Consider the following 57,671-nt stretch of genomic DNA (forward strand, 5'->3'; position numbering starts at 1 on the left):
CGCGATTCGCGAAGGCGGCCACACGGTCGGCGCCGGCGTCGTCACGGAAATCCTCGACTAAGCGTACCGAACCAGATCGTAGAGTATTCTCGATACGAGATACTCAGAGGTACGAGACGCCTCCTTCCGCATCACGCGGGAGGAGGCGTTTTTTAATGTAGGTGACATCCCACATATCACAGGTCGTCGTTTTCCTTATTCCACCATAGACAGGGCGATTGGCTCGTCTCATGGAGTTCGTGGTAGCTGCGGAAGCATGTGGGTGCCCCGTCTAAGGTCGCATCAAACGCATCGAGAGCTCAGTAACAAAGTCCAGCTTTTACGCTCTCTATTTGATCAAATCTGAGGCTACTGCCGTCGATATAAAGATGTGAACCTGGTGTTGAGTTCAGGCATGCGAAATGTTCGGATATGCATATTTATAGAGCCAAGACTATATTTAGCTGTCTTGGCCCTCAAGCGATGATGGAAAAAAGGGCGAGGCCAGCGGCATCGAATGGAATTCTCGGGAGTGAATGAACGTGACAACTGGTATGTCGGATACAGATGCCCTGCCAATAGTGGTTAAACTGGCTGTTAGCGTTCTAGCAGGGGGATTCCTGGCGGGGTGCGTTATGGGGTCTCCTGCGTATCCGACCGAGTACAAGCCCATCATCGAAATGCATGTCAGAGGGGTAGCGGTTACCTGCTGGCCGACGTACAGGGAAATCAAGGCTGGTATCTCTCTGTGGGTTCACAATCGGAGCCAAGACACGCTGTATGTGGATCTTAAGCCGTTTCGTGCGCACTCATCCACGCGCTCTGAACGGGAATGGCAGTTTCGCCCCTACAGCACGTCAGGGAGCGTGGAGCACTGCCTGTCCTTCTCGGGGCCTAGCGACGAAGTCCGGCTGTGTGGCGGCTTCTCGCGGTCCTGGGCTGGGGTAAATGAGCGGTTTGACCTGGATCTAGATATGGACACCTTGGCTAAAGCCGATTCCCCGGACTCCGTGCAGGTGGCTCGGTTTTTTCCCATCGCTCCCGGTATGCGCAGACGTGTTTCTCATCAGATGGGCTTTCGATACGGCGACGTAGTGCCCCATCACGTGAGGTCGGCCGATCTTCTTGATCGCGATGAATGCACCGAGCGGTTCGGCATTCAGCAAGATACGCTCCTCGTAACGACACCTCCGGTCTTGCAGAACGGGGAAACGGTGATCCCCAGTCGGGAGATGCGTTTTACGCACCCGGAAGACGAGTAAACAAGCAGTCGTTAACGCCGGAAACTTCTCAGCGTTCATCCTTCCCATTGGCATTCAAGAGGGTCTCAGAGGTACCAACACCGACGCAGGAAAGACACGAGCAGAGGCTATCGGGGGAGCACTTTTTGGGGATTCGTCGCTCCGACCGCGGAAATTGCAAACGACACCGAAGATACGTAGGGGTGATATGATTCGGGTATTACCGGAAGCCATCAACAAACCAATCATTCCAGGGCATTCGATTTCCGGCATTAACGTGACGTTCAAAGGTAGAACAATCGAGATAGAGGGAGCCTCGATCGAGTTGGAGTATCGGATTCACGAAGCTCACCGCGTCAGTGATGATCTCGTCATCGTTTTATTTGATCCGGATGCTGACATGAGGGCACCGAGCGGTTTTAGAAACTTAGTCGGAATCAATCGGCGAGGAGTCGTTCAGTGGCGGGCAGAGACTCCGGAGGCGATGAACGGTGATCGCTACTATCGCGTGCATTCACTTGACCCACTGACGGCGCGCTCCGCATCGTCGTTATTTATGTCATATCGACGAGGAGAATGGCAAAATCATTTCCTCTCGGTTCACAAAGTGACGCTGCAAACATGGATGGCACTCTAGCTGGCACCGGGAGCACGTCCGTCGTTTGGGGGCCGATCGAATCGAAAGGAGCGTAATCGTACCGGGCGGGTCCTGTGTACCTTCGCATTCAGCGTGGCGCAAATGTATATCGCTTCGGGGCGATCTCGGAGTACGTGCTGGCGGCGATCCAGAACAACTTCCCCGACTTAATCGACAATGTGGGCAATCATCCCATCCGCAAAAAACTTCCCTTTCGTCATGATCTGCGGAAGCAACGCCCCTCATTTCGAGAATATGGGGGAGGCGTTCATCCCTGATTCTCGGTAGGGGCGGATGATCCGTACTCGATTTACTGATCGCTGCAGCCTGTGGTATTTATACCCTGTATCCAAACCGGCTAAGACGATGCGGCAAATGCTGAGTATTGTTGTGCTCTCGCTTCTTGCGTCGGGATGCCTCTGGCGTCTGGGGGTGAACGGGAAGTACTTTACCCAGCCGGGGGGCGCGACGACAATCGAGACCACGGCGCTGCGGCTGGATGGGTATTACTGGCGGCCTGTAGATTACCCAGACTCATCTCGTTCTGCAGTCCCGCTCCTTCTCTGGGAGGATGGCACTGCAGCCCTTTCATACGCACGATACGGACGTTCGCATTGGTTCCGTTTACCACATTCACAAATCGTCAATGCGTTGCGTGGAAAAACCGGTGAGCGTCGGTCTCCGATCAACCTGCAGTGGGGCGGCTTCCGAGTTTTTGGTGACTCGATCTCGATCCAGGTGATGGAGCGCCTCGGTTACAAGGGCATCTGGGACGCCTATGAGTACAACGGCAGGATCCGCGATGACACCACCTTCGCGATCACGGAGCGCATCCGACCGCGCCAGCCTCTGGCGGATGGGCAGGTCACCGAGCTGGTGGATCCGCCTTGGGTCTTCCACTTCCAGCCGCTCGCGCCGGGTGAGAAGCCGATGTCTGACAATTGGACGCAGACGCATGAGGATTTACAGTAGGGTCTTCTCTCCGGACACTCCGTTCTCGTTACACTTTCCATCTCATTTCATTCCAAATGAGGCGCACCGGCGAGCGTTTTCTTTATACACCTCGGCGCAATAAGCAGAATCGAGCACGTGCTTTCCCTGTGTGTTGGGTTCGATGGCGATTGGAGCGCGGTGGGACAGGGTCTGCGTACTGACACGGCGCTTCCTTGCGCGGTTGGAACGCTCGACTGGGCGCTATCGGAACACGTCTTTTCGGGGGCGAAGCCAGTTTCGACTGGAGCACGCAGCAGTTCTCGTACGACGGGACGTACGCGGGACGTTTGCAACGAGTGTTCGGTGGTTTGTTTGGGGAAGATCATCCTGTCGCGCCGGGGAATATTGTTGGTCGAGACCCCGTAGTTGGGGGCGGAGTCCGCAATATTTTCAGAGCATAGAGGACATAGCTCGTATCACGCTTCGGCGCGCGAGTTCGTTCGTTTCTAAACAAGCAGGAGCTGGTTACAAGCATTTGCCTTCGACCGGACAATATTTCTTTGGGACAACAGGGATTGCGATCTACCTTCGCCTCCACGACCCCCGTTCAGGTCGCCGATTGCGATGTTATTCTAGATTTTTAATCTGCAATGAGGTTGCACAAACCGTGACTGAAAAGTTGTTCCGATCCAGTGCTAAACCATTCTATATCATAGATTTGTCTTCTCGTGTTCCAAACGCAGATGCAGTTTTCGCTTAAGAGAATCTCAGATGTCAGACTGCATAGGTGCGCTTGGGTGAAAGCACTAATTCTCGGTCTCGCGTTCTTCGCTCTCGGGGCCTGCAGTGACCCCTATCCACTTTTATATAATGTCAGGTCTCCTGATTCCGGAGACGTGGAAGGGGAAAACCACATTTTCACTGGCCGGGTGGTCGACTCTCACAGCAACGAGCCAATCGAAGGTGCGACAATCCGCTTAGAACTCCTTCGCTTGACGATGAAAACCCGAGATGACATGTGGGATACCTTCAAGGGCCCCAGTAAGATCACAGAGATCGAAACGAGTTGCCACTGGGTGGATCGTCTGGGATCGACCGAGGCCTACCCGGTCATAAATTATTTGTACCGGAAGAACGAAGAAGAGCGGTTCCGCTTTCTGCGCGATGAGGCGATCACGGACTCAACGGGCCGGTTTGCATTGGAAAGCACGGAGCGCCGTTACTCCACCCCAACTATATATGAGGCGAGTATTCAGCGCGTCGTCGTAAAGGCAGAGGGCTACCAGGTATTGTCGCAGGGCGTTTTGTCGAACTGCGGGCCACATCTCCGGGCCATAAAGCCAGTACGTCTCGTCTCTGAAATCTCCTTTGAAAAAGAGAGGGACGTCAGATGATTGCCCTGATTGGACGGTAGACTGGGATAGACGTGGTAATACGAATGCCTCATTAATGCATTCGAGCTATTGACAGTCTACCTTGAGTGACTTGTTGCCAAGTCCACGAATCGCCATCGATGTGTGTAGGCAATATCGACAGTACGTGCGTATGTCCGTTCCGATACGATGTCTACGGACTGTCACTGGAGGAGGGAGCACGCAGCACACGTACACCGGGCAGCAGTTGGGCGGAAGAATCCGGATGCCTTGGAATCGCACGAGCCCTCGCCCGGTATGTTGACCCCGAACCCACCTTGAGTGGAGTAGTCTACGTCCGAATGAGCATCGACAGATTACGGACTGACTACAGCCCGTCGATCGAGGTGGGCGCTTCCTTCGACAGCATTCGAGTTGAATCTCACAAAGCCACGCGGCATGGCGACGTGTGCTGTTAGCTCGTCACCTGTAATAACCCCTGAGCAGGGACAGAGCGAGGCGAAGGCCAATCTTTCTACATGTAAGGGTCTTCTACGACAGGCCCGTGTTCAACATGTGGTTGCGGTAGCATGTCTGGGGCGGCACGATTCGCAGCGCATTCAACCGCCGACCTTGATCTTCAACGAGTCGGAACCTATGCTTCGGTTGATCGAGTGCGCGCTGTCCCACTGAGTCCTTGGTTTGTTGTTTTACCAAGCCCCATCTCATGAACTGTTAGTGATGAGGGAAACCGTGGGCGTAGGCGCATGTTTAGCGTCGCCGATGATGCAGGAACGCAGGGCTCGCTCCGACGTGTATCCTTAAGGTCGGAGTCGATTACTTCCCCGGTTGTTTCTGCTCCGATTTTACTGTTGTAGCATTTACGGGCGTAGCTCAATTGGCAGAGCAGCGGACTCCAAATCCGCCGGTTGAGGGTTCGAGTCCTTCCGCCCGTGCTATCGCAGCCGGATGCCTTAGGCTGCTATTCATCGCGATTGATTCTGGTAGAGTGCTTCCTGAACCGCGCGCCAGGGGCATGAACCATCACCTTCGCCCCGTGGCGGGCCTCAAGGCCGTCACGGGGCGACTTTGACCGACTGAACTTGTATGGGCTGGATTGTAGAATACCTTCAGAACGTCATCACCGAGATGAAGAAGGTGAACTGGCCGACGACGGAGGAGCTGATCAACTCGACGCTCGTCACGCTCGTCGCCACGATCATCATCTCGGGCTTCATCTTTATCGCCGATCAGGCGATCAGCACGGCGCTTGAGGTCATCTATCAGTAGCTCCCGGAGCCTCGCGCGCTCAGCGTGCATTCTCCGACTCACGACCTCTCCGACTGATTCACTGAACCGACGGTATGGCCCCAATCAAGAAGTGGTACGTTCTCCGGACGTTTTCCGGCCATGAGAAAAAAGTGCGCCGGTATCTGGAAAGCGAAATTGATCGGCTGAATCTCGACGACGACATCAACGAGATTCTGATTCCGACAGAAACCGTTTTTGAGATGCGGGGCGGGAAGAAGAAAACGAAGGAGAAGACCTTCTTCCCCGGTTATATCATGCTGCACTGTGATCTGACGCCGCGCCTCCGCGAGATGGCCGAAGGTCTTCCGTCTGTGATCGGCTTCCTCACCGCCGGTACGGGAGACGATCCGACGCCGCTTCGCCCCGACGAGGTTCAGCGCATTCTCGGCAAGATGGACCGCGCCGAGGAGATGGGCGAGCAGCCGGAGATTCCGTTCAAGGTCGGCGACCCCGTGCAGGTCGTGGATGGACCGTTCGACAGCTTCAACGGCTTCGTCGAAGAGGTCTACCCCGAGAAGATGAAGGTCAAGGTGATGGTGTCCATCTTTGGACGGAAGACACCGGTTGAACTCGACTACCTACAGGTCGAACACGAGGAGTAGCGTACGGCGCCTCCTCGTCTCAGATTGCTCAGCCCCCGTGGGTGATGCACGCCACGCGGGCTTTGCTGTGTGTGCCCGGCCCCTTGCCGGCATACCACGATTCACTACATTACGACATTAGAAAACGCGGGAGTGGCCCCCGGTCACGTCGGCACCGCGAGAGTCTACATGGCAAAACAAGTTGAAACCGTAATTAAGCTCCAGATCAAAGCGGGCCAGGCGAACCCTGCGCCGCCGATTGGACCGGCCCTCGGTCAGCACGGGCTGAACATCATGGAGTTCTGCAAGAAGTTTAACGCTGCGACGCAGGACCAGATGGGCACGCTGCTGCCGGTCGAAATTACGGTCTACGCTGATCGCTCCTTCGACTTCATCGTCAAGAGCCCGCCGGCCTCGATTCTGCTCAAGCAGACGGCAGGTATCGAAAGTGGTGCGGGTGACCCGCTTCGCGAGAAGGTCGCCACGGTGACGTGGGAAGACTGCATCGACATTGCGAAGCAGAAGATGGAGGACCTCAATGCCCACACGCCCGAGCAGGGCGCACGGATGATCGCCGGTACGGCGCGTTCGATGGGCATCACGGTGAAAGGCAAGCCCGAAGCGTAACTGCGGGTGCCCTCGGCCACGCCGCGGGGCCCGGCGCTGAATACGTCAGCGTCTATTCGCAAGATATGATCACGCGGGAGTCCTCGTGCCGCTCCACTGGCGCAGGGACGCTCGAACCGCAAAACCCCAGACTCACATGGCTAAGAAAGGAAAACGGTATCGCCAGGCTCAGGATCTCGTCGATCAGCAGGACGAGCCGCTCACGCTGCGCCAGGCGACGGACGTCGTCAAGAAGACGGCCACAGCGAACTTTGATGAATCGGTTGATCTCGACCTCCGCCTCGGCGTCGACCCACGTCACGCCGACCAGATGGTGCGTGGTTCCGTCGCGCTGCCGCACGGCACGGGGCGGGACGTAACGGTTCTCGTGCTCGCCAACGAAGCGAAGCAGGACGAAGCGGAAGAGGCGGGCGCCGATTACGTCGGCCTCGACGAGTACGTTCAGAAGATTCAGGACGACAACTGGCTCGACTTCGACGTGGTGATCGCCACGCCGGACGTCATGGGGCAGGTCGGTCGCCTCGGACGCGTCCTCGGTCCTCGCGGCCTGATGCCGAACCCGAAAAGCGGCACGGTCACGATGGACATTGCCGAGACGGTCAAGGAAGTGAAGGCCGGTAAGATTGAGTTCCGCGTCGACAAGCACGGCAACCTTCATACGTCGATTGGCAAAGCGTCTTTCCCGGTCGAGGAGATCTACGAGAACGCTCGCGCCTTCCTCAAAGAGGTGCTGCATCTCCGTCCGGCCTCGTCGAAAGGTCTGTACTTCCGGTCGATCACGCTTTCGACCACGATGGGCCCGCCCATCCGCGTTGACCGCAGCTCGGTGCTCTCCGACGCACGGTAACAGCACGGGTCGCTCGAAATTGAGCCGCCCGGCCAACGGACCGCATTCGACCGAATCTCCTGAACCACACGATACACTCCGATGCCTCTTACGAGAGCACAAAAAGCTGACATCATCGAGCAGATCGGTGCCAAGCTCGATGAAAGCCCGATCATCTACCTGACGAACTTTTCCGGCCTGACGGTCGACCAGACCAACGAGCTTCGTGGACGCTTTCGCGAAGCCGGGGTCGACTACATGGTCACGAAGAACACCCTTGCCCAGATCGCCCTGGACAAGATTGAGGGCATGGACGCCCTGTCAGAGCACTTTGCCGGCCCGACGGCCGTCGCATTCAGCGATGACCCGTCCAAGCCAGCGCGCGTCCTCAAGGATTTCCTCGAAGATGAGGACCTGGAGCGCCCGGAACTGAAGGTCGCCTTCATCGAAGGTGAACTGTACGAAGGCCACGAAGCGCTCGAGGAGCTCTCCAAGCTCAAATCGCGCGAAGAGCTTATCGGCGACGTGGTGGGTCTCCTGCTTGGTCCGGCACAAACGATTGCTGGAAGCCTTCAGGGGCCGGCCAGCACACTCGCCGGTGCGATCAAGGCGATTGCGGACGGCGAAGGAGAGGAAGAGTAAGTCTCCGTCGCAACCGCATCCAACATGCGCCTGCCCGCGCGATGCAGCGCTACATTGCATCGTAGCAACAGGGTGGGCGATGGAAGTACCCGTAGCATCTGCATTCGGGATTGAACCCGGATGCGACCTCGCATTCTTTCAACGAATACCTTAAAGTGCGACGCAGTCTCGCGAGCCCGTATGGGCGGAGACGTAGACCGTCGCAGGTCAATAACGACTATGGCAGACATTCAGGAACTGGCAGAACAGCTCGTCAACCTCACCATCAAAGAAGCCAGCGAGTTGGCCGACGTCCTCGAAGAGGAGTACGGCATCAAGCCCGCTTCCGCAGGCGTTGCAGTTGCAGCAGGCGGCGCAGCAGGCGGCGACGGCGCTGGCGGTGGTGAAGAGAAGACCGAGTTCGACGTGATCCTCACGGGCGTCTCCGGCAACAAGATTGCCGTGATTAAGGAGGTCCGTTCGATCACCGGCCTCGGACTCAAAGAAGCGAAAGCTCTCGTCGACGAAGCACCGAGCCCGATCAAGGAAGGTGTCGATCGCGAAGAAGCCGACGAGCTCAAGTCCCAGATCGAAGACGCCGGCGGCGACGTGGAGCTTAAGTAATCCGCCTCAGCCTCCGGTTGTGCCCGGCGCGCCGAACGCGCATTCGAGGGCACACCGATTGCGACGCAACGGGCCGACCTTCCACTTTGGGGGGTTGGCCCGACGCGTATAGGAGGATTGCCTCCGTGCACGAACCGTAACGTCCGTCTCTTTTCGTGAAGTGTCTGTGACGACCATGAAACCGGCGTACGCAGCCGCTATGAGCAGGTTATCGAATAAAATCTGGCATGGGAACATCTGCTAGATCTGAAACAACCCACGGGACGGGGCGTTGGTGCATTGCTAAATAATCTACAAGTCTGACGTGCGGAGTCGGGCTGTCCACTTTGCATTAGAGTCTTCTGGAAGTACGACCAGGGACGGTCGAGGCGAGATACAGTGGCCTCGTGCGTGACCCCCGCAGTCACCGGCGGCGTCCCGATTCCGGATCTCAATGCAGCGAGACCCTTAGCGTATGTCTCAGAGCATATCGCGTCGCGATTCCAAAATGGAAGCGCACACTTCGTATCGCCCGCTGGCATGTAGGCCAGGTCCCTGCCAGAGACTCGGGGCGGACGGAAAGAAGAGCGCCCGGGTGAAGAGGGGAGGCTTCGGTCGAGCGACACATTCGAGCACCATGCTGGCGCGATCGAGTCCGCCGCTTTGGCTCCGGTAACGTACGCTGGCAGCGACGGTTATTGGGTCCTCCGGGATGCTCCCGAACCATCAATCTGGATGGCCGTCACCTCGTCTTGTTACGGCGCTGAGAGTGCGTCGGCATCGAACAGAGGAAAGGCCCACCACGCGATCTCGCTTGTTTTCACCGGCGCAGTCGCTGCAGCCATGGTCGTGTCCCGATTATCTAACGGCTCGAGCAGATAGTATTCATTCTGACGACCTGTCCCCCGCGTACATGATCTGCTCTACAGCTTTCTTTCGCAAGCCGGGAAGTACTTGTGTGCCCCGATGCACCGCTTGGCCCGCTTTACAACCGCCGGGAGCGGTCTAGCACCTAGAAGAGACTTGCCACCCTTTTGCCCACGAGTTTATCGTTGCGCGACTCCCGCTGGTCGCCGATGACGACTCGTTCGGACTGAACGTACAACCACGCTCACACCACAGCTTATGCCCACCCTTCTTAACGGCCAAATTGCAACCACCGGACATTTGGAGGATGCGCCGCCGCGCAAGACGTTTGCGGACATCCCCACGGTGTGGGATTACCCCGACTTTCTGGACGTTCAGATCAGAGCGTACCATGACTTCGTCCAGGACAACGTCCCGCCGGAAGATCGGTCGGACGACGAAGGCCTTCAAGCGGTCTTCCACGAACACTTTCCAATCAAGGACAGTCGCGAGCGCTATACGCTGGAGTTCATCTCGTATGAACTCGATGCGCCGAAGCACACCATTGAGGAGTGCATCGCGCAGGGACTGACCTATTCCGTCCCGCTGAAGGCGACGCTTCGCCTTTCCAGCAAAGAAGAGGACGGGGAAGACGAGGCCATTGAGGCCATCGAGCAGGAAGTGTACCTCGGTACGCTTCCGTATATGACGGAGCGAGGCACGTTCATCGTGAACGGGGCCGAGCGCGTCATCGTCTCCCAGCTCCACCGGAGCCCGGGCGTCTTCTTTAGCAAGGACATTCACTCGAACGGCACGGAGCTCTTCAGCGCTCGTGTCATTCCGTTCCGTGGCTCCTGGATGGAGTTCTCGACGGACGTTCGGGACGTTCTGTGGTCGTACGTCGACCGCAAAAAGAAGGTGCCGGTTACGACGCTTCTCCGCGCTCTCGGCTTCTCCGAGAATGAGGAGATTATCCGCATGTTCGATCTCGCGGATGCCGTTGACATTCCGGACGAAGATACGTTCGAGAAGTACCTCGACCGCGAGCTCGCCACCAGCGTCACGATCGAGAAAACGATCGAGATCGTCGATGAGGATACCGGCGAAGTTGTTGACGAGGAAACCGAGCGGGAAGTGATCCTTCCGGCGGAGCACGAGCTCGAAGAAGGCGACTTTGAGAAGCTCGACGAGCACGGCATCACGCGCGTCTACCTGATCAAGGAAGACGTGGACGATGAGGCGCTCGACAAGTCGACGCTCGTTTCGACGCTCAAGAAGGACCCGACGCATAACGAAGAGGAGGCTCTTCGCGAGATTTACCAGCAGCTGCGAGGGAGCGAGGCACCCGACCTTGATACCGCCCGCAACGCGCTGGAGCGCCTGTTCTTCTCCGATAAGCGGTATGATCTCGGTGAAGTTGGGAGGTACCGCATCAACTCGCGCCTTGAGCTCGATGTCGACCCCGGCACGCAGGTGCTCACGAAGGAAGACATCGTCGGCATTGTGCGCGAACTCGTCAAGCTGCAGAACGGCGAGAGCACGGCGGACGACATTGACCACCTTGGCAACCGTCGCGTCAAGACAGTGGGCGAGCAGCTCGGTTCGCAGTTCTCCCTTGGTCTTGCGCGTATGGCGCGTACCATCAAGGAGCGTATGAATCTGCGGGACGCTGACAAGTTTACTCCGCAGGATCTGGTGAACGCACGGACGATCTCGAGCGTGATCAACACGTTCTTCGGGACGAACCAGCTGAGCCAGTTCATGGACCAGACCAACCCGCTCGCGGAGCTGACGCATAAGCGTCGGATGTCCGCGCTTGGTCCGGGTGGACTGACGCGTGAGCGCGCCGGGTTTGAGGTGCGTGACGTCCACTATACGCACTACGGGCGCCTTTGCCCGATTGAGACGCCGGAGGGACCGAACATTGGTCTGATTTCCTCCTTGTGCGTCCACGGCGTGATCAACGACTTTGGCTTCATCGAGACGCCGTACCGCGTCGTGAAAGATGGTCGGGTCACGGAAGAGGTCGAGTACCTCTCAGCCGAGCAGGAAGACCGGGCCATCATCGCGCAGGCCAACGCGCCAATCGATGAGGACGGTAACTTCCAGACCGACCAGGTCAAGTGCCGTTTCCGAGGTGACTTCCCGATCGTGGAGCCGGACGAGGTCCAGTATATGGATGTCGCGCCGAACCAGATTGTGTCGCCCGCGGCCAGCCTGATCCCATTCATCTCGCACGATGATGCAAACCGTGCGCTGATGGGGGCGAACATGCAGCGTCAGGCCGTTCCGCTCCTTCGCGCCGACAGCCCGATCGTGGGTACCGGCCTCGAGGGGCGTGCAGCCAAAGATTCGCGCGCTGTCGTCGTTGCGGAAGGTCCGGGTGAAGTCAAGTACGTCGATGCTGAGCGCATCGTTGTGCAGTACGACGAAGACCAGGACGAAACCGACCTTACGTTCGGCGAACCGGTTCGCGAGTACAAGCTGACCAAGTTCCGCCGTACGAACCAGGACACGGCGATGAACCAGAAGCCGATTGTTCGCGTCGGTCAGCGTGTCGAAGATGGCACGGTGATGACCGACGGGTTCGGTACCGAGAAAGGCGAGCTCGCGCTCGGTAAGAATGTGCTCTGCGCGTTCATGCCGTGGCACGGGTACAACTTCGAGGATGCCATCGTAATCAGCGAGCGCCTCGTTGCCGATGACGTCTACACCTCGGTTCACGTCGAAGAGTTCGAGCACGAAGTTCGTGACACGAAACGCGGCGAGGAGGAGTTGACTCGCGAGATTCCGAACGTCTCTGAGGAGGCCACGAAAGATCTCGACGAACGCGGCATCATCCGCGTCGGTGCAGAGGTCAATCCGGGTGACATCATCGTCGGTAAGATTACGCCGAAGGGCGAAACCGATCCGACGCCGGAAGAGAAGCTGCTTCGCGCCATCTTTGGTGACAAAGCGGGCGATGTGAAGGATGCCTCACTGAAGGCGAAGCCCGGCATGGACGGTGTCGTGATCGACACGAAACTGTTTAGCCGTCGGCAGCTCGATCCGGCCTCCAAGAAGATGGAGGAGCGGCGCCTCGAAAACATCGAAAACAACCTCGAGCGGGAGCGCGCCGATCTCAACGATCGCTTCTGGGGTAAATTCTTTAAGCTCGTCGGTGACGTCGAGAGCGCTGGCATCGAGGATCGGGACGGAAACGTCATCCTGTCCGAAGGCGCCACGTTCAAAGAAGAAGCCTTCGACCAGGTCGATCCGCAGAGTCTGTCCACCCGCCTCAAGTTCACCGAGGACGAAGACCTTAACGAGCAGATCGCCACGCTGCTGCGCAACTACAAGTCGCGCCGCCGCGACATCGAAGGCAAGGCCAAGCGTGAGAAGCACCAGGTGCAGATGGGCGACGAACTGCCCGCTGGCATCGTTCAGATGGCGAAGGTCTACGTTGCACGTAAGCGGAAAATCTCCGTGGGCGACAAGATGGCCGGACGCCACGGCAACAAGGGTGTCATTGCGAAGGTCGTGCCCCAGGAGGACATGCCGTTCCTCGAAGATGGTACGCCCGTCGACATCTGCCTTAACCCGCTCGGTGTGCCGTCACGTATGAACCTCGGGCAGATCTACGAAACGCTGCTCGGATGGGCTGGTGACCAGCTCGGTGTCAAGTACGCGACGCCGATCTTCGACGGTGCATCCATGGATGACATTGCCGAAGAGCTCGAGAAAGCCGGTCTACCGCGCGACGGTAAGGCCCAGCTTTACAACGGTCGCACCGGTGACCCATTCGACGAGAAAACGACGGTTGGGCACATCTACATGATGAAGCTCAGCCACCTCATCGAAGACAAGATGCACGCCCGGTCGATCGGACCGTACAGCCTCATTACGCAGCAACCGCTGGGTGGTAAGGCGCAGTTCGGTGGTCAGCGTCTCGGTGAGATGGAGGTCTGGGCCCTCTACGCTTATGGAGCGTCGCACACGCTTCAAGAGATGCTCACCTACAAGTCGGACGATGTCTCGGGTCGCTCCCGGGCCTATGAGTCGATCGTTAAAGGCAAGAACATGCCCTCGTCGGGTGTCCCGGAAAGCTTTAACGTCCTCGTCCGCGAGCTGCAGGGGCTCGGCCTCGAAGTCACGCTCGATTGATTGCGGAGTGCTGTGCCGGGTAAGGGAAAGGGGGGCGGCCCCGCCCGATCCCGGCACGGTTCCTCTCTGCGTCAACTCCGCATTCCGAATTTCACATTCCGCAATCGAATATGCCGTACGGAAAAACCAAAGAGATCAACAAGGACTTCAGCCAGATCACCGTCAGCCTGGCGTCTCCGGAAGACATTCTGGAGCGCTCCTACGGTGAGGTGATGAAGCCCGAAACCATCAACTACCGGTCGTTCAAGCCGGAGATGGGTGGACTGTTCTGTGAGAAGATCTTCGGTCCGGTCAAGGACTACGAGTGCCACTGTGGCAAATACAAGCGTATTCGCTACAAGGGCATTATCTGTGACCGCTGTGGCGTCGAGGTGACTCGCAAGGCCGTTCGCCGTGAACGGATGGGTCACATTACGCTGAGTGTACCGGTGGTGCACATCTGGTACTTCAAGACTCTGCCGAACAAGATCGGTCACCTTCTCGGCCTGAAGTCGAAGGACCTGGAGAAGGTCATTTACTACGAGAACTACATCGTCATCCAGTCGGGTACGGCCCAACGACTGGGCGTCAAGAAGAATCAGCTTCTGACGGAGGAGGAGTACTTCAACATCCTCTATCAGATTCGTGAGGACAATAACCGTTTGCCGGACGACGATCCGGACAAGTTCATCGCCATGATTGGTGGTGAGGCGGTCGAAACGATGCTTGAGCGACTGGATCTGGATCGGCTCTCCCAGGAGCTTCGCTTCCAGGTGAAGACGGAAACCAGTCAGCAGCGTAAGGCCAAAGCGCTCAAGCGCATGAACGTCGTGGAGGCGTTCCGTGAAGCGCGCAAGCGCAAGAAGAACCTTCCGGAGTGGATGGTGCTGCGCGTGATTCCGGTTATTCCGCCGGAACTCCGGCCGCTCGTCCCGCTGGACGGTGGACGATTTGCGACGAGTGACCTGAACGATCTATATCGCCGGGTCATCATTCGCAACAATCGTCTGAAGCGCCTGATCGACATCAAGGCGCCGGAGGTGATTCTCCGAAACGAGAAGCGGATGCTGCAGGAGGCCGTCGACTCGCTGTTCGATAACAGTCGGAAGTCGAACTCCGTCCGTGGCTCCTCGAACCGCCCGCTCAAGTCCCTCAGCGACATGCTGAAAGGGAAGCAGGGGCGTTTCCGTCAGAACCTGCTCGGTAAGCGTGTCGACTACTCCGGTCGTTCGGTGATTGTCGTCGGCCCCGAGTTGGAACTCCACCAGTGCGGGATTCCGAAGGAGATGGCGGTCGAGCTGTTCAAGCCGTTTATCATCCGAAGGCTGATCGAGCGTGGCATCGTTAAGACGGTCAAGAGCGCGAAGAAGTACGTCGAGCGCCGAACGGCTGCGGTCTGGGATATCCTGGAGAAGGTGATTCAGGGCCGCCCGGTCATGCTCAACCGTGCGCCGACGCTGCACCGTCTCGGTATTCAGGCGTTCCAGCCGGTACTGACGGAAGGGAAGGCCATCCAGCTTCACCCGCTCGTGTGTACGGCGTTCAACGCTGACTTTGACGGTGACCAGATGGCCGTTCACGTGCCGCTCTCGCACGAGGCATGCCTCGAAGCGACGGTGCTGATGCTGTCGAGCCACAACATCCTCAGCCCGGCCAACGGCGGTCCACTTGCCGTGCCGACGCAGGATATGATCCTCGGCCTCTACTATATCACGAAATCTCGCGACGGACAGAAGGGCGAAGGCATGCGCTTCTCGACCGTCGGAGAGGTGCGACAGGCATTCGACCAGGGGATTGTCCACACGCACGCCAAAATCAAGCTGCGTGATCCGGATGGGTCGGGCGAGATGCTCGATACCACGGTCGGCCGCGTCCTCTTCAACGAAGTGGTGCCGGACGGTGTCGGCTTTGTGAACGAGGTCGTGACCAAGAAGAACTCGCGTCCGATCATTTCGCGCGTTCTCGAGGCCACCGGCTTTAAAGAAACGTCCCGATTCCTCGACGACATCAAGGAGATGGGCTTCGGCCGCTCCACGACGTCGGGCATCACGTTCTCGCTCTCGGACATTATCGTGCCGGACGAGAAGCTTGAGCTTATCGAGGAGGCCAACAAGGAGGTAGATAAGGCCCGCAACAACTACGCGATGGGCTTTATTACCGACAATGAGCGGTATAACCAGGTGATTGACATCTGGACCCAGACGAACAACCGCGTCTCGGAGGTTCTCTTCAACACGCTGAAAGAAGACCACCAGGGCTTCAACGCCATCTTCATGATGGCCGACTCCGGTGCTCGTGGTTCGAAAGAGCAGATCCGACAGCTCGGCGGGATGCGTGGCCTGATGGCCAAGCCGCAGAAGAACCTCGGCGAAGGCGGCGGAGAGATTATCGAGAACCCGATCCTTTCCAACTTCAAGGAGGGCCTCTCCGTGCAGGAGTACTTCATCAGTACGCACGGTGCGCGTAAGGGTCTGGCCGATACGGCGCTCAAGACGGCTGATGCCGGTTACCTGACGCGTCGTCTCGTTGATGTGTCGCAGGATGTGACCATCACGGAGCACGATTGCGGCACGCTCCGCGGCATTAAGGTGTCCGCCCTCAAGGATAACGAGGACGTGGTCCAGCCGCTGTCCGAGCGTATCGTGGGCCGGATGTCGATCCACGATGTGTACGATCCGCAGACGGACGAGATGATTCTCGGCGCCAACGACCTCATTGATGAGGAAGCCGCGCAGCGCATTGCCGAGACGTCGATCGACGAGATCGAGATCCGGTCGGTGCTCACGTGCGAATCCCGCCAGGGTGTTTGCACGCTGTGCTACGGTCGCAACCTCGGAAGTGGGCGCATGGTCGAGGTCGGAGAATCGGTTGGTGTCGTTGCTGCCCAGTCGATTGGTGAGCCGGGTACTCAGCTTACGCTCCGTACCTTCCACATTGGTGGTGCGGCCAGCCGTATCTCGGCCGAGTCGACGATCCAGGCCGGTCAGACGGGTACCATCGAATTCGAGAATCTGCGTCACGTGACGTACGAGGACTCCGATGGACCGAAGGAAATCGTGCTGACCCGACAGGGTGAGATTCGCATCATGGATCCGGACGGATCCGGTCGCGAACTCACCAGCTACGTGGTGCCGTATGGTGCCGAACTGCTGATTCAGGACGGGGCTGAAGTCGAGCAAGGCGATGTTCTTGTCAGCTGGGATCCGTACAACAGCGTGATCCTGACGGAGGTCGACGGAGAGATCCGCTTCAACGACGTCATCGAAGGAACGACGTACCGCGAAGAGACCGACGAGCAGACCGGCCATAAGGAGAAGGTGATCATCGAGAGCCGCGAGCGTACGCTTACGCCGGCGATCATGGTCGAAATGTCGGACGGTGAGGAGCGCGAATACAACATGCCGGTTGGATCGCGCATCCAGGTTGACGACGGCGATCAGGTGCAGGCCGGTGAGGTCATCGCCAAGATTCCGCGTCAGACGGCCAAGACGAGCGATATTACCGGTGGTCTGCCCCGTGTGACCGAGCTCTTCGAAGCTCGCACGCCGAGTGACCTCGCAACCGTATCCGAAATTGACGGTATTGTCAGCTTCGGAGATCGGAAGCGCGGCTCGCAGGAAGTGATCGTCACTAGTCGCGACGACGACATGCAGAAGACCTACATGGTCTCCATGTCCAAGCACCTGCTGGTCCACGAGAACGACTACGTGCAGGCAGGCGACGCCCTCTCCGACGGGCAGATCGCGCCGCACGATATCCTCGCTATTAAAGGTCCGCGCGCTGTGCAAGAGTACCTGCTGAACGAGATTCAGGAGGTGTATCGCCTGCAGGGTGTTGATATCGATGACAAGCACATCGAGGTCGTCATCCGACAGATGATGAAGCGCGTCAACATCACGTCGCCGGGCGACACGCACTTCCTCGAGGAAGACATTGTCGACCGTCACGAACTGGCCGCGGTCAACGACGAGCTGTACGACAAATTCGTCGTCACCGACCCAAGCGAGTCTGGCATCAAGATCGGTGAGGTGATCTCGCGTCGTAAACTGCGGGAGCTCAACTCGGAGCTGAAGCGTGATGATAAGCCGGAAGTGGAGGTCCGCGAAGCCCGCCCCGCCGTGGGTGAGCCGGTGCTCCTCGGTATCACCAAAGCGGCTCTCTCGACCGACTCCTTTGTTTCGGCTGCCTCGTTCCAGGAGACCACGAAGGTTCTCACGAACGCGGCGATCGAGGCGAAGACGGATCCGCTCTACGGTCTGAAGGAAAACGTGATCGTGGGTCACCGTATCCCCGCCGGTACCGGCCAGCGTCGCTACCGCGACATCGTGGTCGGGTCGAAGTCGGAGCTCGAAGAGCTTCAGGCTGCGATCGGTGGAAACGGAGAAGCTGCCGGTGACGGCGCCCCGAGTACCGAAGCCGTCAAGGCATCGTCGAAAGACAACTAAACCCATGGCGTTGACCTTCTCGGTCGCGCTCAGAAGCAAACACACAGCCGTCCCGGTCTCCATCGTGAGGCCGGGACGGTTTTTTTTATTACAACACCCTTTTTGATCGTGGTATCTGTACGCGGTACGTTATCACCAAGATTAGACATGTGTGTGCAGTAATTAGCACGATTATTGAAGAGATAAATTTAGTGGTTTGGAGGCGTTCGTCTCGCGGAAAGCACCGATACCCTGGGCCCGTCTTTGTCTGCCACGTATCCGGACCGCAGGACGCTTTGGTAGGAGACGTACCCATAATCGACGGTAGTCGATGACCGCTCACTCACGTTCGACATCCCCGTAGTCCTTCAAAATTACCTATGAGATCAAGAGTTACGACCGCTTCGACTCTTTTCACATTACTCAGTCTCCTGATAACCTTCGGTTCTGCGGGTTCAGCGCACGCCCAACGCGGGGATGTCGTCGTCGACGATGATGGCGCAGCTTCTGTCGGAAACCCGGTCAACTGCGATGGCAGTGGAACCACCGACGTGTATGCCTCGGTCACGGACGCGGTGAACGCCGTGAATGGCGACGGGAACCTGGAATCGATTTATATTTGCCCGGGCACCTACGGTGCGGATGAGAACGTGTTAATCGAATCGAACCTGACGATTACCGGGGCGGGTGTGGATCTCGTTACCCTGGAATCATCCGCTTCGGATGCCCAGGAAGAAGCAATGACCGTTGCGAGCGGATTCGGCCTCTCCGGGATCGAATTGGGCAACTTCACCATCGTGCATAATAGTTCTGGCATTGCGAATGCCTCCACGATCGTGATTGGAGATGATGTCGATGGCGTTGAAATCGCCGACATCAGACTTCAACGACAGGGAGATCTCAGCAATACGTCGTCTGCCATGCAGTTGAACGGGACAAACATCGAAGTCAAGAACTCCGAGGTCTCTGGAGGTCCCATTGGCTTTTATGGTGACCCGCAGCACAACTACACGATTCAAAATAACACCGTCCGTGGGGCCGGCGATGAAGCGATTTGGATCGTCGACGGCGACAACATCGCCATTGTTGATAATGTGATCGAGGCGACGGCAGACGGAGATGCCGGTGATGACTACATCGGCATCGCCGTGTACAATGCCGAGACGTCCCTGCGGCTCACAGGAAATGATGTTCGGGAAATCACCCGTTCAGCAGTGCTCCTGGGTGCGGGTATTCCTATCGAGAACCCCGTCGACGCTTCGGTGGTGCCGTTGGCAGACGCCGGGCAGATGCGCAGCCTTGTTCTTGCGAATAATACTCTCGGTCCCGTCGCCTTCCTCACGGAGTCCGATGCGTCTACGCTTCGAAGCGAGTCAGGCAACGCCTCCAGCAATGCTACGGGTGTGCATGTTCTCCGCCGGACGATCACCCTTGCGCCATCGACAGGTGGATCGGCCGCTTATGGCAACTCTGCACTTGATGCCGCCTCTAGTGGGGACGTCATACAGCTTACCAATAACGCGACGTACTCTGAGTCTGTCACGCTTGGTAAGAATCTGGGATTCGCCGTTCCCAACGCGGCCGAGATCGACGAAATTACGCTTTCCGACAATGTCGTAGTGACTACCCCGTCAGGTACACTGACCATCGTATCGGCTCTTAACGTTGGTCTGAATACAGAGATTGACGGGAACGCGGTCGTGCTCGAATCTCAGGCGTCGTTGTCTGATGGGGGCCTCCTCTCAGGCCGCCTTCAGGTGACACGGACCGTCGGTTCGGGGCAAAGCTCTTCGTTTGGCAACATCGGGCTGTCGCTAACCTCGAACGGTACCACCGGGCCGGGGGAGGTTACGGTAACACGCATTGACGGAGAGCCGGTCACGGATGGCGTCGGCTCCATTAATCGTTTATACGATGTGACCGCGGCGACGAACACCGGCCTCAATCTCGACGTTGACGTGGAATACGATGATGGATCGAACGGTGGGGATGATGAGCTGTCGACAGCATCCGTCAACGATGCAAGTCTGCTCGGCCTTTTTCACTCAGCAGACGGTGGACAGACCTGGCTGGAGGAGCCAGGTGTCTCCAGAGATCTTGCGAACAACACGTTCTCGGTTTCTGGGCTGTCGGCTCTTGGGCGTTATACACTGGCAGAAGCCGGTGGTGCACTTCCCGTCGAGTTAGCATCGTTTTCGGCGCATCTGGAAGGCCAGGACGTTGTTCTTACGTGGGCGACCACGTCCGAGACGAACAACGCGGGATTCCGAGTACAGCAAAAATCAGCCGGTGCGTTTGACGATGTTGGATTTGTTGATGGTGTCGTCAACTCGGTGGACAAACGAACGTACGTCTATCGGGTGAATGACCTGGACGTGGGACCGCATACGTTTCGGCTGGAACAGGTTGATCTTGATGGTAGCACTTCGTTGAGCGATGAGGTGACGGTCTCGGTTGGTCTGAAAGGGGCGTACGAGGTGTCGCCGGTGTCTCCGAATCCCGTATCCGATCGGGCGGAATTCAAGGTTGCTGTCAAGTCGCAACAGCGTGTTGTCGTCGAGCTGTTCGATGCGCTCGGTCGACGCGTACGCACCCTTTATGACGGGGAAATGCGTCCAGGAACGGCTCATCCCGTCACGGTTCAGCGTGCCTCACTTACGAGTGGTCATTACTTCATCCGAGTTCAGGGAGAAGGATTCGCTACCACTCGCAGGATGGTGATCGTGCAGTAACGTGGACGCGCTGGCATTCCGAACCGCCTGAAAGACGAGAAGGGGCGCGTTTTTTACGACAGCGTCCCTTCTGGTGTGTCAGCGAGTATCGATCATATGTGTGCGCAGCGCCCTAATACTGAATCCAAATGACGCTGTACGGATACCGTGTCTCGGCCGCTGGGGATGGTGCCTTGTAGTAGGTCGAGGGGAAGGAGATCAGGTATGCAAACAGAAGCGCCCCGGCTCGTCATGAGCGGGGCGCTTTGTCTGTAAAATAGCGGCGTGTCGTTAGAAATCCCCGGACTCGATCTCAGGAAGAATGCGATTTAGTCTCGGGGGTGCTAGTTTCACATAACTACGGGTATCGGTATACTGCCTTACGGTGAGGACATCTGTTGAAGAAGCCGATCAAAGCTCAAAAGCACATTAACCGCATCTCCGAACTCGCGACCCGTAAGCGCGACATACTCATCAGGTCCTGCTTCTTCCAGTGCAATACCCAGTGCGTTTCTCAGCGACCAGAATATATCCGTGGGGTACGTAATCGTCACTGAGTCAGTTGTGTCCACTTGCTTTAGACGTTCTAGTAGAGCACGTGCCTCTGTCTCCGTGAGGTTCGTATGAGACTGGTAACTCGGTACCCCAATTCCATTGATGCACTCGATGAGACCACGCCGAATGGTTGTGAACTCGTAAGGTGTCATGGAGAGGGTTGCCTCGCATCTGCCGGACCGATCTACTCGTACTATATCCATAGCTAACTATTACTTCCACTCATGGTTACAATAGTCTCGTTCGTTCCTGGGCGAGAACGCAGTCCCTCCGACGCTGCTTGAGGGTCGGTAAATTACAATTGTGCCACGGACACCGTGATAATCACTCCAAAGGGCGTAGCCTGGATGCGTATTAGAGTAGGCAGTGTTTGAAAACTCGAGTGTCCGGAAGCAGCGCCGGATAAACGCTAGTTTGACCATCGTCAGATAGCACCGGGCGTACTTCTCGTACCGGGTCGCCAGCCGACGACATTCCTTCAGCCAGCCGATCAACCGTTCAATCACATTCCGTTTTGCATAAACCGCGTTGTCACATACCGGAGGTCGTCCTCTGCGGCGACGCTTCCGCCCCGTCCCGACGCGGCGTTCGGGAATCATCGCCCGAATCCCTCGCCGTCGCAGGTACCGGCGAACGTTTCGCGCATCGTAGCTTCGATCGGCCACCAGTACGTTGGGCCCCGTGCGAGGTCGACCCGGCCCTTGGTGTGGAACGCGCACGGCGTCCATCAGCGGCTCCAGTTGAGTCACGTCGTGGCGCTGGCCCGCTGAAAGACAGGCCGCGAGCGGCACGCCTCCGGCATCGCAAACCACGTGAATCTTAGTGGTCAAACCGCCCCGGGAGCGTCCGAGGGCCTGATCCGGGGACGCGCCGAGCCCCCTTTTTTCACCGGCGCCCCTGCAGCGGCTCGGCTGGCGCGAACGCTGGTCGAATCGATCATCCACGTCGCGTAGTCAATAAGACCCCGTTGGTCGAGTTCAGCCTGAAGCCGTTTTAGAATACGATCAAACAGGCCGCTTGCTTCCCAGCGGCGAAAGCGCGAGTAGACGGTTTGCCACCCGCCGTAGCGTTCAGGCATGTCGCGACAAGCCGCGCCGGAGCAGAGAATCCACAGGATGCCGTTGAGCACCCGACGGTCACTGAGGCGAGGCCGGCCCATGATCTGCTCGGGAAACAGGTCTTCGATCCGTTCCCACTGCACGTCTGTCAGCTCGTAGCGGTGCATCGGACAAGAAACGTTAGTGGTTGCAATCTCAAGGAGCGGTCGTCAAGATACTCACTGCCGGACTTTTCAAACAGAGCTTAGAACTTACCGGTCTCAATCTCGGCCAGAATACGGCTGAATTCGGCGAGCACGTTCTCCGCAACCTGATACTTCTGACCGGAACGGTAGAGGTACTCTTTCTCACCAAGCTCCTTCAGCGTCAGTTCTAGACAGTTTCGAACCGTCCTAAACTCGTCAAGGCTAAGGGTGATCTCGCCATCCGCCTCTGTGTTCTCGAAGGACTCTTCAAACTGTCTAAGGCGTCCATGAAGTGCTTTTGCATCTTCTCTAGACATCCCAAGTTGCTTTTTTCGATCTTCAACCGCAAAACCCATCGAGGCCTCCAAAACTCCGTTACGGGCTGCACGCCTCTCGATTCTGTTCAACGCAAGAGTTGCAAATCGCTCTCCTGATGAGTTTCTGTCTGATTTGATGTGTCTCATGAGTTTCAGTTACTGTAGTTTGTTCTCCATCTTCCTTCGTTGAAATACTCGTACCCGTCATCGGGCGAAAAGACGGTCCCTCCGCCAGACCCCGGTCGCCAGATCACGATGGTGCCACGCGAGCCATAATCATGACTCCAGAACCCAATCCCGTAGTTGTTCGGTGTCGTATCGATCCTCACTTCGTCTGGATTGCGAATGATATCTTCGGTCATCGCTCTGAAGTCAGCGCGTGTGGGTCCGTCTGGATACTCATCTGGATTCTGACCGTGGTTCTCCCATGCGTGATCAACAACGACATCTACCGCATGTTTGACCTCTTCGTTGGAGCCGAGTAGCGCGGTACCCATATCCTCTGTCGGATATGTAGGAACGCACAGTGCGCATGGCAAAGTCTGACCCGGGCCTGGTTCAGTCCCGCTACCACTACCGCCACCGCCGCCACCACCGCCGGTGTATCCATCTGAGGGCCAGCCGCCGCCTGCCCCCCCACCACCAAAGTCGCCACCTCCGACGGAGCCTCCATCGGATGCGCCACTTCCAGAGCCACCGCCACCGGAGCCGTCCTCTGCATCAGACTCACATACAACCGTCTTGTATACTTGCCCTTCATGGATGATTATCTCCGTATAGGTCCGGTCACACTTTGGGAAGGAGCCTCGGGCGACCCTGAATTTGCCACGCTCTAACGCGGTAGAGTCGAGAGGAACATTGGGTGCTACCGTCTTGTGAACCGCGGCTATTGACGCAGTGTTTGAAGGAATCCGCCCGTGGAATACACGGTCAATCACACCTGCATCTGTCTTTCGAAAGTACGAGTAGGTCGTTCGCCTCTGACTTTTTGTCTGTACAGACTCGGAAAAGGACAGGGAAAAGCTCCGATACCGATAACTTGCACCGTTTTTCGCCGTGTCCGTCGCAACCCGATGGCTTGCGAAGGCTAACGAACGATCTACAAGCGCGGATGCAGATTTCTGCTTGTACCAGTCTGAGTTGTGAAATCCTACATCATCAAGTTGTTGATACGCGACCTCAAGGGGGGCTACGTCATCTTGGGCAGTCTTGACGCCGGTGGCGTCACAGGCGCCGAGAAAAAATGCCAAAAATAGAACTGCAATGATTTTGTATATATTCATTATACCAGATTTGTGTGTTTTAGAGTTATTATATTTGTAATCATATAAATAAACTTATTGATGTTTGCAAATAATGTTTAATGCACGTAAAAAATTAACGCAGCCTTGATTTAATAAGTTGTAAGTCGATACGCCTATTCCATGAATATACACCACCTGCTCGGTAACGCATTGTGCATTGTAGTTGGCCTCTCCGTCCTCACCGGATGGGCGGTACTGGGGGACGTTCTGCGTCGCGCCGGCGTTCAGGCGACGAATGTGCGGCGTGTGGTGCACATGCTTGTTGGACTCACCGTGGCAGCGGCGCCGCTCGTGCTCGGCACGCCACGTGTGCTGTATGTCCTGGCGATTGTATTTATCGCCGTGAACAGTGTAGCCTGGGCACGCGGATGGTTGCCGGGCATGCACGAAGCGAGACCGTCGAGTCTGGGAACGGTGTTGTTTCCTCTATCAGTGATCCCAGCGGTCGGACTCACGTGGATGGTGGATCCGGTTCGCATCCCGGCATTTCAGATTGCGTACCTGGTCCTCGCTATCGCCGATCCCGTCGCTGCTTGGCGTGGGACAGAGGCCGGAGACAAGTCGCCGGCGGGCAGCCTTACCTTCGGGCTGACGGCGCTCGGGCTGACCGTAGTATCAATCCTCATCCTGGTGGAGACGCAATCCTTCGGGGTGGCTCTCACCGGGGCGATCGCCGTTGCGGCAGCGACGACTGCTGCCGAAGCGATTGGGCGAGACGGATGGGACAATCTATTCATCGTTCTGGCCGGTATTGGTGCGATGATTCCCTGGTTGGATGCTCCCGCATCTCCGATCGTGATGTACGCGGTTCTCTCCGGTGTTGTCTTCGCTGGACTTGCGTACGCGCTGCGTGCCTTAACGTGGGACGGTGCTATTGCCGGGGGGCTTCTTGCAGCATCGTTTGTTGCCTGGGTGGATCCGATATGGGCGATTCCGGCCGTCGTTTTCTTCGTTGGATCCAGTGCGTTGTCGCTCTTCGGGCGATCGCGAAAGGCCGAAACCCGGAAGCGAGTCGAGAAGGTTGGCGCGCGCGATTCCGCGCAGGTCGCCGCGAATGGCGGCGTCGGTTGGCTGATGCTCGGTCTGTCTCTGGCGATATCGGACCCGCTCGTTCTGTACGGCATGCTCGGTGCGTTCGCTGCCGCGGCTGCGGACACATGGGCGACTGAACTCGGAAGCTTGTCTCGACACCGGCCGATCTCGCTCCGTACGTGGACGCGGGTTCCGCGGGGAGCGAGCGGTGCCGTCTCCCCGACGGGCACGGTCGCCTCTGCGCTTGGGGCAGCAACCGTCGCTTTGAGTGCCTGGGCGATCGGTCTCGGTGGCATCGGCACAACGGTGGCCGTGATCGTCGCTGGTATTGCCGGGTCCTGGACAGACAGCCTGGTCGGAGCAACCCTTCAGGCAAATTACCGTAATCCGATGACGGGAGAATGGACGGAGCGGCGCCCCGCGAACGTGACCCAACCCATACACGGCTATACCCTGATCAACAACGATGTGGTGAACGCGATCGGGACGGCAACCGGCGCGTGCGTCGCGATTCTGCTCATTGAACTCGTTGTGCGCGGACTGGCATAAGCCGGATCATATTCGCACGTCGGGAGATGGATTCGGCGTGCGATGGTAGACAAATATGCGACAATGACGATGAACGCGGCTGCTAAACCGTTCTGATATTTGTATTGAGGCGCAATTGACCGCAATTTTGGACAAATACGCTTGTGTGCCACCGGGCTGAACTGTTTCTTAATACACATCTGAATGGCCCTTTCCCGACTTGCCTCATTTTATGGACTGGTTTAAAAAACTCCACTGGCAGATCATCATTGGCCTCGTCCTGGGCCTCATTTATGGTATTTATGCCGCATCGGCGGGGTTAGGGCAATTCACGACAGACTGGATCGCTCCGTTCGGGACGGTCTTTCTCAATCTGCTGAAATTTATCGCGGTGCCGCTGATTCTGGCGTCACTCGTGATGGGCGTCACCTCCCTCTCAGATACCTCAAAGCTGTCAAGGATTGGAGGGAAGACAATCGCCTTCTATGTCGGCACGACGGTCATCGCCCTCGTTGTCGGCTTGTTTCTCGTTAACATGGTTGAGCCGGGAGCATACGTCCCGGTCGAAGTACAGGAGGCGTTGACGGAGACGTACGGCGGAGACGCCCAGCAGCGACAGGAATTCGCACAGCAGGCCAAAGAGCGAGGCCCGCTCCAGCCGCTTGTGGACATGGTGCCGACGAACTTTTTCGCGTCGGCCAGCGACAATGGTAGCATGCTGCAGATCGTTTTCGTGGCCATCCTGTTGGGCCTCGCATTGCTCCAGATTCCCAAGGACAAGGCCCAACCGCTCATCAATTTTTTCGATGGGTTAAACTCGGTCGTCATTCGGATTGTGGAGATCACAATGCTTATGGCGCCGATCGGTGTATTCGGCTTGATGGCCGACGCCATTACAAGTATCGCGGGAGACAATCCCGATCAGGTCATCGATGTCGTCCAGGCGCTCGGTGTATACTGTCTCACGGTGGTGGCCGGGCTTGCCGTGATGGTCTTTATCGTCTACCCGACATTATTAAAGCTGTTTACGAAAAAGTCGGTGGTCGACTTCTTCCGGGGGATCGCGCCGGCACAGCTGGTCGCCTTCTCCACGTCGTCCAGTGGCGCTACTCTGCCGGTGACCATGGAGGTGGCGGAAAAGAATCTAGGTGTGTCGGAGGAGGTGTCGTCCTTCGTCCTTCCTCTCGGGGCCACCATTAACATGGACGGGACGGCGCTTTATCAGGCCGTTGCCGCGGTGTTCATTGCGCAGGTCCTTGGAATTGATTTGACGATCCTGCAGCAGGCCAACATTGTCTTTATCGCGGTCCTGGCGTCCATCGGAACAGCCGCGGTCCCGAGCGCGGGAATCGTCATGCTCGTCGTGATCCTTGAGTCGGTCGGCGTACCCAGTGCGGGTATCGCGCTGATCCTCGGTGTGGATCGCCCGCTGGATATGCTCCGCACGACCAACAACATCACGGGCGACACGATGGTCGCGTCCGTGATTGCCGCCAGCGAGGGCGAACTCGGTCCGGCCGACGGCGACGGAATTGCTGTTGGCGATCCGTCTGTCATGGTCGAGCAAGGCGCCGCGCAGAACTAGACGACGCGTTGATGGCTGTTCGCTTTCGTAGAGAAGATCGCCGGGCGACCCGGGCGAGAACCGTGCAATCCCCCCGCGGGACGTGCGTCCTTCTCGTCTGGGTCGTTCTCTATCTTGCATGTACGCCTCCAGCATCAGCCGTTGCGACGGACACAACGCAGGCAATGCGTCCGCTTGGCGTCTCCACAGATCGTTCAGCAGCACTCGTGGATGTGTCACGCCGTCTGATCTTCGACTACCGGCTGGTCGCGGCGGAAGATACGCTGGCCCTTCTGAGGCAGCGTGTGGACGGCGAGATGGCGGCCGAGCACGGTCAGTTGTGGGTAGAGATGCTCCGGTGCTTCGTCACGGAAGATCCAGCTGCATTCGAGCGATTCGACACGGCGTCAACAACACTCGAGACGGCGGTCGAATCGCACGAGGAACGCTGGGGCCGAGACCGGTGGACCCGTCACGTCGAGGCCGAACGCCGATGGATGGACGCGGTCATTGCCGGCCGACAGGGGAATTACCTCTCGGCTGCATGGAAGGCACGCTCCGCTCGCTCTCGATCGGCAGACCTCGAATCCGACTTCCCATCGTTCGAGGATCCGCTTCTGAGTCTCAGTCTTGCACGCGTCGCCGTCGCATCCGTCCCGCGAACGTTTCGCTTTCTGCTGCGCATTCTGGGCTTTCGCGGAGATACGGATGCAGGTCTCGAGCAAATGGAGCGTGTCGCGTCGCAGAGCAGAACCAATCGCTATCCTGCACGGGTATCTCGGGCCATCATCGATCTCGCCCTCTTCAATGAACGGGAAGCCACCACACGGAAACTGCGTTCCCTTCTCGAGGACACGCCAAACAGTCTCCTGTCGTCTTACCTGCTCACGTTCGCTCTGATTGAAGGGCGGCAGGTGGAGGAGGCAGACGCTGTGCTTGAACGGGCTCACGACCTGATGTCGCGCCGCGGGTATTCGCGGTTGGACTACCTCGACTATTTTCGCGGGTACATCCAGTTCGTGCAGGGAGACTTCGACGCAGCACAGGGGGCATTCGCGGAGTATCTGGCACGCCATCCCGGGAATGCGCTGCGGGCTCAGGCAATGCTCTATCGTGGCCTGGCGACGGAGATGACGGCGGGATGGGCGGAAGCAGCGTCGGTATACGCCGATGTCGAAGCATTCCGTGATTTTGACACAGACCGATGGGCGATGCGCTGGGCACAGCAGCGCGCGGAGCAACCCATGTCGGCAGGAGACCGAGAGCTGCTCCTGGCCCGTACAGCGTTTGATGCCGGCAGATACGATGAGGCCGAACGTCGTGCAACCTCTGTGTGGAACGGTGAGGTTGACATGGAAAATCAGGATGACCGCGCGGAAGCCGCCTACCGCCTCGGTCGCGTGTACGACATACGCGGCGAAGACGCTATGGCCGTAACGTTTTACGATCGAGCTGTCGACATTCGTGGAGACGCACGGTCGAAGTGGGCACCGCACGCACTGTACTATGCCGGCCGGATTTTCTTGGACCGCGAAAATCGCACGGCCGCGAGGCATCGTCTGGAGCGTGCGATCGACTGGCCCACGCCATACGACTTCTCAGACGGTTTGGAGCAGATGGCGTCGCGAGCGCTGGATCGGTTGGAATCCGGGGCATAACCGTTCGCTACGGCGCTGGACCTGTCGCGTCCAGCCTCCGCGTGGGATTGCGTTCTAATACAGCGGACCTAGAACCTGGCGCGGATCGGGATAGGTGTTGAGTGCGGCGTCTCGGTCCATGGGTGCAACAACGCCGGGCATGTCGCCATCGACCGGTTCTTTCCGGGAAAGCTGAAAATGAAGGTGGGGCGGCCAGCCGCCGTTCTCGTTCTCCTCGCCAAACCAGCCGATCACATCGCCGGACTCTACGGGCATGGCGGGACGGACGTGTTCGAGCGTCTCCTTCGACAGATGGCCATGAAGCGCCCAGAGCGTGGCCCCGTTGACCTCGTGTTCGGTAATGACAGTGGGTCCGTAGTTGCGGGGAGAGTTGTGGTGTTCTACCGCGTAGACATGTCCAGGTGCGAATGCATGTACGGGCGTTCCTGCAGGTCCCCAGATGTCGATGCCGATGTGAATGCAACGGGCCTCGTCGTATAGATCGGCGTTGTTATACATCGTCTGCACACGCCGCTCGTCGTACCGACCGATTCCCCAGCCCTGACGGTTGATCTCGTCCGGGTCAAATGCTTCTGTAAAGTCGAATACGGGTAAAGGCTCCGGATGATGAACAACCGGGTGAAACGTTGAGCAGGGCTGTTTCGTCATGTGGTCGAGATCGAAATGAGGAGGACGTGACCGAACGGCGCACCTCGCGTCAGGATTTCCGGACAAATGAAGGGGGAGATGGAAACGGCGACATCCGTAGCACAGCCTGAAAATCGAGCAATGGTGTGCGGCGCCGAACCCGAAGACGCCTGCTTGAATTGCGGTGTCGAAAGGGTGGGGCGGTTCTGTCCGGCGTGCGGTCAACGGTACGTGGACGAGCCGATGACGCTCCGCTCGCTTCTCCGTGCCTTCTCATCCCGCGTGTTCGACCTCGACCAGGGGCTCCTGTATACGATACGTCGCCTGGCCATCGACCCGGGCGGTGTGTCGCGCGAGTACGTGAAAGGACGCCAGAAACCATACGTTCACCCGTTGGCCCTTCTTGTCGTGGCGTCTGCTGGAATTATGGGGATCGTCGGGATAACCGAGTCCACAACGCGATCGATTCTCATGCAGGTTGGTGCCGACGCGCTCTTTCGAGACAACGAAGCCGTACTGACCTGGATGTACGGAATGTTGGAGGCTTACGTCACTCTTTTGTTCATCGCATCCGCTATCCCGATCGCGTATGCTTTTTATCGGGCGTTTCGACGCATCGCAACGTATACGTTCACGGAGACGCTCGTAATGGTCCTCTACGCAACGGCTCAGGCAACGCTCTATACGGCTGTCTGTCAGTTCGTCGTACTGCTTTATCCTACGCTAGCCGGACTTCTCTTTGCCCAGGCGTCCTCCCTTCTTCTTTTTCCCGTACTCGCACACGCATCCTACGGGTTTTATCGACGAGAGAAACACGACGTCCTCATTGGTCTTTTCGCCTCGCTCGTTGCGTACGTCGTGCCCGTCGCGGTCGTCGGAGCGATTGCTTTTGCCGTTGGAACCATGATGCCCTGACGAGTCGGCGCTACGTGTTTCGAGGTGGCAGGTGGACATTGAGCGCGGACGGGACGATATCAATGGTTGCGGGTAAGCAGCCCACGCTCTCACCGTCGAGTTCAAGGAAGACAGGGGAGGATTGCTGCGGGAGAAGAGTGACGGAGCGAACACGGGTGGAGTGGATGTACGGGAGATCGGAATGATGGCCCGCGTAGATGTTGCGCACGTCGCGCAGGAGGCGTCGAAAGGGCACGTCGTCGAGGATCACCACGTCCAGGCATCCATCGTCCAGGGCCGCAGACGGGGCGATCTGCAGGCCTCCAGCGAAGTAGCGAGCGTTTGCTACGGCAATATTGCGAATCCGGTGCACACCGAGGTCTCGTCCATCGGCCACGATGCGAACGTCGTCGTGGTCATATGTCTGGAGACACCGGATGATCGTCGCGAAGTAGGAGAGGGGGCCGTGAACCAGGTTCGAGCGTGAGGCTTGCAGGTTGCGCACAACAATCCCCCCCAAACCTGCCGAGGCGATGTTGACCGCATATCTAGCTTCACGCCGCCCGTCCATCGTCGTGTATGATACGCGCATGACGTCGATCGCGCACCGCTCCATCCCGGTTCCTACATCTTTTTCGTCACCGCATTTTCGGAGCGTGCGAACGAAGTCTGATCCGGTTCCGCCGCCGAGCGGGAGAAGGGTTGCATCCGGCGCGATGCGTCCCTCCTCATCGAAAAAGCCGTTCACTACCTCATTCAAGGTGCCGTCGCCTCCGACAACGACGATCAGGCGTGCCCCGTTACGGAGTGCATACCGGGTGAGTGCTGTTGCGTCTCCGGGCCCCCGTGTCCACGAAATAAGTGCAGGACCCCGACCGAGTTGACGCACGATATGCTGGAAGCGTCGGCGCTCGTTTCGAGACCCGGCGACCGGATTAGCGATGACGTGTGTGGGGGTGAGCACGCGGGCGTGGTTCAGGAAGTAGCCGTCGGATTCGTCGTATTTGCCTCGCTCGAAAGAGGCGTTCGGTCGGCATGCTCAGCGACGTACGACAGGAAGTTGTCGAAGACCTTCTTCACATCCTGCGCAGCCTGTACGTTTTCATTTGTGCAGCTATCGAGAGCTTGTTGGACGGTCGACATCGGCAGGTCTTTTGACTCGATCATCGACTCTGCCGTCCGCAGATCGTACTCCGGGTGGAATTGCGTGGTGAAGACGGATCCGTGACGAAACGACTGAATACTCGCGTCATTTTTCGCCAGAACGGTCGCCTCCGCCGGCATTTCGACGACGTGATCCGAGTGCGTCGCAAACACGGTGCAGGGGGAGTCGACGCCTTCGAAAAACCGGTCGTCGTGCAGGAGGTCGACGGTTGTGTAGCCGAGCTCGTATTCACCGCCCTCAACGCGTCCGCCCAGGACTTCGGCCAGAAGCTGGTGTCCCCAGCAAACACCGAGAATCGGCAGGTCGGCAGCAACAGCGCTCCGGACCCACGTCGAGAGATGCGCGATCCATTCTTCGTCATGATACACGGAGGACTGTGATCCGGTAATCACGGCGGCGTCGAATGGTCTACGGATGCCGGCCTGACGGAGCGCGTCTTCATCCTTGAGTGGGGGAGGGACGTCGCCTTCGTTGACGTCGAAGACCGTCAGGGTCGCGCTAAGTTCGCGTTCGAAGTTGCGCTTGGCATACGGCGTTCCGAGCGACGCATCGAGGAGGGCGATGTGGAGCATCCGTGTGGGTTGATTTCCAGAAGAGCGTTGGTGTTCATTCGGACAGATGCCGATATTCTCCGTTCCGGTAGACACGCCCATCCAAACGAAATCGTCAGACGGCGGACGTGATTGCGCACGCCGAGCGCGAGCAAACCGTCTCGACGTTAGAACCGCACGCGCAAACCGAGCTGGTTGCTTCCGACGATTGGGTCGTACGACACGGACCCGTCCTTCGCAGGTTTGTTATCGGAAACGGTTCGCCCAATCAGGTATCCGAGTGCGCCCCCGAGGACGACATCGGAAAGCCAGTGGTTGCCGCTGCGAATGCGTTGCACACCGACGGATGTTGCGACCCCGTACGCTGGAATCTGGACCCACCAGTGGTCATAATCATGGGCAATGACGGAGGCGATGGCGAACGCACGCGATGTGTGACCGGATGGCATGGACTTCGTCGCGTGAGCACTGCCGAATTTGGCGACGTTCAACTCCCATGGACTGCTGTCTGCGTAGGGGCGTGTGCGTCCGGCCAGACCTTTAAACAGCCCCGTCGTCACCTTCGTGAGCGCGAGCGCCTCCACGAGGTTGAAGGAGGTCCGTGTAAACTGCTTCTCCTGCAGCGCGATTCCGGTGACGGCGAACGTACCGATGGCACCGAGAACGAAGCGATCAGGACCAATTTGATCGTACAGACGCCCCGGTGCCGACGCCGGTGTGGCAACCGATGACAGCGTTGTTTCTGTCTCCGACGGGACACGTCGTGCCGCCGGTCGATCCAGGCCGGCCATGATGCCGACGACGAGACCCGATGCGCCGATCACTTGCAGCGTCTGATCGCGATCGAGCGAAAATGGGGCGCGAACGATGGAGAAAACGTCCTGTTGCACGTTTCGCCAGGACGGTATCCACCGATCCGTATGACTCGATGATTGGGAGGTGGACAACGAACTGAGGGCGCCGCTCAATGAAGTTGAAAACGGCTGCGATCGAATCGCGCCTCGGGAGGAAAATGATGTCGTCGGACTCCGGCGATTGAATCCCTCGCTCCGAGTTGTCGAGGCGTCGAGATCGTTCAACCGCGCTTCTCCGACTGTTATTTCACCCCGAAGTTGCGCGCATGCGTCCTTCGGTGCTGACCCTGCACAGATCAACAGCATCGCCAGCATGCAAAGGAGGCAGGTCTGCGGAGCCGAACCGTGTCTGACCGAGAGGTTACAGACATACTGGATATAGGGGCACTTCGACTGTGACGGGACCAAGGTGCTGCGACATTTTCGGGAGGATGGTCGGACGACAGGTATGTAACATACAAAGCCATTACCGTACCTGTCCACCGTCTCTTCACAAAAAATGTTAATCTACGGGATTTTTAACCGTTCGCTTTTCATCCGGTCTACTCTTCGCCGTTGATCGCAGCGTCGATCGATGTTATCAGACGCCGTTTCTGCGACTCTGATCTAGATCGATCCCGTCAAGCGAATATTATCCGGTCCGACGAGGTGTTGAGCTCCCTTCATGAACTCAGACGTTGGCTCGATCACGAAAGAGCGACTGCGCAGACGTTCTGGGCCGGATAGTTCGGGCGCCTTGAGGTCGAAGTAGAGTTTGCAGTGTCCGCGGTTGTTTTCGCAAAGAGACTTCAGTTCCAGAACTTCTTCCGGTACGAGGGTTTCCGCATCGACCGTCAGGATGACCTCCTCGACCTTCTGCTCCCGGACTTTCCACATCGGGACGATGTCTTTCACGAGCACCTTGACCTGCCCGCCGCGCATCTCGACGTTCCCCTTGACGAGCACGACCTCATCGACCTCGAGGTATTGACCGGCCCGGTCCAGAACGGTGGAGAAGCATACAAGCTCGCCTTGACCGGAAAAATCTTCAATCGTACCGAAGGCGATCGGCTTGCCCGACCGCGTCGTGTGGCGATTAATCTCGGTCACGATGCCGCAGAACGTCCGGACGGGACCTCGGTCGCGCCCGTACTGATCCTCGTCGCCGGTGTGGTTCTCGATTAGCTTCTCGATGGCGTCGGTGTTGCCGAACTGAGCTGAGGCAAACGCATCGACTTCTGCACGGTATTCGTCAAGCGGGTGGCCGGAGACGTAGAAGCCGAGCACATCATGCTCCTTCTTGAGTTTTGTGCCGGTAGCCCAGGGCTCCAGATCCGGGTTGAGCTTCGGTTCCATCGCGCTGGAGCCGATCTCGCCCCCACCGAAGAGCGAATTCTGCCCTCTCATCCGGTCGGTCTGAACCTTTTGCCCGTAGCGGACCGCGTCGTCGACGGCATCGGCGAGTTGGGCGCGATGCCCCTCCAGATCGTCGAGCGCTCCCGCGTCAGCGAGTGCTTCGAGCGTTCGCTTTCCAACCACAGAAAGGTCGAGATTTTTCGCCATCGAGAAGACGGTTTCGAAGGGGCCGTGTTCGTTTCTCGACTCGATGATTGATTCGATGGCGTTCACGCCGGCGCCTTTGACGGCGCCCATGCCGAAGCGAATCTTGTTGTCCCGGGCGTCGAACTTGGTCTGGCTGTGATTGATGGAAGGAGGGAGAACCTCGATACCCATGCGGCGCGCCTCCTCAAGCACAACGCTCAGCTTGTCTGTGTTGCCCATGTCGTTCGTCATCGCCGCCGCGAGGAATTCGGCGGGGAAGTGGGCTTTCAAAAAGGCCGTCTGGTAGGCGACGATCGAGTAGGCGGCCGCGTGTGATTTGTTGAATCCGTAGCCCGAGAACTTCGCCATAAGCTCCCAGACGTATTCGATCGTTTCGTCGTCCACGTCCTGCGCTTTCGCGCCCTCGACGAATTCCCCCTTCATCTTGTTGACCACCTTCGCCTTCTTCTTACCCATGCCGCGACGAAGGATGTCAGCTTTCCCGAGCGAGAACCCGCCCATTTCCTGGGCGATCTGCATCACCTGCTCCTGGTAGACCGGGATGCCGTACGTCGGCTTCAGGATGTCCTCCAGCATCGGGTGCGGGTACTCGACCTCTTCACGCTCGTGCTTCCGGTCAATGTACGTCGGGATGTTTTCCATCGGCCCCGGACGGTACAGCGCGTTCATCGCGATGAGGTCGTTCAGCTCTGTCGGCTTCAGCTTCCGCATCCACTCACGCATGCCGGTCGATTCAAACTGGAAGATCGACACGGTATCGCCGCGCTGGAAGAGCTTGTACGTCTCCTCGTCGTCGAGCGGGATCTCGTCGAGATCGATCTCAACGTCGTAGTTGCGCTCGATCAGTTCGATCGCATCGTTGATGACCGTGAGCGTCTTGAGCCCGAGGAAGTCCATCTTCAGCAGGCCAAAGTCCTCGACCCAGTCGCCGTCATACTGCGTGGTGACGACCTTCTCGCCCTTCGACTTGGACACGGAGACCGGAACGTAGTCGCTCACTTCGCCCGGCGCGATGATCACGCCAGCGGCGTGCACGCCCGTATGGCGCACGGAGCCTTCCAGCACCTCCGCGTAGTTCATCATTTTACGGACGGACGGGTCGTCTGCGTCCTTTAGGGCCCGAAAGTCGGGGTTTTCCTCAAAGGCCGACTCCAGGCTGACGCCCGGCCCCTCCGGGATCATCTTCGCAATCTCGTCAGCGCGATCCAGGGACACGTCGAGCACTCTCGAGACGTCCCGGACGACGGTTTTCGCCCCCATCGTCCCGAAGGTGATGATCTGGCACACATTCTCCCGTCCGTATTTTTTGACGACGTAGTCGATCACCTTGGACCGGCCCCTGTCGTCAAAGTCGATGTCGATATCCGGCATCGACACACGCTCCGGATTGAGGAAACGCTCGAAGAGCAGGTCGTACTGCAGTGGCTCGACGTTCGTAATCCCGAGACAGTAGGAAACGGCAGATCCTGCTGCGGAGCCTCGTCCTGGACCGACGCGCACGTCGAGGTCGCGGGCGGCTTCCGTGAAGTCCTGCACGATCAGGAAGTAGCCCGAGTACCCCATCTCCTTAATGATGCCAAGCTCGTGGTTGAGCCGGTCCACAACCTTTTGAGAGAGAGGCTCACCGTAGCGCTCCTTCGCCCGCTGGAAGGTGAGGTGACGCAGGTAATCGTCCATGCCGTCGAACCCGTCGGGGATCGGGTAGTGCGGCATCAACAGGTCGCCCATCTGGAGGTCGAACCCGCATTTGGCGGCGACATCGTTCGTGTTGACGAGGGCCTCTCGCTGAAACGACTCCGGGATGCCCGTCAACGCCTTTGTCATCTCCTCGGCGTCCTTCAGGTAGAACTGGTCGTTCGAGAAGCGCATCCGGTTCGGATCCTTGTAATCCTTGCCGGTCTGAAGGCAGAGGAGGATGTCCTGCGCTTCCGCATCGCTCTGGTCGACGTAGTGGACGTCGTTCGTTGCGATCACGTCGACATCGTACTCCTTCGACCACCGGAGCAGCACCTCGTTGCAGGTGTGCTGATCCTCGATGTCGTGATTCTGGATTTCGATGTAATAGTCGTCCTGAAAGATGTCGACAAATGCTTCGAACACCTGCCGTGCCGCTTCCTCGCCCTTCTTGAGAATGGTCTGGAGCACCCAGCCTTGCAGGCAGCAGGTTGTGGCAATGAGCCCTTCGTGGTGCTCGCGAATCAGGTCGAGGTCGATTCGCGGCTTGTAGTAAAAGCCGTCCGTGTAAGACTTGGATGAGAGCTTAATCAGGTTCTTGTAGCCGACTTCGTTCTTCGCGAGCAGCACCTGGTGGTACCGCGTCCGATCGGATTTATCCTGATGTCCGCTCGGTGTGACGTAGAACTCGCATCCGATGATTGGCTTCACGCCGTGCTTCTGTGCCGACGTATAAAATTCTGGCACACCGTAGAGATTGCCATGATCCGTGATGGCCACCGCAGGAATCTCCTTTTCCTTGGCGCGCTGGATCATCGTGTCGATGCCAGCGGCACCGTCGAGAAGCGAATACTGCGTGTGGCAGTGGAGATGGCAAAAATCCATTCGGAGACGTCAGGATCGGGTCGGGCAGGACGGATCAAACGAGCGGGGGCCAGACGGCCAGGAAAAGGCGGTAGTACCCACTCGGGAACGTTCAACCAAATCATCTGGCCGGGCGAACGCAAGTGAATTGTGATTGCGGTGCGGAGCAATCGTTGCCCCGGGGCGGCAGGGCAGAGATACAAGCTGGAAACCATTCATTGACGCTGGGCATGCGTTCTTGATGTAGGACGAGGTTGAGGCTACGTTATTTGAGCCAAACCGTATCTCCGTAACGCCTCAATCGCGTATGCCTACCCATTCGAACGAAGCCGTGTCGGCGTCTCTGGACTTAATCCGAAGCGTGACGACGTCAGACGGTATTCTCGCGAGTCCGACGAAGATAACGAATTACCGCCGCGTCTGGGCACGCGATAGTGTCATCTGCGGAATGGCAGGGTTGGTGGCGGACGACGATACGATCACACAGGGGTTGCGCGATACGCTCGAAACGCTGGCCTCTGCCATTGGGCCGGATGGGCAGATTCCGTCGAACGTTGCCATTCAGGATGGGCAACCAACGGACGTGAGCTACGGCGGACTCAGCGGCCGCGTCGATGCGATCTCCTGGTTCGTCGTCGGCCTCGGACAGTACGTACTCGCGACCGGAGACGTGGCTTTTGGTGCGCGTTATGCTGCCGAGGTGCAGCGCGGACTGCAGTTGCTGACGGCGTGGGAGTACAATCGGCGCGAACTCGTGTACGTCCCGCTCGGCGGCGATTGGGCGGACGAGTACGTCTTGCACGGCTACGTGCTCTTCGACCAATTAATGCGTATCTGGGCGCTTCGTGCTGCTCAATGGCTCGGTCTCGGGGACGCTGCCGAGCGGCGAGAGGCGATCGAGCGGCGGGTTACCGCCACCTTCCGGCTCGACATTGGCGGAAGTTCGGGAGACGGGACGTATCATCCGTATGCCGCAGAGCAAATCATCGAACACGACCGCGTACCACCGTACTGGCTTCCCGCCCTGAGTCCAGGAGGATACCAGACCCCGTTCGATGGATGGAGCAACGCGCTCGCCGTCTTGCTCAACCTCGGGACGGAGGCGTCCACACGACGAACGATCGATGCGGGAGAGGCGATTCGCAGGGACCGTATCGGTTCCCTGGTACCCGCCTTTTGGCCGCCGATCGAGGAAGGCGATCCGGACTGGCATCTTCTCCAGGGTAATCACCGAGGCACGTTTCACAATCACCCCGGTCACTACCACAACGGTGGTCTCTGGCCGGTCGTAAACGGCTGGTGGGGCTGTGCGCTGGATGCCGCCGGCCAAACAGATGATGCGCGGTCTGTTCTCAGCGCGATCCATGAGGCCAATCGGCATCAGGAGGGGGATCCCGAGTCGGAGGAGAGCACGACACCGCCTTCCTCGGATTGGATCTTTCCGGAGTACCGCGATGCTGAGACGGCCACGCCGGGCGGGACGCGGCCACTTGCATGGAGCGCGGCCGGTGCTGTACTACTCGATTGCCATCTTGCGGGATTAAAACTCGCCTTCGCGGTCGATCCTACATCGCCCGACAAATAGATTGGAAGGATCGGGAGGGAAGGTTGGCAAACATGGACCGGCCGAAAGGTTTTCTCGCGGTTCGTTGGACGTAGCCTGGACCGTCGGTACGGCGGGGCCATCTACAAAAACCGTCGATTCTTTTGCCTCTGTAGCTTATTGCAGGTTTGTCGCTCTTCTGGAAAAATCGGACAACAGGAATCGGTCGCTCTGCACGCAAGTTGAGCAGACAGCACTATTCAGGTGGTTTTATAAATCTTCTGTGCGTCGGCAATCTCCGCGTGACGTCTCATTTGACTCTCTTCGTCTCTCATGCGTGACCTCTACATTATCTATCTGGACCGCTATCATCTCGGCGATCCTCTTTTCGTTAAGAAGATGGCCAAGCAAATTACGCAGGGACCGCAGCGGGACTGTCTCATTATTCATGGAAGCGGCGAAAAAGTGGAGCGCACGCTTGAGGCCCAGGGGATTTTCCCGGAGCGCCGCCGTGGTGTTCTGGATGTCGATTCGAAGGAGCACAAGCGCCTGGTCGAGCGGGCGGTGCGCGAGGCGAACAAAGAGATTGTCGGATCGCTCACAGATGAAGTTGTGAGTACCGTCGGCATTCAGGGAACGGACCGTGGTCTGCTACGGGTCGCACAGCACGACGGCGAGGAGGGCGATGAGGTATCTACAGGTAAAACCGGTTGGCTCGAGGCCCTGCTCAAGCAACATGTCGTCGGCGTGGTCTCCAGTTTGGCGAAGTCCGACGGTGGTGGCGTCCGCGAAGTGTGGACTGCCGATGCCGTGACCGCGATTGCCTCCGCCCTGAAGGAATCTCTCGATCCTACTGTCGTTTTTCTCTCGAAAACCGGTCAGGCTGGTGTTAGAGACGCTACGGGGACGAAGGAGGATGTGGCTATTGACGACGCAAATGATGCTATCGTCGAGCCCGAAGCGGCCCGACACGTTGTCGCCGCGGGATGGCCGGCGATTCTTACGTCACCGGACGGATTATGGAGCGACCCGGTACGCGCGACACGCTTGCATGCTTGAACGTTTCGGTAAAACGGCGTTTAAGTCGCGCTAAGGGGGGTTTCTCCAGCAAAACCGGCTTGACAGGGGCTCAAGGGGACCTTATGTTCGGGTCATAGTAATCGAGACGTACCGTCTGTGAAGACGTACACCACGCAAACTTTAACGGAGGCGACTCAAATATGAGTAAGTTCGAAGAACGCTACGAAGAGCTCACGAACACCGTCAAGGAAGCCGAGGAGGACCTCATGAAGTTCTATGAGAAGGGCAACAAGGCGGCTGGTACCCGGGCTCGGAAGAGCATGATGGAGCTGAAGAAGCTCGCCCACGAAATCCGCCAGGAGATCCAGGAGATCAAGAACGAAGAGCTGTAAATCTCCTCTTCGGATTTCAGTGCCTCTGGCACGAAGGGCTATGTCGTAATGGCGGCATAGCCTTTTTCTGTATGTAACCGGTGTGTCCTCCGTTGGTCACACGGGCAAATTTCTTCCATTTTGATAGTACCCGCTTTCGTCACGCGTTATCATACGAGCGTGGGCGGTCCAACCTTTCGCCTACAGTATAGGCTATTTCACTCACTCGAAACGCGCAACCTGAATGACTGGCTCTCATCCTGCGCAGCTCCGGTTTTCTCATCTCCCTGTCGTCGCCCTGCTCGTTGGTCTCATTGCACTGCTCGTTAGTGTAGCGCCGGTGCAGGCACAGGAAGACACCTCCTCCGACTCGCTCGGTGTCTGGACCACCGATTTAAGTGGCAAATTATCTGGCTCTCAGGCCGCCTACAGCAACTGGCAGGAAGGGGGCGTCAACTCTCTCGCCTTTACAACGTCACTTGATGGCACGTTCGAGCGGAGGGGGCGGCACTGGATTCAACGGCACCAGGCGCGTTTTGGCTTCGGGATCCTGCGCCAGGACTTCGATCAGGACGACAAGAGTGAGGTGCGGAAGGCCGATGACCTGATTCGGCTGGAGTCAACGCTCCGATATCAAGGAAATGGCTTCTTCCGTATCTTCAATCCCACGATCGCTGGTAACGTCCGCACGCAGTTCGCCAAAGGATTTGCATTCGCCGGTCAGGACAACCCGTATCCGGATAGCAATCCGCTCGGGGGCGAAATACCAGACGGCGAGCGGCGGCTCGTATCGAAATTTCTGGCTCCAGCGTTCATTACGGAGTCGATCGGTCTGACGTACGAGCCGGCAACGTGGGTACAGATGCGCTTTGCGTTCGCCTCCAAGCAAACCGTTGTCGTCGAGGACCAGCTGAAGGTGCTCTACGATGTCGATATCGACAAGGCAGCGCGCGTCGAGGCAGGTGCAGAGTATGCGGTAGATGTCAATCGAAAGCTGTCGGACGACATCCGGTACAAGTCGAATCTGAACACCTTCTTTTCTTTCAACCAGACGGAAGACCCGCCGGATGTGCTTTGGGGCAACGTTCTTCAACTGAAGGTTAACGACTACATCAGTACGGAGCTTGAGGTGACGTTGCTGTTCGACAAAAACGTCGATGATCGTGTTCAACTGAAAGAGGTTCTTTCCGTCGGTGTCTCCTTCAATGTGCTGTAGGTGACGCTCAGGTTGCTAGACCCAAGGCAGACGTCAGACACGTAACGCCACGCAGCATTTTCCGTGAAACGAGACCGCTGGATATACATCGCGTACGTGGTCTCAGGCGTCTGCCTCTGGCCGATTCCTCTGCTAAATGTGCTCCACGCGGAGTCATCGGCGGTCGTCGCGACGATAGCGTTTTTTGTGTCCGGCTGGGTCGCGTCGGCTCGCTTCGACTCATCAACGTCTCTCCGATCTGCCGTTCGGGTCGGCCGTCGCCTTCTCCTTCCGGCATTCATTCCGGCCGGTCTGCTTACGGCTTCCATGTTGTGGGCGCCCAATTGTGGCTATCTCCTTGGAGCCGGATTGTACCTTCTCTTTGTACCGGTCAGTGTCGTCTTCGCGACGGGTCTCGCTTATTTTCTGACAGGGACCGGTCTGCGTCGCCCTTCCCACTGGTTTGTCATGGTTGGCGTGGTTCTCCTCGTAGCAGGGCCCGCCTACGATCTTGGGTTTCATCCCCAGTTTTTCACGTACAACCACGTGTTCGGGGGAATCCTGGGGCCGATCTATGACGAGCAACTGGCAATCCGCCCAGGTCTATTCTGGTTTCGCGGTGTGACTCTTCTTTGGACGCTCGGCGCAGTTCTCGTCGGAATGCGTCTGCGAGGCGAAGGCGGTCGCTGGATTACGGGCGCGGTGATGGGGGCGGCGCTTCTGATTGGGATCAGCTACCTCTTTTCCGCGCGACTCGGATTTAATGTCACGGAAGCATATCTCAAGCAAGCGCTGCCCGGCACGCGCACGACGACGCATTTCGAAATTCACTACGATCCCGGCGCACATTCGGATGCGGAAGTGAGGTCGTGGGCACGGATGCAGGAATTCGGGTACGCCGAACTGGCCGACCGGTTGAGCGCTGATCCTGCGGCGGATGAACGTATCCTCACGTTCGTCTATCCATCGCCGCGAGTGAAAGCTCGTTTGACCGGGGCACGAACGACGTCTGTGGCGCCTGTCTGGTTATCCCGCGCGCAATCGCATGTACTCGTCGGTCGGCTTGAGTCTAGTTTCCAGCATGAACTCGCTCACCTTTTCGCTCGGCCGTATGGTTTGCCCGGGCTGAATGCTTCCTGGTCCGTCGGCCTCGTCGAGGGATGGGCGGTTGCGCTGGAGCCACCGACGCTGGCACCGTCCTCCGACGATCTGGTGCGCGCGGCCCGCGGACGAACCGGTCTGAGCGACGATCTGCCCTCGGCCGTCGCCTCCCGTCTATCACCGTTTGGATTCTGGACGGATCGGGGAGCGGTCTCATACACGACGATGGGATCCTTCGTGCGGTATCTGCTCGAGCGGTACGGACCCGAGCCGCTGAAATCGGTTTATGCCACGGCAGCGTTCGAGTCCGTCTACGGAAAACCCGTTCGCGAGCTCGCGGAGGAATGGAGCGCCTCTCTGGAGAAAGCGAGCACGATCGATGCGGAGGCAGGTGGAACGGCGGCCCGCTGGTTTTCGCGGCCGTCGTTGTTTGAAACGGAGTGTCCGCATTATGTGCCCCCTTATCGGCGGCGCATTCAGCAGGCCCAGCGAGAACTCGCCGCGGAGGATTCGGTCGATGCCCGACGTTTCCTGCAGGAGGCGGTAAGCCTAGAGCCCCGATCGGCAAATGCCCACGTCCGTCTCGCGCGTCTTCTGCTCGCAATGGATTCGTCGCCTGCATCGGTTTTGGAAAAGGTGAACAGCCTGGATCCAGAATGGCACACGCCATCAGTCACGCTTCTGCGTGCCGATCTGACTGCTCTCACAGGCGATCTGGAAGAGGCTCGTCGGCTCTATGCGAAGACGACAATCGCGATTCCGTCCTATGAAACAGATGCGCGAGCGAACGTGATGCTGCGCTCGCTTTCCGCGTCGTCTCCCTCGCTCACCCGACTTCTGACGATCGGGGGGACAGCGGAGGAGAAGGCGAGACGGTTCGCACATCACGCGAGCACTGCGTCGGGGCGAGAGGCAATTCTCGGTCACATCTGGGCTGCTTGGATGTATCGGGCGGCTCACGATGCGCGTCGCGTCGCGGAGATGTGGGGACGAATCCTTCCCGACCGCCCGAGGCATACGCGACAACGTGTACAAGACGTGACGAATGAGGTCGTAGGGGACCGGTTGCCGCGTGCGTGGCAGGTTGCCCTGTCAGATGAATTGCTTCGGTCGGTCCTCCATGCCGACATGCGTACTGGACGTGCAGAACGCGTTGGTCGTGAGGCCAAGCAAATGGCCGCGATGATGCAAGAGGCAGGTGCGAAACAGGAGGCGCGTGTTTGGCTCCATCTCGCGGCTCAAGCCGAATGGGTCGAGCAGGGGGAAGGGCGTACGCAGAAGCGTGACGATGTGGGGGAGTCGCTGGCCGGCGGTTGAGCGCCACGATCAAAGGGGCTATACTTCCGTAGCAGTACCGTCCCGATCACATTCGGCTGCATTTTCCTCGACTCGGTTCGACATGACTGTTTGTTCTTCCTGGACGTTTTCGCCGGCCGCCTGTCGTCGAGGCCTCGCGTTCATTCTGTTCTGTTTTGTGCTTACTGGATGCGCGACGACGGAGTCGACCAACAACGGCGAATCGTCGACTCCTGCGCGGTCGTCGGGGCTCCGCCTCGCCCCTCAGGTTGACCGAGCGAAGACCGTTCAACTTTTCCGGGGAACGAACGAGGCCGCACCGCCGATTTTACGCCTCAATGGCTCGCAAACGTTGACACTGGCCTTTGACCTGCTGGGCGAGTCCGACGGACCGGTTTCCGTGTACTTCTACCACGCCAATCGTGAGTGGGAGCGGGATCCGTCTTCATCGCGTTTCTTAGCCAGTTTTCAGTCGGACAATGTCCTCGATTATTCGCCATCGCAGGGGACGGAGGTTCGGTACACGCATTACCGCTACTCCTTTCCGAACGATGACATCCAGTTCGAGGCGAGTGGTAACTACATCGTTCGGGTGACGGAGCAGGGGAGAGAAGATGCCGTTCTGTTCGAGCGACCGTTTTTTATTACGGAGGATGCCGGATCCCTGAATCTTGGAGTCGAGGGGATCATCGTCACCGGGCAGCAGGTGCCGTCGGATCGGCCTATCGCGCAGTACGTTCCGCCAGCGGCCCTCGGGAGTAGCACGTACGACTACGCCGTATGCTTCGTCCGAAATGCTGACTACTCGACGTCACGATGCGCTGACCGGTCGCGTCTCATGCCGTCCGATGGAGTAGAATTCGAGTTATCTCGAGACCGTGCGTTCGATCCCATCCGATCACGGCATGCACTGGACCTCAGCCAGCTCCGTGTCGGGCCTCGTATCGAACGCGTCGATCGGTCGGTTTCGCCGTTCCAAGTCATGCTTGAGCCAGACGTTGCACGGTTTGCCGGGACGCCATTCCGAGATCCCCTCGGTTCACAGATCGTCGTGTCGGATGCCGTTACGGCACTTTCTCGACCGGAGACGGCTGCCGAGTATGTTCAGGCAACCTTTGCTTTCGTGCCACCGGATGAGCAGCCGGTCAGTGGTGATGTTGTTATTGCCGGTGGATTTACCGGAGGACAGGTTCGTCCCGAAAACGCGATGCGATGGGTGATGAACCGCGGACGGTACGAAGTTGACGTGTTGCTGAAACAGGGGCGCTACGAATATTTCTATGCCTCGGACGATCCGCAGTTAGAGGCGGCGATGAATCGCAACATCACCCCGGCACCGGATCGGTACGTCGCGTTCGTTTACTACCGGGACATTACGCTTAGTTCGGATCGGCTGGTCAATGTCGGGACCGTGGAGGGAGTACGTTGACGGGATCGTCCCGCAGCGTGCGCGGAAGGGAAGCAACAGGGCACAACAGAAAACGCCCCGGCTGCCAGAAGCAACCGGGGCGTTCGCACATCGTGACGTCAGAGGTGGTTAGCCGATCACGTCAACGTCCTGCGCATTCGGGCCTTTGTCTGTATGGCCGACCGTAAATTCTACGCGGTCGTTCTCATTCAGAGTTTTGAACCCATCAGTGTTGATTTCACTGTAGTGCACGAAAAGGTCCTCACCTCCCTCTTCAGGCACGATGAAACCAAATCCTTTCTCGTTGCTGAACCATTTGACGGTTCCGACTTTGCGCTCTTCCATGATGCTGCGTTGAATCCAATGAATGCATGAAGTAATGCAGGACTCCTCCACCCTGCTGGGTATCGAAGAGGATAAATCCGTCTTCGAATCAGAAGGACATGAGGACCTGGGTACGCTGGCGAAGTTAGGGGACGAGTATGCGGATTGTCAACCGCTACCTTCATATTTTTGAAGGTGGACTCGTCTAGCCCGAATTACGCGCGGCCCTTGGTGAGCATCCTGCAGGCTCCCACAACCCAGCGTAGTGGTTGAGGGTCCATGATGGACGAGCGTATTATTGAAACCTCCGTATTCACGCAGCATCTTCATCTTGCATCCTTGTTGTAGATCTTTTCTATCATCCTCTGGCAAATTATGCCCGGCACTGCTTGTACCCGTTTCGATCTCACTTCCTGCGCGACCACATCGCCTACATTTCGTACGAGCGATGCCGTGCGCTCGAAACTAGAGGAGGCGTGCGAAGCACGGCCAAGCATCGCGCAATTCGAAACGATTGGCACCAGCGAAGAGGGGCGTCCGATTGCGGGCGTTGTGCTCGGAAAAGGGCCGCAGACGGTCAGTATCGTCGCTGGAAACCACGCTGACGAGCCGGTAGGCCCGGAAACGCTACGGTCATTGGTGGTCTCGGTTCTGGAGAACCCGGATGCGTTCGAAGGTCTTCTGGAGCAGTTTACGTTCCGAATCGTTCCGCACACGAACCCGGATGGAGAGGCCCGCAACCGTCCGTGGATTGAGGCCTGGCCTGACATGCAAGCGTACCTTCGACATGTCGAGCGGGACCTGCCGGGCCGGGACCTTGAGTTTGGTTTTCCATCCATGCGCCCAGAGAATGAAGCCGTCGCCTCGTTCCTCGAACTGCACGCTCCATTCGCCCTGCACGCGAGCCTACATGGGATGTCTGTCAGTGAAGGAGCACTCCTTCTTATCAACCGGCCCTGGGCATATCGGAGTGAGAAGCTACAGAAAGAGTATCGAAAAGCGGCGATCGATGCGGGGCTGAGGATGCACGATCACAATCGAAAAGGAGAAAAAGGCTTCTTCTGGATCGCCCCGGGATATCAAACCACCCCTCGCGGGGAGGCCATGCGTTCCTACTTCCGGTCGATCGGCGATCCCGATATGGCCGATCGATTCCATGACAGCTCGATGGAAATGGTCATGGGCTGGGGCGGCGATCCGCTGTGCCTGGTCACGGAGCTCCCGTTATGGGTGCTTGTTGACGGGCCGGCCGAGGAGCCGCCGCCCACCAATCCGCACCGCCCGATGCGCTATGAAGCCTTCCGCGAGCAATTTGCCGACCTGAGGCATCAGGATCTGACCCAGTCGGACGCGTCCCCCTCCGACCTGCTCGGCGACTTTGAGCTTGAGCCTCTGGATCCGGCCGTCGCGATGCGCCTGCAACTGACAGTTCTGTCCCTGGCGCTTGAAACGGTGGCGGAGGATTGAGTCTGATCGCCGTCGCCTTACCCGAAGAGAAGCTGAACGACGTACACCGAGGCGAGAAATCCGATGAAGTCAGCAAACAGACCCGCCGGAACGGCGTGTCGGGTCTCGCGCACGTTCACGGCGCCGAAGTAGACGGCGATGACGTAGAATGTTGTTTCGGTCGAGCCGAACATCGTGGCCACCATCTTGACGACGAGTGAGTCTTCGCCGTACTGCTGGATCATGTCCGCAACCAGACCAGCGGATCCTGAGCCGGTAAGGGGACGAATCACGCCCATAGGGACGACTTCCGCAGGAACGCCGATCATCGCGAGCACGGGGTCGAGCATATCGACGAGGAAGTCCATCGCCCCGGAGGCGCGAAACATGCCGATCGCAAACAGGATCGCGATCAGGTAGGGAATAATGGTGACGGCGACGTTGAATCCTTCCTTTGCGCCTTCAACGAATACCTCGTAGACGCGAACGCCTTTGTATAGGCCGTAGAGCGGGAAGCCCACGAGGAGGGCGGGAAGAACGAAGTAGGAGAGGACGGAGACGAGGTCGCGTAGAATCTCAAGCATAATAATCGTCGGAGCAAGAAGGTATAGAGGACAACAGGGCGGTTAGCGGGGCGCGAGTTACGCCTCATCCGATTGCAGCATCGGATTCGACTCGCGGAACCGCCGTAATCGGCTGAGCCCGTACGCTCCGAGTATGCCTGCGATTGTAGAGAAGAGGGTGGCGAGAGTAATAGAAAAGAAGAGTTGGTTGATCTGAAGCCCCATGATCGCGACCAGGAGGGAGGGCGGGACGAGTTGAACGCTCGACGTATTCAGTGCGAGAAGCATCACCATGTCATCCGTGGCGGTATCCTTCTTGGGATTCAGCTCCTGAAGGTCCTCCATCGCTTTGATGCCAAGCGGCGTGGCGGCATTCCCCAGGCCGAACACGTTTGCAAGGAGATTGAGCGTCACGTTCGCGAGGGCCGGATGGTCTTTGGGCACGCTCGGGAATAGCGGGGAGAGCACGGGTTGGACGAACCGGGCCAGCGCCTGGACGAGACCGGCTTCTTCGCCGATTTTCACCAGTCCGAGCATCAGACCGAGAATGCCGATAAATCCGAGAGCCAGCGAGGCCGCCGTTTCGGCGAAGTTCAGAGCTGCCTGCGCGATGTCGTTCATTTTGCGAAACCGCACCGGCTCGAACCGGAGATCCACCGCTACGGGACCGACGCCCAGTTGCGTGTCCCCCTGAAGTGTCGCGCGCAACGGATCACCGTCGTCGTCCGCCTGAGATGAGCGGATCGTCGCCAACGGCTCCGGGAGCGAACCCGCGTCGAGACGAATCTGGCGCCCGTCCCGCGTCTGTACAAGCGTGCCGTCGTATGCCGCCGCGAGCGAGTCCGGCGCATCGTCGGCAAATCGATCCCGGTACATGTCGCTATCGAACGAAACGCGAACCGGCTGGCGCCGGGCGTCTGTATCGTACCCCTCTGGAAAGGTGACCGAGGCTGGAACGGGAGCGTCGTTTGGAAACCGATCGTGGACGAGTTCCGAGACGTCGGTTACAAGGGCAAAAGCGAGACTGAAGACGATCAGTCCCGCCCAGATGTAGTTGAGCATGGAGTGGAGGGCAGGCGAGTCGGACGGGCAGCGAGGGATGTGTCACAATGGTACGGACCCGGCGGGAGAAGCGAAATGCCGACCGTAGCGACGACGCACGTATGCTCCGCCGAAAAGCGACAGCGAATCGCGGGGAAAGGAGGGGCGGCGAATGGAAGAGGCGAAGTATCTAGTCGCATGGTGCGAGGTCATAGACTCGCAATGCGCATCCACACCGACCTAATTATTTTTGGGATGAGCCTGTCCGCGCGACGGGGCTTGTCCCGCCGAAATGATATGTCCAGACCGTTTGCGGTGCCCGTTTCCCCCGTTTGGGTCCTTTTGTGCCTCTTCTCCGTCGGGATGCTGACCTCCGGCTGCTACCATCAGCAGGTCGTGACGGGGAAGGAGGAAGGATCGAACGTCATCGAAAATGAGTGGGCGAATAGCTTTGTCTTCGGCATCGTGCCGCCCCCAGTGGTCGAAACGATGGAGGAGTGCCCCGACGGCGTGGCGCGTGTCGAGACCAAGTTGACGTTCCTGAACGGCGTGGTCAGCGCCCTGACAATGAGCATCTACACGCCGATGTACGTGAAGGTGACCTGCGCGTCTGGAACGATGTCATCAATGAATGCCCCGGCGATACGCATCGATTCGAACGCTCCGGCCGATGAAAAGGCTGTGGCCGTGCGTCACGCACTGGAAGAATCGCGGACGTCCGATCGCGCGGTTCTGGTGCAGTTCGAATGAGCCCGACTCGTGATAGGGCGGAGAGACGATTCCCAATGGGGTCACCTCGCGGCGATGAGCGCGGGCATGGGACGGCGTCGTAGGGCGGCTCTCCGTCAGGTCGACTCTGCGGCTTCTTTGTCAAAATACGAGCGCACGGTCTCCGCCTTTGCGGGACCGACGACCTCGGCGATCTCTTCTTCGGGGGCGTCCTTCACTTTCGCGACGGAGCCAAACCGGCTCAGCAGGTCGCGCGCTGTTTTCGGGCCGATGCCGTGGATGTCGAGGAGCTCGGAGTGCAGCGTTTTCTTCTTGCGCCGTTTGCGCTGGTACGTGACTGCAAACCGGTGCGCTTCGTTGCGCACTTTCTGCAGCAACTGAAGGGCAACATCGTCCTTCGCGATCAGAACGGGATCGGTATCCTCCGGCATGAAGACCTCCTCCAGCCGCTTGGCGATACCGATCACCTGAAACTTTCCGTACGCCTCTACCTCTTTCAGAACCTGAACGGCGCTCGATAGCTGGCCCTTGCCTCCATCCACGACCAGTAGATCCGGCCACGGGCCGTTTTCTTCGACGATCTTGCTGTAGCGTCGCTGAATGACCTCACGCATCGCCTTGAAGTCGTCCGGGCGCCCTTCCTCGGTCGTTCGAATCTTGTACGTTCGGTATTCGCTCTTGCGCGGCGTGCCGTCCGTAAATACGACGCAGGATGCCACGGTCTCCGTGCCGCCGAGATGGGAGATATCGATGCCGTCGATGCGGCGCGGGAGTGCCTCCATCTGAAGGTTCTTCTTGAGGGACTTCACCGCCTCTGGAATGCGATCGCGTTCTCGCTTCATCTGCTGCGTTTTCCACTCTCCAACCAGCAGCTTCGCGTTCGACTTGGCCATGCGGATCAGGCTGGCTTTGTCCCCGCGCTGCGGGACTTTCACGACAACCTGTTTGCCCTTTTCGCGCTGTAGCAACTGCTCCAGAGCGTGCGTGTCCTGCGCCGGGTGGTCGTTCGGGTCGACGGAGAGGAGCACTTCATCGGGGAAGAAGTTAGCCTCGGTGTAGTACTTCTCGACGAAGGACAGCAGGATTTCTTCTTCGGAGCGCCCTTCGATGCGCCGGACGTACGTGTGGCGACGCCCGATCATTTTTCCCTCGCGGACCGTGAACTTAACGGCACATCCGACGCCTTCCTCGCGATCGACGTGCAGCGCGAAGACATCGCGGTCGGCATTGTCCTGGCTGACGATTTTTTGGCGCTGGGAATACTTCTCCAGGGCTGAGATCTGGTCACGGAGGCGCGCCGCTTCCTCGAAGTTGAGTTTGCTCGATTGCTTTTCCATTTCATCGTCGAGCAGGTCGATCAACTCCTGCGTGTGCCCGTTAAGTAGCTTTTCGACCTGGTCGATGGTTTGCATGTAGTCCTCGTGCGACTGCTCGCCCACGCATGGACCTTTGCAGTTGTCGATGTGATACTGCAGGCAAACGTCGTACTTGCCGGCCTCGATGGGTTCGGGGTCGAGTTTCAGCGAACAGGTCCGCAGTTGAAACACCGATCGGATGGCGTCCATCATCTTGTTCATCTGCCCGACGTCCGTGTACGGGCCGAAGTACTTGGAGCCGTCCTGCTTCCGCTTCCGCGTTTTGAAGACGCGCGGGAAGCGTTCATTTTTGATGCAGATGTACGGATACGTCTTGTCGTCCCGCAAATTGACGTTGTAGCGGGGCTGGTGCTCCTTGATGAGGTTGTTTTCAAGGATGAGCGCCTCGACCTCCGTGTCAGTCACAATGACCTCAACGTCGACCGCCTTTCTGACCATCACGTCGATTCGACGCGAGTGGTTGCGGCTATTCTGGTAGTACGATCGGACCCGACTGCGTAAATTCTTGGCCTTCCCGACGTAGAGCACGGTCCCGCTGCCGTCTACGTGCTTGTAGACACCGGTCTGGGTGGGAAGGTTGTCGAGTTTCTCGCGCAGCGATTCCGGTTTGGATGCCAGCAGTTCGTTCATTCAGCAATCACGACGTACAACGGAGGGTTCGATAATACGGAAACGCCCCGTGCACGCGTCGTGATTCGAAGGGATCAAGAAGGCAAAGCAATTTTTCGGTCGCGCACCTCTCGGGCAAGTTGGAGTGTGCGACCTTGCGCGTGCAGACAGACGAACCGACGTAAATCAAAGCGAACGTAATACATTGATAATCGGAGGGACGCTGTCCGAAAGTCAGGTCAATCATCGCGTTTTGTGATACAGATCAGATGTTGGTTCGAGTCCTGTATCAGACCGCGTTTCAGTCGCGTCTCACCTTTGCCAGGGATGACACTCGCGGATCAGCGGGTTTACACGTGGATGTGGGCTGAGCGGACGGAAAGGGCATTCTTTCTGCGTCGCTCAGGTCTGGTACAAGCTTTGGCCTATCTGTAAGACGCATGTGATGACAACGGAAGATGATCCATTTTGCACGCTGATTTCTGTGTCGAAGCAGGTTTTGTTAGTCAGGACGATAAGAGGATCCGTGGATATGGCTCGATTCGTTGTAATCCCTGCGTAAGAGGGATTTTGAGGATTAATATCTGCTGTTTATGACGTGCGAGTGTAGCCGTGGCCATGTGCTAGCGTGATCCGATCCGACGTGGCTACGGTATGGATGGGATACCATCCGCGCACGAGTTTCTACTATGGTAAACGAGAGTCATCCCATGAGACTGTTTAAGCGCCTGAAGGACGTAGCGAGTTCGACACGGGATGTAGTTCACCCTGCACGCTGGTCGGCAGCTGGCGGAAACCGATCGGAGCGTAACGCGGAGTCCGATCGTCAACACAAACACGATAAGCGGATGAACGAGAACTTGCTTTCGAAGGCGCGTCTTGCTGAAAACGGTCTTCCCGTTCCCACCACATATGTTCGCGTCGCCTCCGAAAAGGAGATTCGCGATGCGTGGTCGACGATTCAGGACCTGCGGTCGTTCGTCCTGAAGAGGGTGGACGGCAGGGGGGAAAGTAAGACGCTCGTTCTCGAACGGGAGGAAATGGGAACCTCGACGGTCTGGCGTTCGGCTACGGGTCAGGTGCTGACGGCGCAGGACGTCCAGCGATACATGGCTCACCTTGTCACGGGTGGGAGTCGGGACGCTGAAGACGGACAGGTCGTAGTGGAGTACCGAGTGACCGTCGACGACATGTTTTACCAGATCTATCCTCGCGGCCTGTCGTATATCAGCGTTATCACGTACCAGGGAGAGCCTAAATTCGCCATGGTCGTGGTTCCAACGGATGCATCGAAGGGTCGAGCGGATATCGATCAAGGTGCACTTGGAGTTGGCGTTGACATCGCTACCGGCAAGATGCATCCTGCGTATGATAGCGAAGGGTTTCTCGCCGAACACCCAGACACGTATTCGTCGATCGAGGGTGTGCGGATCTGGCGGTGGGAGCAGCTTCTGGATCTCGCCAAAAAGACGGCCTCGGCGTTGCCATTCGACTATTTGAGCATGGACCTTGTCGTTGACGCGCACCGTGGGCCGCTTGTCATGAATGTTGACTCGCGGCCGCCCGTTGACGTTCAGGGTCTCAGTGCACGCGGGTTGCACGAGCTGTTGTCGGAAATCTAGACTGCCATACTGTTATCGTAGGCGCAGCACCTCTACCGTCGTCCTGCCGGGCAATCCCGGGTGCGTATCAGTCTCCAGCCGCTCTTCTTCCGGACGCATTTGTCAATGGGAGGTGTCGACAAACCTGCATGCGGATGGAGCGTACGAAGTTGTCCGTGCGCATTCCATATCAATGTCGGTTTGTATGAACGCCAGTGTTTCTGACGCTTTGGCCCGCCGTTGCCTTCTCAAGGGACAGAAGGCGTGCATCATTGGAGCTGGCATCTCCGGTCTTACCGCGGCGAAGGCATTGTCGGACCGCGGGCTCCTGTACGACCATTTCGAGTTGGGATCCGATATCGGAGGACTCTGGCGATTCGAAAACGACAACCGTCGGTCCGCAGCATACCGGACGCTGCATATCAACTCCAGCAAGCACAACATGGAGCTGGATGACTTTCCGATGCCCGACGACTTTCCGGTGTTTGGGCATCACGCCGATGTGTTGCAGTACTTCGAGGATTACGCTGACTCCTTCGACCTGCGGGAGTCCATCACGTTCAACACGGGCGTTGAGCAGGTCGAGCGCGACGGGCGAAACCGGTGGACGGTGACGCTCACGACAGGGGAGCGGCGAACATACGGAGCTGTTATCGTCGCGACGGGTCATCATTGGAATCCGCGATGGCCGGACTTCCCGGGCTCATTCGCTGGCGAAGAACTCCACTCCCACGATTACACGGAGCCACGCGACTTCCTGGGCAAGCGCGTCCTCGTCGTCGGAATTGGTAACAGCGCGTGCGACATTGTGGTCGATCTGAGTCGGATGGCCGATCACGTGACGTTGTCGACGCGGTCTAGCGCCTGGATCCTTCCGAAGTACATCCTCGGCCAGCCGCTGGATCAGTGGACGAATCCGTATATGGAGCGCCTGCCGGTGTCGGTGCGACGGCTGCTGTTCAAGTTGCTTGTCTGGATATCGGTTGGCGACCAGGAGACGTACGGTTTGCCCAAGCCCGATCACGATTTGATGGAGGAGCACCCCACGATCTCACAGGAGTTGCTGTCCCAGATTGGACATGGCCGCGTGGAGGTAAAGCCCAATATCGATCGTCTCGACGGAGACAGTGTGTCGTTCGAAGACGGTACGTCGGAAGCGTACGATGCGGTGATCTATGCAACCGGATATGACATCACGTTTCCGTTTCTGCCGGACGACCTGTTTTCCGTGGAGGAGAATCAGGTTCGGCTATTCCGGTACATCGTACCGCCGAACACGCCAGGCCTCTACTTTCTGGGATTGATCCAGCCCCTTGGCGCCCTCATGCCTCTGGTAGAAAAGCAGTCAAAATGGGTGGCCATGTTGCTCGATGGTGCTGCGATTCTTCCGGAGCCTGACGCGATGGAGGAAGCGATTGACGATGAACTGAAGGCGATGCGGAAACGCTACACGGGATCGCCCCGACATACGATACAGGTGGACTTCTGGAATTACATGCGGCAGATCGAGCGCGAAATGCGTCGAGGGAAAAAGCGAGCCCAGCGTGAGGGTCCGGCGCACACAATGAATCGTGGAGAGCCGGTTGAGGCCTCTTGATTCTGCAGTCCGGTGACGAAAGAAAGGAAACCTTGACGTAAGGAGACGCCCGCCGTAGATTTTGGGCGACATCAACTTCCGTATCCAGCACCGACCGTTACGATGAAGCGCTTACTGATAGGATTACTCGTTTTCGCGTGGGTGACCGCGGCGCCGACGGCAGTCACCGCACAACAGGCTGCTTCCTTGCCCGATCAGGCCGTTTCGGCCGAGGCGTACGAGGGAGAGGACAGCGTTCTGTCGCCCAAGGACATTGCCAAAATCAAACAGGTTGGCGACGCCGTGCTATCTCCGGATGGAAAGCATGTCGCATACACGCTGTCTGTGCCAGCGGACCCGACGAAAGCCAACGAGCCGGCCAAGAGCCAACTCTGGGTCGCAAATGTAGAGACCGGCGAGACCACGCCATTCGCGACACGGGGAAACGTCCGGGACCTCGCTGTGCGACCTGGACACCGGTCACTCACGTTTATTGACCAGCTCGGCGACGCAGAGACGTCTCGTCTCTACGAGATTCCGCTGGGAGGCGGCGAAGCGACAGAGTTGTACTCGTTCGAGACATCGATCTCGGGCTACGACTGGGGGCCGGATGGGGAACGAATTGCCTTTTATGCATCGGACCCCGACGCGGAGGACGTGGAGTCCGAATTGCCGTATCAGCCAGAGATTTACGAGGAAGACCTGACGTTTTCTCGTGGATACATCGGCACGGTCTCGGACACGTCCACGATGCGCATCGATACGGATCGGAGTGTATCCGGCGTGACGTGGAGTCCCGACGGCTCCCGGCTCGCTATTCTGTCGGCCCCGACGCCGCGCGTCGACGACTACTACATGAGCCGCGAGATTGGCATTGTCGACCCGTCAAGCGGAGAGGTTGTCGGGACGGTAGAGCACGATGCGAAGCTCGGAGGTCTTTCGTTCAGCCCCGACGGATCTCGACTCGCATTCATCGCCGGTGGGGACATTCACGATCCCATTGACGGCCGCCTCTTCGTCGTATCGAGCGAGGGGGGGACACCAACCGCGCTGATGGACGAGTTCGAGGGCAAAGTCGAGAGCGTCCGATGGGCGGATGCACAGACGATCGAATTTCTCGCGAGCGAAGGTGTGCATGCCACGCTGGGTCGGATTCAGCACGACGGTTCTGGCATGGAGCGCGTGATCTCCGGGGATGGACCCGTTCTCCACAGTCTCGATGCTGCGAACGGTATACACGCCTTCGTGGCCGATACACCGACGCACCCGCGCGAGGTGTACGTGATGATGGACGGTACGCCAGAGCGTCTCACGAACCACAACGCATGGCTCGACGACGAGCGCATGGCGCCGCAGGAGGTCGTCACGTACACGGCAGAGGATGGACAAGAGCTACAGGGATTACTTATCCACCCGCTCGACCGGGAGGAAGGCAAAACCTATCCGCTTATTACCGTCGTGCACGGCGGGCCGGAGGCTCACTACGACGACGGCTGGTTGACCGGGTACAGCATGCCAGGTCAGATGGGCGCAGCGCGCGGATATGCCGTGTTCTATCCCAACTATCGAGGAAGCACCGGTCGGGGCGAAGCCTTTGCCAAAAGCAGTCAGGGTGACCTGGCAGGGAAGGAGTTCGACGACATCGTGGACGGTGTTGATGCCCTCATCGAGCGTGGACTCGTGGACGTCGATCGCGTGGGGGTAACCGGCGGCTCGTACGGCGGATACGCGACGGGATGGATGTCAACGCGCTACACCGATCGGTTTGCGGCCGGAGTCATGTTTGTGGGGGTGTCGAATAACATCTCGAAGTGGGGAGAAAGTGATATCCCCGAGGAGCTATATCTCGTTCATGCACGGAAGCGTATCTGGGACGACTACATGGGCTACCTCGAACGGAGCCCGATTTACCATGCGGGCGATGCAGATACGCCGCTCTTGATATTGCATGGCAAGGAGGACCCGCGGGTGCACCCGAGCCAATCGCTCGAATTGTATCGGCACATCAAAACACGGACGGATACGCCGGTTCGCCTCGTTTACTATCCCGGAGAGGGTCACGGTAACCGGTCCGCGACGGCTCGGTTTGACTACAATATCCGGATGTTGCGGTGGTTCGACCGCTTCCTGACACCGGACGCTGGCGCTATCGGTGCGCGGTGATTCGAGCAGGACCGTTTCGTTCTGCCGTCGTCAATTCGAGACGGAACCGGCTGTGATATAATGGGTGCCTTCCGTGCCATGCGTGTATGGAAGGCACCCGACGTTTATACAAATTAATGCAGACGCTTGCCCATGAAGCAACCCACAATGTTCGTAACCGGGGCTGCCTCAGGAATCGGAGAGACGGTCGCACGCCGGTTTGCTGAAAAGGGCTGGTTCATTGGACTGTATGATCGAAATCGAGACGGTCTCGAGCGTGTACATCGCGATCTCGGCCCCGAGAACTCCTGCTTTCGGCCGGTCGATGTCACAGACCGGGAAGAGGTTGAGCAGGCTGTCGAGCACTTCTCCGAAGCCACAGGGGGAAGAATGGACACTCTGTTTAACTGTGCCGGCGTGCTGAAAATCGGGCGTTTCGAGACGATGGATCCGGACGACCTCCGGCACGTGATCGACGTGAATCTGACGGGGATGATGCTCGTGACTCGCCTCAGTTTTCCCATGCTCGAGGCAACCGACGGCGCGCGTGTGATCTCAATGGCGTCTGCATCAGCCGTCTACGGTACGCCGGAACTAGCAACCTATTCCGCAACGAAGGCCGGTGTGCGGACGCTCACGCAGGCGCTGAATCTCGAGTGGGCCCACCACGATATCTACGTCTGCGACATCGTGCCGCCGTACGTGGACTCTCCCATGACGCGACAGGCGGTTCGAGCATCCAGCATGGATCGAATGGGGGTAGACCTCACACCGACAGACGTTGCTAATGTCGTCGAGCAAGCCGTGAACGAGAATCGCATTCATTGGCCGGTCGGAAAGCAGTTCACCTGGCTGTATCGTGCGTCGGAGGTTCTGCCATCGAATGTCGTTCGCCTCATCATGCGTTACACGTCGGGCTTTTAGACGCAGACGACATGTGCCGCTTTCTCATCGATTGAGTGCTGGTGCGAATGCGCCTCCATGCAAAAAGCCGCCGGGGCAAACCCGCGGCGGCGTTGACAGCACGTGTGGTCGTCGGGGGAGCAACCCGCAGCATGATCTCATCACATGCCGGGTCCGCCGATCGATCGTTTCAGTTCGTCAATCTCTTGGCGGAAGTTCGATTCTACGTCCAGTCGGTCCG

The 57,671-nt window shown here is 58.2% G+C and carries 42 protein-coding genes, 1 tRNA gene and 1 pseudogene (1 of these 44 running past the window's edge); 31 read left to right on the forward strand and 13 right to left on the reverse strand.

The window, feature by feature from the left end:
* Window positions 1–953: 953 nt before the first annotated feature.
* The 15 genes from CRI94_RS17435 to CRI94_RS00075 all read left to right on the forward strand — a co-directional run bounded on the left by CRI94_RS17435 (window position 954) and on the right by CRI94_RS00075 (window position 20,835).
* Window positions 954–1,241, forward strand: coding sequence for a hypothetical protein (locus CRI94_RS17435; protein WP_143815245.1), 288 nt, complete (start codon window positions 954–956; stop codon window positions 1,239–1,241).
* Window positions 1,242–1,428: 187 nt separating this feature from the next.
* Window positions 1,429–1,857 carry a DUF7957 family protein gene (locus CRI94_RS00010; protein ID WP_098073614.1) on the forward strand — a complete coding sequence of 143 codons (429 nt, stop codon included), beginning with the start codon at window positions 1,429–1,431 and terminating at the stop codon, window positions 1,855–1,857.
* A 74-nt stretch (window positions 1,858–1,931) separates the two neighbouring features.
* On the forward strand, window positions 1,932–2,135 hold the full coding sequence (locus CRI94_RS00015) for a hypothetical protein (RefSeq protein ID WP_098073615.1): 204 nt from the start codon (window positions 1,932–1,934) through the stop codon (window positions 2,133–2,135).
* Window positions 2,136–2,247: 112 nt separating this feature from the next.
* Entirely contained in the window at window positions 2,248–2,829 is a 582-nt protein-coding gene (locus CRI94_RS00020; protein ID WP_179862078.1) for a hypothetical protein, read from the forward strand.
* A gap of 704 nt (window positions 2,830–3,533) precedes the next feature.
* On the forward strand, window positions 3,534–4,184 hold the full coding sequence (locus CRI94_RS00025; RefSeq protein WP_098073617.1) for a peptidase associated/transthyretin-like domain-containing protein: 651 nt from the start codon (window positions 3,534–3,536) through the stop codon (window positions 4,182–4,184).
* An 841-nt stretch (window positions 4,185–5,025) separates the two neighbouring features.
* Window positions 5,026–5,098, forward strand: a tRNA-Trp gene (locus CRI94_RS00030).
* 151 nt (window positions 5,099–5,249) lie between these two features.
* Window positions 5,250–5,432 (forward strand): preprotein translocase subunit SecE, encoded by a 183-nt coding sequence (gene secE / locus CRI94_RS00035; protein ID WP_098073618.1) that lies wholly within the window; start codon window positions 5,250–5,252, stop codon window positions 5,430–5,432.
* A gap of 74 nt (window positions 5,433–5,506) precedes the next feature.
* Window positions 5,507–6,055 (forward strand): transcription termination/antitermination protein NusG, encoded by a 549-nt coding sequence (nusG, locus tag CRI94_RS00040; RefSeq protein WP_098073619.1) that lies wholly within the window; start codon window positions 5,507–5,509, stop codon window positions 6,053–6,055.
* A gap of 168 nt (window positions 6,056–6,223) precedes the next feature.
* Window positions 6,224–6,661, forward strand: coding sequence for a 50S ribosomal protein L11 (gene rplK, locus CRI94_RS00045; RefSeq protein ID WP_098074272.1), 438 nt, complete (start codon window positions 6,224–6,226; stop codon window positions 6,659–6,661).
* 136 nt (window positions 6,662–6,797) lie between these two features.
* On the forward strand, window positions 6,798–7,508 hold the full coding sequence (gene rplA, locus CRI94_RS00050) for a 50S ribosomal protein L1 (protein ID WP_098073620.1): 711 nt from the start codon (window positions 6,798–6,800) through the stop codon (window positions 7,506–7,508).
* Window positions 7,509–7,589: 81 nt separating this feature from the next.
* Window positions 7,590–8,129 (forward strand): 50S ribosomal protein L10, encoded by a 540-nt coding sequence (rplJ, locus tag CRI94_RS00055; protein ID WP_098073621.1) that lies wholly within the window; start codon window positions 7,590–7,592, stop codon window positions 8,127–8,129.
* A gap of 219 nt (window positions 8,130–8,348) precedes the next feature.
* Complete coding sequence (rplL, locus tag CRI94_RS00060) at window positions 8,349–8,732, forward strand: 50S ribosomal protein L7/L12 (RefSeq protein WP_098073622.1); 384 nt, start codon at window positions 8,349–8,351, stop codon at window positions 8,730–8,732.
* Window positions 8,733–9,836: 1,104 nt separating this feature from the next.
* Window positions 9,837–13,700 (forward strand): DNA-directed RNA polymerase subunit beta, encoded by a 3,864-nt coding sequence (gene rpoB / locus CRI94_RS00065; RefSeq protein ID WP_098073623.1) that lies wholly within the window; start codon window positions 9,837–9,839, stop codon window positions 13,698–13,700.
* A gap of 110 nt (window positions 13,701–13,810) precedes the next feature.
* Window positions 13,811–18,124 (forward strand): DNA-directed RNA polymerase subunit beta', encoded by a 4,314-nt coding sequence (gene rpoC / locus CRI94_RS00070; RefSeq protein WP_098073624.1) that lies wholly within the window; start codon window positions 13,811–13,813, stop codon window positions 18,122–18,124.
* Between the two features lie 359 nt (window positions 18,125–18,483).
* Window positions 18,484–20,835, forward strand: a complete 2,352-nt coding sequence (locus CRI94_RS00075) for a right-handed parallel beta-helix repeat-containing protein (RefSeq protein WP_098073625.1) — start codon at window positions 18,484–18,486, stop codon at window positions 20,833–20,835.
* 920 nt (window positions 20,836–21,755) lie between these two features.
* On the opposite strand, the pseudogene CRI94_RS00085 reads toward CRI94_RS00075, so the two are convergent.
* The 3 genes and pseudogenes from CRI94_RS00085 to CRI94_RS00095 form a co-directional block, all read right to left on the reverse strand.
* Window positions 21,756–22,594: pseudogene (locus tag CRI94_RS00085) on the reverse strand (IS5 family transposase); the annotation flags it as partial.
* Window positions 22,595–22,671: 77 nt separating this feature from the next.
* Window positions 22,672–23,076, reverse strand: coding sequence for a hypothetical protein (locus CRI94_RS00090; RefSeq protein WP_098073627.1), 405 nt, complete (start codon window positions 23,074–23,076; stop codon window positions 22,672–22,674).
* A 5-nt stretch (window positions 23,077–23,081) separates the two neighbouring features.
* The gene (locus tag CRI94_RS00095; protein WP_098073628.1) at window positions 23,082–23,426 is read right to left on the reverse strand and encodes a hypothetical protein; all 345 of its coding nucleotides are present in this window, start codon (window positions 23,424–23,426) and stop codon (window positions 23,082–23,084) included.
* Window positions 23,427–24,353: 927 nt separating this feature from the next.
* Between CRI94_RS00095 and CRI94_RS00100 the strand changes: the two genes are divergently transcribed.
* The 3 genes from CRI94_RS00100 to CRI94_RS00110 all read left to right on the forward strand — a co-directional run bounded on the left by CRI94_RS00100 (window position 24,354) and on the right by CRI94_RS00110 (window position 29,015).
* The gene (locus CRI94_RS00100; protein WP_098073629.1) at window positions 24,354–25,814 is read left to right on the forward strand and encodes a DUF92 domain-containing protein; all 1,461 of its coding nucleotides are present in this window, start codon (window positions 24,354–24,356) and stop codon (window positions 25,812–25,814) included.
* 211 nt (window positions 25,815–26,025) lie between these two features.
* Complete coding sequence (locus CRI94_RS00105; protein ID WP_098073630.1) at window positions 26,026–27,378, forward strand: dicarboxylate/amino acid:cation symporter; 1,353 nt, start codon at window positions 26,026–26,028, stop codon at window positions 27,376–27,378.
* An 11-nt stretch (window positions 27,379–27,389) separates the two neighbouring features.
* Window positions 27,390–29,015: a tetratricopeptide repeat protein gene (locus CRI94_RS00110; protein ID WP_179862079.1), complete on the forward strand. Its 1,626-nt coding sequence runs from the start codon at window positions 27,390–27,392 to the stop codon at window positions 29,013–29,015.
* A 54-nt stretch (window positions 29,016–29,069) separates the two neighbouring features.
* Here CRI94_RS00110 and CRI94_RS00115 read toward each other — a convergent pair whose 3' ends face one another.
* On the reverse strand, window positions 29,070–29,663 hold the full coding sequence (locus tag CRI94_RS00115) for a peptidoglycan DD-metalloendopeptidase family protein (RefSeq protein WP_098073632.1): 594 nt from the start codon (window positions 29,661–29,663) through the stop codon (window positions 29,070–29,072).
* 222 nt (window positions 29,664–29,885) lie between these two features.
* Between CRI94_RS00115 and CRI94_RS00120 the strand changes: the two genes are divergently transcribed.
* Entirely contained in the window at window positions 29,886–30,557 is a 672-nt protein-coding gene (locus CRI94_RS00120) for a DUF3667 domain-containing protein (RefSeq protein ID WP_179862080.1), read from the forward strand.
* Between the two features lie 10 nt (window positions 30,558–30,567).
* Here CRI94_RS00120 and CRI94_RS00125 read toward each other — a convergent pair whose 3' ends face one another.
* From CRI94_RS00125 to dnaE, 4 genes are all read right to left on the reverse strand, one after another.
* Complete coding sequence (locus CRI94_RS00125; RefSeq protein ID WP_179862081.1) at window positions 30,568–31,500, reverse strand: diacylglycerol/lipid kinase family protein; 933 nt, start codon at window positions 31,498–31,500, stop codon at window positions 30,568–30,570.
* Between the two features lie 11 nt (window positions 31,501–31,511).
* Window positions 31,512–32,354, reverse strand: a complete 843-nt coding sequence (locus tag CRI94_RS00130; protein WP_245846010.1) for a type 1 glutamine amidotransferase — start codon at window positions 32,352–32,354, stop codon at window positions 31,512–31,514.
* A 65-nt stretch (window positions 32,355–32,419) separates the two neighbouring features.
* Window positions 32,420–33,142, reverse strand: coding sequence for a phosphatase PAP2 family protein (locus CRI94_RS00135; RefSeq protein WP_179862082.1), 723 nt, complete (start codon window positions 33,140–33,142; stop codon window positions 32,420–32,422).
* Window positions 33,143–33,712: 570 nt separating this feature from the next.
* A complete protein-coding gene (dnaE, locus tag CRI94_RS00140) occupies window positions 33,713–37,207 on the reverse strand; it encodes a DNA polymerase III subunit alpha (protein ID WP_098073636.1) in 3,495 nt (1,164 codons plus the stop codon).
* A 286-nt stretch (window positions 37,208–37,493) separates the two neighbouring features.
* Between dnaE and CRI94_RS00145 the strand changes: the two genes are divergently transcribed.
* The 6 genes from CRI94_RS00145 (at window position 37,494) to CRI94_RS00170 (ending at window position 45,141) form a co-directional block, all read left to right on the forward strand.
* Window positions 37,494–38,771, forward strand: a complete 1,278-nt coding sequence (locus CRI94_RS00145) for a glucosidase family protein (RefSeq protein WP_098073637.1) — start codon at window positions 37,494–37,496, stop codon at window positions 38,769–38,771.
* Window positions 38,772–39,062: 291 nt separating this feature from the next.
* Window positions 39,063–39,788, forward strand: a complete 726-nt coding sequence (locus tag CRI94_RS00150; protein ID WP_098073638.1) for an amino acid kinase family protein — start codon at window positions 39,063–39,065, stop codon at window positions 39,786–39,788.
* A 161-nt stretch (window positions 39,789–39,949) separates the two neighbouring features.
* Window positions 39,950–40,141 carry a histone H1 gene (locus tag CRI94_RS00155; protein WP_098073639.1) on the forward strand — a complete coding sequence of 64 codons (192 nt, stop codon included), beginning with the start codon at window positions 39,950–39,952 and terminating at the stop codon, window positions 40,139–40,141.
* A 223-nt stretch (window positions 40,142–40,364) separates the two neighbouring features.
* The gene (locus tag CRI94_RS00160; protein WP_098073640.1) at window positions 40,365–41,336 is read left to right on the forward strand and encodes a DUF3078 domain-containing protein; all 972 of its coding nucleotides are present in this window, start codon (window positions 40,365–40,367) and stop codon (window positions 41,334–41,336) included.
* 63 nt (window positions 41,337–41,399) lie between these two features.
* Window positions 41,400–43,733 carry a tetratricopeptide repeat protein gene (locus CRI94_RS00165; protein WP_143815247.1) on the forward strand — a complete coding sequence of 778 codons (2,334 nt, stop codon included), beginning with the start codon at window positions 41,400–41,402 and terminating at the stop codon, window positions 43,731–43,733.
* Between the two features lie 82 nt (window positions 43,734–43,815).
* Window positions 43,816–45,141 (forward strand): type IX secretion system plug protein, encoded by a 1,326-nt coding sequence (locus CRI94_RS00170; RefSeq protein WP_179862083.1) that lies wholly within the window; start codon window positions 43,816–43,818, stop codon window positions 45,139–45,141.
* A 108-nt stretch (window positions 45,142–45,249) separates the two neighbouring features.
* On the opposite strand, the gene CRI94_RS00175 is transcribed toward CRI94_RS00170, so the two are convergent.
* A complete protein-coding gene (locus CRI94_RS00175) occupies window positions 45,250–45,465 on the reverse strand; it encodes a cold-shock protein (protein WP_098073643.1) in 216 nt (71 codons plus the stop codon).
* A 432-nt stretch (window positions 45,466–45,897) separates the two neighbouring features.
* Between CRI94_RS00175 and CRI94_RS00180 the strand changes: the two genes are divergently transcribed.
* Window positions 45,898–46,911 (forward strand): M14 family zinc carboxypeptidase, encoded by a 1,014-nt coding sequence (locus tag CRI94_RS00180; protein ID WP_245846011.1) that lies wholly within the window; start codon window positions 45,898–45,900, stop codon window positions 46,909–46,911.
* 17 nt (window positions 46,912–46,928) lie between these two features.
* On the opposite strand, the gene CRI94_RS00185 is transcribed toward CRI94_RS00180, so the two are convergent.
* Window positions 46,929–47,474: a spore maturation protein gene (locus CRI94_RS00185; RefSeq protein ID WP_098073645.1), complete on the reverse strand. Its 546-nt coding sequence runs from the start codon at window positions 47,472–47,474 to the stop codon at window positions 46,929–46,931.
* Between the two features lie 57 nt (window positions 47,475–47,531).
* Window positions 47,532–48,515, reverse strand: coding sequence for a nucleoside recognition domain-containing protein (locus CRI94_RS00190; protein ID WP_098073646.1), 984 nt, complete (start codon window positions 48,513–48,515; stop codon window positions 47,532–47,534).
* Window positions 48,516–48,791: 276 nt separating this feature from the next.
* Here CRI94_RS00190 and CRI94_RS00195 point away from each other — a divergent pair, with 276 nt between their 5' ends.
* Window positions 48,792–49,244 carry a Bor family protein gene (locus CRI94_RS00195; RefSeq protein ID WP_179862084.1) on the forward strand — a complete coding sequence of 151 codons (453 nt, stop codon included), beginning with the start codon at window positions 48,792–48,794 and terminating at the stop codon, window positions 49,242–49,244.
* 95 nt (window positions 49,245–49,339) lie between these two features.
* On the opposite strand, the gene uvrC is transcribed toward CRI94_RS00195, so the two are convergent.
* Window positions 49,340–51,229: an excinuclease ABC subunit UvrC gene (uvrC, locus tag CRI94_RS00200; protein WP_098073648.1), complete on the reverse strand. Its 1,890-nt coding sequence runs from the start codon at window positions 51,227–51,229 to the stop codon at window positions 49,340–49,342.
* Window positions 51,230–51,918: 689 nt separating this feature from the next.
* Here uvrC and CRI94_RS00205 point away from each other — a divergent pair.
* The 4 genes from CRI94_RS00205 (at window position 51,919) to CRI94_RS00220 (ending at window position 57,451) form a co-directional block, all read left to right on the forward strand.
* Window positions 51,919–52,830 (forward strand): sugar-transfer associated ATP-grasp domain-containing protein, encoded by a 912-nt coding sequence (locus CRI94_RS00205; protein ID WP_179862085.1) that lies wholly within the window; start codon window positions 51,919–51,921, stop codon window positions 52,828–52,830.
* A 208-nt stretch (window positions 52,831–53,038) separates the two neighbouring features.
* Complete coding sequence (locus tag CRI94_RS00210; RefSeq protein ID WP_245846012.1) at window positions 53,039–54,406, forward strand: flavin-containing monooxygenase; 1,368 nt, start codon at window positions 53,039–53,041, stop codon at window positions 54,404–54,406.
* Between the two features lie 102 nt (window positions 54,407–54,508).
* The gene (locus CRI94_RS00215) at window positions 54,509–56,548 is read left to right on the forward strand and encodes a S9 family peptidase (RefSeq protein WP_098073651.1); all 2,040 of its coding nucleotides are present in this window, start codon (window positions 54,509–54,511) and stop codon (window positions 56,546–56,548) included.
* 132 nt (window positions 56,549–56,680) lie between these two features.
* The gene (locus tag CRI94_RS00220) at window positions 56,681–57,451 is read left to right on the forward strand and encodes an SDR family oxidoreductase (protein ID WP_098073652.1); all 771 of its coding nucleotides are present in this window, start codon (window positions 56,681–56,683) and stop codon (window positions 57,449–57,451) included.
* A 140-nt stretch (window positions 57,452–57,591) separates the two neighbouring features.
* On the opposite strand, the gene dnaA is transcribed toward CRI94_RS00220, so the two are convergent.
* Window positions 57,592–57,671 carry the 3' portion of a chromosomal replication initiator protein DnaA gene (gene dnaA / locus CRI94_RS00225; RefSeq protein ID WP_098073653.1) on the reverse strand. Its footprint extends 1,633 nt past the window's final position, so the window shows 80 of its 1,713 coding nt (coding positions 1,634–1,713); its start codon lies off the right edge, out of view — the gene reads right to left on this strand; it ends in the stop codon at window positions 57,592–57,594.

This window comes from Longibacter salinarum (genome assembly GCF_002554795.1).
Lineage (GTDB): Bacteria > Bacteroidota > Rhodothermia > Rhodothermales > Salinibacteraceae > Longibacter > Longibacter salinarum.

Excerpts from the sequence above, each read along its gene's own strand:
- CRI94_RS17435 (WP_143815245.1), top strand. The coding sequence starts at position 954 with ATGGACACCTTGGCTAAAGCCGATTCCCCGGACTCCGTGCAGGTGGCT.
- CRI94_RS00010 (WP_098073614.1), top strand. The coding sequence starts at position 1,429 with ATGATTCGGGTATTACCGGAAGCCATCAACAAACCAATCATTCCAGGG.
- CRI94_RS00025 (WP_098073617.1), top strand. The coding sequence starts at position 3,534 with ATGCAGTTTTCGCTTAAGAGAATCTCAGATGTCAGACTGCATAGGTGC.
- secE (WP_098073618.1), top strand. The coding sequence starts at position 5,250 with ATGGGCTGGATTGTAGAATACCTTCAGAACGTCATCACCGAGATGAAG.
- nusG (WP_098073619.1), top strand. The coding sequence starts at position 5,507 with ATGGCCCCAATCAAGAAGTGGTACGTTCTCCGGACGTTTTCCGGCCAT.
- rplK (WP_098074272.1), top strand. The coding sequence starts at position 6,224 with ATGGCAAAACAAGTTGAAACCGTAATTAAGCTCCAGATCAAAGCGGGC.
- rplA (WP_098073620.1), top strand. The coding sequence starts at position 6,798 with ATGGCTAAGAAAGGAAAACGGTATCGCCAGGCTCAGGATCTCGTCGAT.
- rplJ (WP_098073621.1), top strand. The coding sequence starts at position 7,590 with ATGCCTCTTACGAGAGCACAAAAAGCTGACATCATCGAGCAGATCGGT.
- rplL (WP_098073622.1), top strand. The coding sequence starts at position 8,349 with ATGGCAGACATTCAGGAACTGGCAGAACAGCTCGTCAACCTCACCATC.
- rpoB (WP_098073623.1), top strand. The coding sequence starts at position 9,837 with ATGCCCACCCTTCTTAACGGCCAAATTGCAACCACCGGACATTTGGAG.
- rpoC (WP_098073624.1), top strand. The coding sequence starts at position 13,811 with ATGCCGTACGGAAAAACCAAAGAGATCAACAAGGACTTCAGCCAGATC.
- CRI94_RS00075 (WP_098073625.1), top strand. The coding sequence starts at position 18,484 with ATGAGATCAAGAGTTACGACCGCTTCGACTCTTTTCACATTACTCAGT.
- CRI94_RS00090 (WP_098073627.1), bottom strand. The coding sequence starts at position 23,076 with ATGAGACACATCAAATCAGACAGAAACTCATCAGGAGAGCGATTTGCA.
- CRI94_RS00095 (WP_098073628.1), bottom strand. The coding sequence starts at position 23,426 with ATGGGTACCGCGCTACTCGGCTCCAACGAAGAGGTCAAACATGCGGTA.
- CRI94_RS00100 (WP_098073629.1), top strand. The coding sequence starts at position 24,354 with ATGAATATACACCACCTGCTCGGTAACGCATTGTGCATTGTAGTTGGC.
- CRI94_RS00105 (WP_098073630.1), top strand. The coding sequence starts at position 26,026 with ATGGACTGGTTTAAAAAACTCCACTGGCAGATCATCATTGGCCTCGTC.
- CRI94_RS00110 (WP_179862079.1), top strand. The coding sequence starts at position 27,390 with ATGGCTGTTCGCTTTCGTAGAGAAGATCGCCGGGCGACCCGGGCGAGA.
- CRI94_RS00115 (WP_098073632.1), bottom strand. The coding sequence starts at position 29,663 with ATGACGAAACAGCCCTGCTCAACGTTTCACCCGGTTGTTCATCATCCG.
- CRI94_RS00120 (WP_179862080.1), top strand. The coding sequence starts at position 29,886 with ATGACGCTCCGCTCGCTTCTCCGTGCCTTCTCATCCCGCGTGTTCGAC.
- CRI94_RS00130 (WP_245846010.1), bottom strand. The coding sequence starts at position 32,354 with ATGGGCGTGTCTACCGGAACGGAGAATATCGGCATCTGTCCGAATGAA.
- dnaE (WP_098073636.1), bottom strand. The coding sequence starts at position 37,207 with ATGGATTTTTGCCATCTCCACTGCCACACGCAGTATTCGCTTCTCGAC.
- CRI94_RS00145 (WP_098073637.1), top strand. The coding sequence starts at position 37,494 with ATGCCTACCCATTCGAACGAAGCCGTGTCGGCGTCTCTGGACTTAATC.
- CRI94_RS00150 (WP_098073638.1), top strand. The coding sequence starts at position 39,063 with ATGCGTGACCTCTACATTATCTATCTGGACCGCTATCATCTCGGCGAT.
- CRI94_RS00155 (WP_098073639.1), top strand. The coding sequence starts at position 39,950 with ATGAGTAAGTTCGAAGAACGCTACGAAGAGCTCACGAACACCGTCAAG.
- CRI94_RS00160 (WP_098073640.1), top strand. The coding sequence starts at position 40,365 with ATGACTGGCTCTCATCCTGCGCAGCTCCGGTTTTCTCATCTCCCTGTC.
- CRI94_RS00170 (WP_179862083.1), top strand. The coding sequence starts at position 43,816 with ATGACTGTTTGTTCTTCCTGGACGTTTTCGCCGGCCGCCTGTCGTCGA.
- CRI94_RS00175 (WP_098073643.1), bottom strand. The coding sequence starts at position 45,465 with ATGGAAGAGCGCAAAGTCGGAACCGTCAAATGGTTCAGCAACGAGAAA.
- CRI94_RS00185 (WP_098073645.1), bottom strand. The coding sequence starts at position 47,474 with ATGCTTGAGATTCTACGCGACCTCGTCTCCGTCCTCTCCTACTTCGTT.
- CRI94_RS00190 (WP_098073646.1), bottom strand. The coding sequence starts at position 48,515 with ATGCTCAACTACATCTGGGCGGGACTGATCGTCTTCAGTCTCGCTTTT.
- CRI94_RS00195 (WP_179862084.1), top strand. The coding sequence starts at position 48,792 with ATGTCCAGACCGTTTGCGGTGCCCGTTTCCCCCGTTTGGGTCCTTTTG.
- uvrC (WP_098073648.1), bottom strand. The coding sequence starts at position 51,229 with ATGAACGAACTGCTGGCATCCAAACCGGAATCGCTGCGCGAGAAACTC.
- CRI94_RS00205 (WP_179862085.1), top strand. The coding sequence starts at position 51,919 with ATGAGACTGTTTAAGCGCCTGAAGGACGTAGCGAGTTCGACACGGGAT.
- CRI94_RS00215 (WP_098073651.1), top strand. The coding sequence starts at position 54,509 with ATGAAGCGCTTACTGATAGGATTACTCGTTTTCGCGTGGGTGACCGCG.
- CRI94_RS00220 (WP_098073652.1), top strand. The coding sequence starts at position 56,681 with ATGAAGCAACCCACAATGTTCGTAACCGGGGCTGCCTCAGGAATCGGA.